The 57,671-nt window shown below is 71.9% G+C and carries 43 protein-coding genes and 1 pseudogene (2 of these 44 running past the window's edge); 18 read left to right on the top strand and 26 right to left on the bottom strand.

What is annotated here, in order from left to right; all coding sequences use genetic code 11:
* Positions 1 to 1,392 carry the 3' portion of a putative bifunctional diguanylate cyclase/phosphodiesterase gene (locus AMIS_RS40955; protein ID WP_014446245.1) on the top strand. The gene continues 1,020 nt to the left of window position 1, outside the view, so the window shows 1,392 of its 2,412 coding nt (coding positions 1,021–2,412); its start codon lies off the left edge, out of view; it ends in the stop codon at positions 1,390 to 1,392.
* On the opposite strand, the gene AMIS_RS30230 is transcribed toward AMIS_RS40955, so the two are convergent.
* The gene (locus tag AMIS_RS30230) at positions 1,381 to 1,929 is read right to left on the bottom strand and encodes a DinB family protein (protein ID WP_014446246.1); all 549 of its coding nucleotides are present in this window, start codon (positions 1,927 to 1,929) and stop codon (positions 1,381 to 1,383) included. The genes AMIS_RS40955 and AMIS_RS30230 overlap by 12 nt on opposite strands.
* A gap of 159 nt (positions 1,930 to 2,088) precedes the next feature.
* Between AMIS_RS30230 and AMIS_RS30235 the strand changes: the two genes are divergently transcribed.
* Together AMIS_RS30235 and AMIS_RS30240 are read left to right on the top strand one after the other, a co-directional pair.
* Positions 2,089 to 2,781 (top strand): GntR family transcriptional regulator, encoded by a 693-nt coding sequence (locus tag AMIS_RS30235; RefSeq protein ID WP_014446247.1) that lies wholly within the window; start codon positions 2,089 to 2,091, stop codon positions 2,779 to 2,781.
* A gap of 394 nt (positions 2,782 to 3,175) precedes the next feature.
* A complete protein-coding gene (locus tag AMIS_RS30240) occupies positions 3,176 to 3,553 on the top strand; it encodes a DUF1304 domain-containing protein (protein WP_041831449.1) in 378 nt (125 codons plus the stop codon).
* A 69-nt stretch (positions 3,554 to 3,622) separates the two neighbouring features.
* Here the strand turns inward: AMIS_RS30240 and pulA are convergent, their stop codons facing one another.
* From pulA to AMIS_RS30265, 5 genes are read right to left on the bottom strand one after another with little or no spacing between them, the layout of a single operon-like run.
* Positions 3,623 to 9,031 carry a pullulanase-type alpha-1,6-glucosidase gene (gene pulA, locus AMIS_RS30245; protein WP_014446249.1) on the bottom strand — a complete coding sequence of 1,803 codons (5,409 nt, stop codon included), beginning with the start codon at positions 9,029 to 9,031 and terminating at the stop codon, positions 3,623 to 3,625.
* On the bottom strand, positions 9,032 to 10,828 hold the full coding sequence (locus AMIS_RS30250) for a glycoside hydrolase family 13 protein (RefSeq protein ID WP_014446250.1): 1,797 nt from the start codon (positions 10,826 to 10,828) through the stop codon (positions 9,032 to 9,034).
* The gene (locus AMIS_RS30255) at positions 10,825 to 11,670 is read right to left on the bottom strand and encodes a sugar ABC transporter permease (protein WP_014446251.1); all 846 of its coding nucleotides are present in this window, start codon (positions 11,668 to 11,670) and stop codon (positions 10,825 to 10,827) included. The genes AMIS_RS30250 and AMIS_RS30255 overlap by 4 nt, the downstream gene beginning before the upstream one ends.
* Entirely contained in the window at positions 11,667 to 13,289 is a 1,623-nt protein-coding gene (locus AMIS_RS30260; RefSeq protein WP_014446252.1) for an ABC transporter permease subunit, read from the bottom strand. Before AMIS_RS30260 ends, AMIS_RS30255 begins: the two co-directional genes overlap by 4 nt.
* A 13-nt stretch (positions 13,290 to 13,302) precedes the next feature.
* Positions 13,303 to 14,559: a sugar ABC transporter substrate-binding protein gene (locus AMIS_RS30265; protein WP_014446253.1), complete on the bottom strand. Its 1,257-nt coding sequence runs from the start codon at positions 14,557 to 14,559 to the stop codon at positions 13,303 to 13,305.
* 206 nt (positions 14,560 to 14,765) lie between these two features.
* Here AMIS_RS30265 and AMIS_RS30270 point away from each other — a divergent pair.
* Positions 14,766 to 15,816: pseudogene (locus tag AMIS_RS30270) on the top strand (LacI family DNA-binding transcriptional regulator).
* Between the two features lie 1,270 nt (positions 15,817 to 17,086).
* Here the strand turns inward: AMIS_RS30270 and argH are convergent.
* Complete coding sequence (gene argH / locus AMIS_RS30275; RefSeq protein ID WP_014446256.1) at positions 17,087 to 18,526, bottom strand: argininosuccinate lyase; 1,440 nt, start codon at positions 18,524 to 18,526, stop codon at positions 17,087 to 17,089.
* Positions 18,527 to 18,612: 86 nt separating this feature from the next.
* Between argH and dapE the strand changes: the two genes are divergently transcribed.
* A complete protein-coding gene (gene dapE, locus AMIS_RS30280) occupies positions 18,613 to 19,671 on the top strand; it encodes a succinyl-diaminopimelate desuccinylase (protein ID WP_014446257.1) in 1,059 nt (352 codons plus the stop codon).
* Positions 19,672 to 19,731: 60 nt separating this feature from the next.
* Here dapE and argG read toward each other — a convergent pair whose 3' ends face one another.
* From argG to AMIS_RS30325, 9 genes are all read right to left on the bottom strand, one after another.
* Complete coding sequence (argG, locus tag AMIS_RS30285) at positions 19,732 to 20,970, bottom strand: argininosuccinate synthase (protein ID WP_014446258.1); 1,239 nt, start codon at positions 20,968 to 20,970, stop codon at positions 19,732 to 19,734.
* The gene (locus AMIS_RS30290; protein WP_014446259.1) at positions 20,967 to 21,860 is read right to left on the bottom strand and encodes a hypothetical protein; all 894 of its coding nucleotides are present in this window, start codon (positions 21,858 to 21,860) and stop codon (positions 20,967 to 20,969) included. The genes argG and AMIS_RS30290 overlap by 4 nt, the downstream gene beginning before the upstream one ends.
* The gene (locus AMIS_RS30295; RefSeq protein ID WP_014446260.1) at positions 21,860 to 22,357 is read right to left on the bottom strand and encodes an arginine repressor; all 498 of its coding nucleotides are present in this window, start codon (positions 22,355 to 22,357) and stop codon (positions 21,860 to 21,862) included. Before AMIS_RS30295 ends, AMIS_RS30290 begins: the two co-directional genes overlap by 1 nt.
* Positions 22,354 to 23,286 (bottom strand): ornithine carbamoyltransferase, encoded by a 933-nt coding sequence (argF, locus tag AMIS_RS30300; protein WP_014446261.1) that lies wholly within the window; start codon positions 23,284 to 23,286, stop codon positions 22,354 to 22,356. Before argF ends, AMIS_RS30295 begins: the two co-directional genes overlap by 4 nt.
* Positions 23,283 to 24,437, bottom strand: a complete 1,155-nt coding sequence (locus AMIS_RS30305; protein ID WP_014446262.1) for an acetylornithine transaminase — start codon at positions 24,435 to 24,437, stop codon at positions 23,283 to 23,285. Before AMIS_RS30305 ends, argF begins: the two co-directional genes overlap by 4 nt.
* Positions 24,434 to 25,345 (bottom strand): acetylglutamate kinase, encoded by a 912-nt coding sequence (gene argB / locus AMIS_RS30310; protein ID WP_014446263.1) that lies wholly within the window; start codon positions 25,343 to 25,345, stop codon positions 24,434 to 24,436. Before argB ends, AMIS_RS30305 begins: the two co-directional genes overlap by 4 nt.
* Positions 25,342 to 26,514 (bottom strand): bifunctional glutamate N-acetyltransferase/amino-acid acetyltransferase ArgJ, encoded by a 1,173-nt coding sequence (gene argJ / locus AMIS_RS30315; RefSeq protein WP_014446264.1) that lies wholly within the window; start codon positions 26,512 to 26,514, stop codon positions 25,342 to 25,344. Before argJ ends, argB begins: the two co-directional genes overlap by 4 nt.
* Positions 26,511 to 27,512, bottom strand: coding sequence for an N-acetyl-gamma-glutamyl-phosphate reductase (gene argC, locus AMIS_RS30320; RefSeq protein WP_014446265.1), 1,002 nt, complete (start codon positions 27,510 to 27,512; stop codon positions 26,511 to 26,513). Before argC ends, argJ begins: the two co-directional genes overlap by 4 nt.
* Positions 27,513 to 27,624: 112 nt before the next feature.
* The gene (locus AMIS_RS30325) at positions 27,625 to 28,290 is read right to left on the bottom strand and encodes a SanA/YdcF family protein (RefSeq protein WP_014446266.1); all 666 of its coding nucleotides are present in this window, start codon (positions 28,288 to 28,290) and stop codon (positions 27,625 to 27,627) included.
* Between the two features lie 242 nt (positions 28,291 to 28,532).
* Here AMIS_RS30325 and AMIS_RS30330 point away from each other — a divergent pair, with 242 nt between their 5' ends.
* On the top strand, positions 28,533 to 29,288 hold the full coding sequence (locus AMIS_RS30330) for a GNAT family N-acetyltransferase (protein WP_231859122.1): 756 nt from the start codon (positions 28,533 to 28,535) through the stop codon (positions 29,286 to 29,288).
* Here AMIS_RS30330 and AMIS_RS30335 read toward each other — a convergent pair.
* Positions 29,264 to 30,058: a class I SAM-dependent methyltransferase gene (locus tag AMIS_RS30335; RefSeq protein ID WP_014446268.1), complete on the bottom strand. Its 795-nt coding sequence runs from the start codon at positions 30,056 to 30,058 to the stop codon at positions 29,264 to 29,266. The two genes, AMIS_RS30330 and AMIS_RS30335, sit on opposite strands and share 25 nt — an antisense overlap.
* Positions 30,059 to 30,166: 108 nt before the next feature.
* Between AMIS_RS30335 and AMIS_RS30340 the strand changes: the two genes are divergently transcribed.
* Positions 30,167 to 30,841 (top strand): winged helix-turn-helix transcriptional regulator, encoded by a 675-nt coding sequence (locus AMIS_RS30340; protein ID WP_014446269.1) that lies wholly within the window; start codon positions 30,167 to 30,169, stop codon positions 30,839 to 30,841.
* Positions 30,842 to 30,919: 78 nt separating this feature from the next.
* Here the strand turns inward: AMIS_RS30340 and AMIS_RS30345 are convergent, their stop codons facing one another.
* Positions 30,920 to 33,166 carry an exo-beta-d-1,3/1,6-glucosidase gene (locus AMIS_RS30345; RefSeq protein ID WP_014446270.1) on the bottom strand — a complete coding sequence of 749 codons (2,247 nt, stop codon included), beginning with the start codon at positions 33,164 to 33,166 and terminating at the stop codon, positions 30,920 to 30,922.
* A gap of 232 nt (positions 33,167 to 33,398) precedes the next feature.
* Between AMIS_RS30345 and AMIS_RS30350 the strand changes: the two genes are divergently transcribed.
* From AMIS_RS30350 to AMIS_RS30370, 5 genes are all read left to right on the top strand, one after another.
* Positions 33,399 to 34,571 carry a glutamate-cysteine ligase family protein gene (locus tag AMIS_RS30350; protein ID WP_157435137.1) on the top strand — a complete coding sequence of 391 codons (1,173 nt, stop codon included), beginning with the start codon at positions 33,399 to 33,401 and terminating at the stop codon, positions 34,569 to 34,571.
* A 22-nt stretch (positions 34,572 to 34,593) separates the two neighbouring features.
* Positions 34,594 to 35,886 carry an ergothioneine biosynthesis protein EgtB gene (gene egtB, locus AMIS_RS30355; protein ID WP_014446272.1) on the top strand — a complete coding sequence of 431 codons (1,293 nt, stop codon included), beginning with the start codon at positions 34,594 to 34,596 and terminating at the stop codon, positions 35,884 to 35,886.
* Positions 35,886 to 36,620, top strand: coding sequence for an ergothioneine biosynthesis protein EgtC (gene egtC / locus AMIS_RS30360; RefSeq protein WP_014446273.1), 735 nt, complete (start codon positions 35,886 to 35,888; stop codon positions 36,618 to 36,620). The genes egtB and egtC overlap by 1 nt, the downstream gene beginning before the upstream one ends.
* Positions 36,617 to 37,573, top strand: a complete 957-nt coding sequence (gene egtD / locus AMIS_RS30365) for an L-histidine N(alpha)-methyltransferase (RefSeq protein WP_014446274.1) — start codon at positions 36,617 to 36,619, stop codon at positions 37,571 to 37,573. The genes egtC and egtD overlap by 4 nt, the downstream gene beginning before the upstream one ends.
* Before the next feature lie 90 nt (positions 37,574 to 37,663).
* Entirely contained in the window at positions 37,664 to 38,677 is a 1,014-nt protein-coding gene (locus tag AMIS_RS30370) for a hypothetical protein (protein WP_014446275.1), read from the top strand.
* Between the two features lie 87 nt (positions 38,678 to 38,764).
* On the opposite strand, the gene AMIS_RS30375 is transcribed toward AMIS_RS30370, so the two are convergent.
* From AMIS_RS30375 to AMIS_RS30395, 5 genes are all read right to left on the bottom strand, one after another.
* On the bottom strand, positions 38,765 to 40,951 hold the full coding sequence (locus AMIS_RS30375) for a hypothetical protein (RefSeq protein ID WP_014446276.1): 2,187 nt from the start codon (positions 40,949 to 40,951) through the stop codon (positions 38,765 to 38,767).
* Entirely contained in the window at positions 40,948 to 42,066 is a 1,119-nt protein-coding gene (locus AMIS_RS30380) for a VWA domain-containing protein (RefSeq protein WP_014446277.1), read from the bottom strand. The genes AMIS_RS30375 and AMIS_RS30380 overlap by 4 nt, the downstream gene beginning before the upstream one ends.
* Positions 42,063 to 44,465: a DUF5682 family protein gene (locus AMIS_RS30385; RefSeq protein ID WP_014446278.1), complete on the bottom strand. Its 2,403-nt coding sequence runs from the start codon at positions 44,463 to 44,465 to the stop codon at positions 42,063 to 42,065. The genes AMIS_RS30380 and AMIS_RS30385 overlap by 4 nt, the downstream gene beginning before the upstream one ends.
* Positions 44,462 to 45,571 (bottom strand): ATP-binding protein, encoded by a 1,110-nt coding sequence (locus tag AMIS_RS30390; RefSeq protein ID WP_014446279.1) that lies wholly within the window; start codon positions 45,569 to 45,571, stop codon positions 44,462 to 44,464. Before AMIS_RS30390 ends, AMIS_RS30385 begins: the two co-directional genes overlap by 4 nt.
* A 103-nt stretch (positions 45,572 to 45,674) precedes the next feature.
* Positions 45,675 to 48,968 carry a DUF4132 domain-containing protein gene (locus tag AMIS_RS30395; protein ID WP_014446280.1) on the bottom strand — a complete coding sequence of 1,098 codons (3,294 nt, stop codon included), beginning with the start codon at positions 48,966 to 48,968 and terminating at the stop codon, positions 45,675 to 45,677.
* 326 nt (positions 48,969 to 49,294) lie between these two features.
* Between AMIS_RS30395 and AMIS_RS30400 the strand changes: the two genes are divergently transcribed.
* The 5 genes from AMIS_RS30400 to AMIS_RS30420 are packed head-to-tail and all read left to right on the top strand — an operon-like array spanning position 49,295 to position 52,191.
* Entirely contained in the window at positions 49,295 to 50,044 is a 750-nt protein-coding gene (locus tag AMIS_RS30400) for a GNAT family N-acetyltransferase (protein WP_014446281.1), read from the top strand.
* 58 nt (positions 50,045 to 50,102) lie between these two features.
* Entirely contained in the window at positions 50,103 to 50,840 is a 738-nt protein-coding gene (locus AMIS_RS30405) for an SDR family oxidoreductase (protein WP_014446282.1), read from the top strand.
* 17 nt (positions 50,841 to 50,857) lie between these two features.
* Positions 50,858 to 51,145 carry a hypothetical protein gene (locus AMIS_RS30410; protein WP_014446283.1) on the top strand — a complete coding sequence of 96 codons (288 nt, stop codon included), beginning with the start codon at positions 50,858 to 50,860 and terminating at the stop codon, positions 51,143 to 51,145.
* A gap of 10 nt (positions 51,146 to 51,155) precedes the next feature.
* A complete protein-coding gene (locus AMIS_RS30415) occupies positions 51,156 to 51,914 on the top strand; it encodes an SAM-dependent chlorinase/fluorinase (protein WP_014446284.1) in 759 nt (252 codons plus the stop codon).
* Between the two features lie 37 nt (positions 51,915 to 51,951).
* Entirely contained in the window at positions 51,952 to 52,191 is a 240-nt protein-coding gene (locus AMIS_RS30420; RefSeq protein ID WP_014446285.1) for a hypothetical protein, read from the top strand.
* A gap of 64 nt (positions 52,192 to 52,255) precedes the next feature.
* On the opposite strand, the gene AMIS_RS30425 is transcribed toward AMIS_RS30420, so the two are convergent.
* On the bottom strand, positions 52,256 to 52,777 hold the full coding sequence (locus AMIS_RS30425; protein ID WP_014446286.1) for a VOC family protein: 522 nt from the start codon (positions 52,775 to 52,777) through the stop codon (positions 52,256 to 52,258).
* 65 nt (positions 52,778 to 52,842) lie between these two features.
* On the opposite strand from AMIS_RS30425, the gene AMIS_RS30430 reads away from it, so the two are divergent.
* Entirely contained in the window at positions 52,843 to 54,207 is a 1,365-nt protein-coding gene (locus AMIS_RS30430; protein ID WP_014446287.1) for a M20/M25/M40 family metallo-hydrolase, read from the top strand.
* A 120-nt stretch (positions 54,208 to 54,327) separates the two neighbouring features.
* On the opposite strand, the gene pheT is transcribed toward AMIS_RS30430, so the two are convergent.
* Both pheT and AMIS_RS30440 read right to left on the bottom strand, forming a co-directional pair.
* Positions 54,328 to 56,808, bottom strand: a complete 2,481-nt coding sequence (gene pheT / locus AMIS_RS30435) for a phenylalanine--tRNA ligase subunit beta (protein WP_014446288.1) — start codon at positions 56,806 to 56,808, stop codon at positions 54,328 to 54,330.
* A gap of 4 nt (positions 56,809 to 56,812) precedes the next feature.
* Positions 56,813 to 57,671, bottom strand: the 3' portion of a protein-coding gene (locus tag AMIS_RS30440; protein WP_014446289.1) for a phenylalanine--tRNA ligase subunit alpha. The gene runs 203 nt beyond the window's last position; only the last 859 of its 1,062 coding nucleotides appear in the window; its start codon lies beyond the right edge, outside the window; it ends in the stop codon at positions 56,813 to 56,815.

Here is a 57,671-nt window from a genome sequence, read left to right on the forward strand (position 1 = left end):
AGCACGATCGAGAAGGACGACCGCACGATCGGCGCGGTCGTCGTGCTGCGTGACGTCAGCCGGCAGCGGGCCCTGGAGTACGACCTGCGTCATCAGGCGCTGCACGACGGGCTGACCGGCCTGCCGAACCGCAAGCTGCTGCTGGACCGGCTGGAGCACGCGCTCACCCGGTCCCGGGCGTCCGGCGAGCAGGTCGCGATCCTCTATCTCGATCTGGACGGGTTCAAGCGGGTCAACGACAGCCTCGGGCACAACGCCGGGGACACGCTCCTGCGTACCGCCGCGGAGCGGTTGATCGGTCTGCTCCGGCCGCAGGACACGGTGGCCCGGCTCGGCGGCGACGAGTTCGCGGTGCTGCTGGAGCCGGCCGGCCCGGACGTCGTCGAGGCCGTTGCCCGAGCCGCCCTGGAGGCGCTGGCCCGGCCGTTCCTGCTGCACCACCGGGAGGCCGTGGTCACGGTGAGCATCGGCGTGGTGCCGGACGCGGCCCGGTACACCGACGCCGACGAGGTGGTGCGCAACGCGGACGTGGCGATGTACGCCGCCAAGGACGAGGGCAAGAACCGGTTCATGATCTTCGAGACGCGGATGCACGAGCAGTTGCTCAGCCGTCTCGACCAGGAGGCCCGGCTGCGGGAGGCGGTGCACCGCGGCGAGCTGCGGCTCTACCTGCAGCCGGTCGCCGGTGTGCCGGACGGCCGGATGTACGGCGCCGAGGCGCTGGTCCGCTGGCAGGACCCGCAGCGCGGCCTGCAGCAGCCCGGCTCGTTCATCCCGCTCGCCGAGGAGACCGGGATGATCATCGAGATCGACAGGTGGATCCTGCGCGAGGCGTGCCGGATGATCCGGCAGTGGCAGGACCTGAACCCGCGGACCGCGCCCGCCTTCGTCAGCGTGAACCTCTCCGCCGCGCACCTGGAGCAGCCGGACCTCACCCAGCAGGTGGAGGTCGCGCTCGCCGAGACCGGCCTCTCCCCGCACTGCCTGGTGCTGGAGCTGACCGAGACGGTCCTGATGCGCGACGTCGCGGTAACCTCGGCCCGGCTGGAGGAGCTGCGCCGGATCGGTGTCAAGATCGCCATCGACGACTTCGGGACCGGGTACTCCTCGCTCGGCTACCTCCGTGACATCCCGGTCGACGTACTCAAGATCGACCGGTCGTTCATCAATGGGCTGGTCGGCAACGGGCGGCAGCAGGAGCTGGTCAGCGCGGTGATCCAGCTCGGGCACACCCTCGGCCTGCGGGTGGTGGCCGAGGGTGTCGAGGAGAGCGATCAGCTGGCGCTGCTCACGGTGATGGGATGCAAGTTCGCTCAGGGGTACTACCTGGGCCGCCCGGAGCCGGCGGCCACCCTGTACGAGCGGCTCAACGACCGTGCCCTAACGGCGTAGGTACAGGTCACGCAGCAGGGCGATCTCCGCCCCGTGGTGGATCACCTCGCGGTTGATGTGCAGGACCAGCGCGCCCATCGAGTCGTCGCCGTACCCCTCCTCGCCGCTCGGCCGCGCCAGGCCGTCCTGCCCGAGCCCGGCCACCGCCGACGCCCACTGCCCGTAGATCGTGTCGAGCTGGGACAGCGCCTCGGCGGCCGATCCGGCGTAGTGGTGGCGCAGATAGTCCATCGGCGCGCCCTGGAAGTGCCGGGCCAGGCGCATGCCCAGCACACCCACGATGATGTGCCCGAACCGCCAGGCGATCGTGGTCACCGGCGGCGGATCCGGCGCCGGGTACGCCCAGTCGAACACCATGTCGCCGCCGCCGGCCGCCATCGAAGCGTTGCTCGTGCCCCGCGGCCGCACGCTCCAGGAGTCGGGAACCGGCTCCCAGAAGTACTCGTCATCGGTCAGACCCGCCAGCCGGGGACGCAGCCGGCTCCGCCAGTGCTGGTCGAGTTGCTGGCGCAGTTGAGCGTTCCAGTCCGTGCCCATGAGCAAAACCCTAAGTGCCCGGCCGGTGCCGGACTGCCTAAATGAGCAGCCCGGCCGCCTCATACCGCGAGGTCCACCCCGGCGCCTGGTCACGCTTGTCACCTCGCCGTCTGCGGTTGCGGCGCGGCCTAGGATGGGATTTTCTGCCCGGGGGGTCCTGTGGCGTCACTGCGTGACCGCGCCTACGAGGAGCTGCGGCGGCGGATCCTCGCCACCGAGCTCGCACCCGGCGCCCGCCTGGTCGAGCGTGACCTCGCCGCCGAGCTGGAGCTCTCCCGGATCCCGCTGCGCGAGGCGCTGCGCCTGCTCGAAGCCGACGGCCTGGTCCTGCTCGTGCCGCACAAGGGCGCGCTCGTCGCGCCGTTCACCCCCGCCGACGTCCGTGACCTGTTCGACGTGCGGGAGTCCCTGGAAGCCCTGGCCGCCCGCCTCACCGCCCAGCGGCGCGACACCGCCGGACTGGCCCGGCTGAAAGACCGGCTCGCCGCCGCGCGGGCCGCGACCGCCGCCGGCGACTCCGACGGAGTGGCGGCCGCGAACGCGGGCTTTCACGCCGACCTGGTGGATCTGTCGGACAATCCACTGCTGAGCGCGATGATGCGGCCGCTTGCCGCGCGTACGCACTGGTTGTTCCGCCTCACCGCCCAGCGTGACCCTGATCAGCAGTGCGCTGAGCATGAAGAGCTGTATGCCGCCATTGAAGCGGGGGCGGCGGAGAAGGCGGCGGAGCTGGCGCGTGATCACGTGGCGAGCGGGCGGGAGACGAGCATCGCGCAGGCTTCGCGGTGGTCGGTGCCGGACGTGGACCCGGAGGCGGTGGCGGCCCGGCGGCGGCGCCGCGTCACCAAGTAGAAGCCGCCGGTCCACGCGTCGGCCGCCGGTCGCGGTCGGCGGTGTCGGCGTTTCCGCGCGGGCCCGGAGAAGCTGCGGCCACGGGCGCGGCTGGGCAACGGGTCCGGGTGGGCGCCTGTGCGGGTGGGAGACGTGCGCGGGTGGGGGTGGGAGCCGCAGGGTGGGGGCGCTTGGGTGGGCGGGAGAGGGCCTGGGGCGTGCGGGGGCGCCGGGGCCGGCGGCGAAGGGCGCCGGCGGAAGGGGCTTCAGCGGGGGTGGGGGTGGAACGGGTCAGGGTGCGTTTGGGTACGGGTCGGCGCCGTACTCGAGGGAATTGGCCCTGAAAGGCGGAACTCGGCGGCCGGGAGCGCGCACAGTGGGGGTTGCGGCGGGCGGGTGGCGCACCATGCTGCGCATGAACACCGTCGCACAGGTCTTCGCTGTGGTCGCCGCGCTTGTCCATCTCGGCGCGGGGACGCTGGAAGCCTTCTTCTACCGCCGCCCGGCGGTTCGCAAGTTTCTCACCGGTTCCACCGCCGACGCGCCCGAGGCGCAGATGTGGCGGTTCTTCATCGGGCTCTACAACCTGTTCCTGGCTGTCGGCATCCTGGTCGGTCTGGTGATGCTGCACCGGGGGGACGAGAGCGCGGGGCGGGCGCTGGTGATCTATGTGGGCTGCTTCATGACCGTCTCCGGGGTGATCTTCCTGATCACCCATCCGAAACTCTGGTCGGGGGCGCTCGGGCAGTTCGTGCCGCCGGGAGCGGCGGTGGCGGCGGCCCTCTTGACGTGACACGTGGAGCGGCCACCGCGCACCCGGGCTGAACGGGAACGCGGTGGCCGCGAACGGGGCCGGGCTCGGTCAGCTCTGCACGAAGACCGAGACCGTGCGGGCCGGGACGGTGAAGGTGCCGGTCGACGCCGCGAACGACGCGGAGCGGACCGCCGGGTCGGTGGACTGCTGCTGGATCGGGTGCAGCGCCACCTTCTTGCCGGCCAGGGACGTGACCTTCTGGGTGACCGCCGACGGGGTGGCGTTGAAGACCACCGTCACCGACTTCCACTTCGGGTCGAGGCCCCGGCCGTCCAGCGTCATGGTGATCACGCCGGGGGTCTCCGCCGTGCCGGAGAGCGGGAACGACAGGCGTTTCTGCACCTGCGCCGCGGTCGGCAGGCCGAAGACCGGAGTGGATTTCCGGATCTTCAGCAGCTCCTGGTAGCGGCTGTCGGCCAGGTTGATCGCCGCACAGGACGGGATCAGGGCGGGGTCGGCGAGCAGGGGCTTCGCGTACGCGTACTTCGACTCGTTGTCCGGCTTCGGCGGCAGTCCCCTGCCGAAACCGTTCCCCTTGGCGCAGTCCCACTCGATGGCGTTGAACCAGTCGCCGGAGTTGTACGAGTTCCGGTCCAGCGACTTCGACCGCAGCCGCTCGCTGCCGGTGGTCACGAACCCGATGCCCTGGCCGAGCACCGTGGTCGCGAGCGCCACCGACTGCGCCTTCGCCCGATCCACAGCCGTGGTGGCCTGCGGCAGCTTGTAGGCGAGGGAGTCGTAGAGGATCTCGTTGTCGTGCGCGTCCACGTAGGTGATGGCCTCGCCGGGAGCGGCGTTGTAGCCGGCCGGGGAGCCGTTGTAGTCGACGTCTTCGCCACTGACCGTCGCGCCCGAGGACGAGGTGAACTGATACGACCGCAGATTTCCGGACAGGCCGACCTTGATCAGGTCCTGGTAGTGCAGCAGGCGGGCCTTCTGGGCGGCCGCGTCCCCGTTCACCGGGTCGCCGTTGGAGTCGGTCAGCAGGCCGGACGCGAAGCCCTGGATGCGCGGGTTCTCGTCGAACGGGCCGCCGCCGCGGACCGCGTCCCGGAGCCGGTCGTTGAACGTGCCGATCCCGGTGCCGGCCAGCTCGGTCTGGGACGCCTGCACGAAGCGGGCATTGTTCGCCACCTCGCCGAAGTTCCAGCCCTCGCCGTACACATAGATGTTCTTGCCGTCGACGCCGTCCTTCGCGAGCGTGAGCCGGTCGAGCGCCTTGCGGACCGCGAGGATGTTCTCCTTCGGGTGGTGGCCCATCAGGTCGAAGCGGAAACCATCGACCTTGTACGCCTTCGCCCAGGTAACGATCGAGTCGACCACCAGTTTGCCCATCATCGCGTTCTCCGGCGCGGTGTTGGCGCAGCAGGTGGAGTTGGCGACCGTGCCGTCCTCCAGGAGGCGGTGGTAGTAGCCGGGCACGATCTGGTCGAGCACCGACCTGGCGTCGGTGCCGGCCGCCGACGTGTGGTTGTAGACGACGTCCATCACCACGCGCAGGCCGGCCCGGTTGACTCCGGTGACCATGGAGCGGAACTCAGCCGTCCGGTTCGCCGGGTCGACCGCGTAACCGCCCTCCGGAACCGTGTAGTGCAGCGGGTCGTATCCCCAGTTGTAGCCGTCGGTGGCCGCGACCTTCGCGACGCAGGCCTGCTGCTCCTCCGAGTCGGGCGGGAACGACGCCAGGTCGCAGGGCGGCTGGGCCTGGTCGGCCCGCTTCTCCGGGATCGTGGCGAAGTCGAACGCCGGCAGCAGGTGCAGGTGGGTCACACCGGATCCGGCGAGCTCCTTCAGATGCTTCATCCCGGCGCTGTCGGCCCGGGTGAAGGCGGAGAAGGTGCCCCGCTCGGCGGGCGGCACGGAGTCGTCCGCGATCGAGAAGTCCCGCACCGACAGCTCCGAGATCTGGATCTTGGCTGGCGCGGTGGCTGGGGGTTTACGGAGACGGTCCCACCCCACCGGCTTGCCGGCCGCGTCGTCGAGCGAGGTGAAGACGCTGCGGGTGGAGTCGGCGGTCAGGGCGAGCGAGTACGGGTCGGTGACCGACGCCGTGACGACCTGCCGGGTGGCGGGCTGCCAGGCGGTCACCCGGAACTTGTAGGAGTCGCCGTTCTTGAGGCTCCTCGCCGACCAGACACCGGTCCGGGCGTCGCGGGTCATCGTGCGGACCGCAGCGGTGTCCCCGGTGTAGACCTCCAGTTCGACGTTGCGCGCGGTCGGCGCCCACACCGAGACGACGCCGCCCTTGGCCGGCCCGAGCTCGGCCCTGGTGGCCGCCGCGTAGACGTCGTCCAGCACACCGGAGAGCTGCACGCCGGTCGCCGAGAGCAGTTTGCCCTTCGCGTCCCGCTCGGTCACCACCACCTGACCCCTCAGGATCTCGGTGATGTCACCGGCCGGCAGCGTGAAGGCGCCGTGCTGCCAGAGGTGCGGGAACTTCTCCCGCTGCGCCTCGGTGAGCCCGTCGCGACGGGCGGAGAGCCGGACGCTCCGGTACGACCCGGTCAGCTCCCCGTTCGCGACCCCGATCCCGCCTGCCGGGGCGTGGACCAGGTCGTAGACCTTCCCGTCGGCGCCCGCGCCGACCGGCTCCAGGGTGTCCCCGGTGCTGGTCTTCCACGCCACCGTGCGCCTGTCGATCCAGACCGCCCGCGACGTGGCCACGTCGATCTCGCCGACGCCCGCGGCCGTCTTGACCAGCGGCAGCAGGCGGGTCTCCTGGCCGGCGAGCAGCCAGACCTCGCGACCCGCCTTGGCGAAGTCGAGCGACTGGTCGCTCGGCAGATCCTTGGTGTCGCCGCTGTGCAGGATGTAGCTCAGCGAGCTCGCCCCGGCCGCCAGCGGCACCTCGAAGACCGCGCCGTACGAGTCGATCCGCGCCGGCGCGAGCGGGCTGGCCCAGTCGGTCGGGTCGGCCGCGCCCTCCCAGACGTGCAGGCCCCAGCCGTCGTAGTTCCCGTCGGCCTTGCGCCAGTGGATGATCGCCTTGTTCTGGTCCTGCGCCGGGTCGGGCTCACCGGTGGCGGCCTGCCGGGTCGGGTGGACCGTGGCGTCGCCCTGCTTGATCCAGATCTCCGGGTTCGCGGTGACGTCGATCGTCCGGTCGGCGTCCACGTCCTTCACGCCGCTGTCGCTCACCACGATGAATCCGACGCTCTTCGCACCGGGCTTGAGCTTCACGTAGGCGAACCGGCCGTAGGAGTCCTCGCCGATGAACGGCTGCCCGTCCGGCCAGGTGGTCGACATCGACTCGTCGACGTCGCCCCAGACGTAGAGGTTCTGGTCGTCGTACCCGCCGGCGGGCCGCTGGTAGTGCACGACCGCGTAACCCGCCGTCGACGTCGCCTCCGGCGTGCCGACGGTGATCTTCGTGGTCGAGGACGCGAGGCGGCCCCTGCTGTCACGCACCACTGCCTTGTACCGCACCTCGGCGCCGCCGGCCAAGCCGGTCAGGTCGTGGTAGACCCGGTAGGGGGCCTTGTCCGCGGTGCCGACCAGCGTCCACGGGCCGCCCGCGACCTGCGCCGCGAACGTGACGGTGGCGAGCGGGTCGCCGGTGGTCTCGGCGACGAGCTCGGTCCGGGTGGGAACGCTGCCCCCGGTCGCCGGCTTCGTGATCGTCACCGTCGGGGCGGCCGTTGCCGCCGCGAGAGATTTGTCCGCCTTCAGCACCACAGAGGAGAGAGCCGGAACGGTGATCGTGATCTTGCCGTCGGAGGTAAGCGTCGCATTCGTCCCGTAGAGACCCTTGAAAGTGCCCGCCGTCGCCACCGGGAACGTCACCGTCTGCTCGGTGGTCGCGTTGTTGACCGCCACCACGTACTCGGAGCGCTTGGCGGTGTCGATCCGGGACGCCGCGAAGACGCCCTGGCCCTCGGCCGCGTACCGGGTGACCTGCACGCCGTTCGTCAGCGCCGGGTTGGCCTTGCGCAGCTTCCCGAGGTCGGCGATGGTCCGGTAGAGCGGGTGCCGCGTGTTGTAGTTGTCCACCGCGTGGGTGCGGTCGGTGCCGATCAGGTCGTCGTCCAGGTAATCCGCCGACTTGCTGGCGAACAGGTCCTGGCGGGCGTCCTTGTCGCCGCCCGGGCCGGTGAAGCCCTGCTCGTCACCGGAGTAGACGACCGGCTGGCCCCGCGTCAGGAACATCAGCTCGTGGGCGAGCTGGTCGCGCTTGAGCTGGGTCTCCGCGGTGGCGGCGGAGGCGATGAACGAGCCGATCCGGCCCATGTCGTGGTTGCCGAGGAAGGTCGGCAGCCGGTCCGCTCCGGTGTCCCGCGCGGTGTAGAGGTCGTCCTTCGCGTACAGGTCGGAGAGGGCCGTGGCGCCGCTGGCGCCGGTGACGAAGCCGCGGGCCGCCTCCTGGAAGGAGAAGTCCAGCGTGGCCGGCAGGCCGCCCTCGCGCACGTAGCTGGACTGGATCTCCTGGTCGGCGCTGTAGACCTCGCCGAACATGAAGAAGTCGTCCCCGGCGGCCTTCTCGATGCCCTCGGCGAACTGCGGCCAGAACTCCAGGTTGGTGTGCTTGACGGTGTCCAGGCGGTAGCCGTCGATGCCGGTGTTCTTCACCCAGTCGGCGTAGATCTTGGTCATGCCGCGGACCACTTCGGGGCGCTCGGTCCAGAGGTCGTCGAGACCGTAGAAGTCGCCGTACTCGCTGTTCTCGCCGGCGAAGGTGGAGTTGCCCCGGTTGTGGTACATGGTGACGTCGTTGAGCCACGCCGGGGTTTTGGCCTTGGCGGCCGATTTATTCGGGAAGATCGGCGTATAGGGGAAGGAGGTCCCGTCCGTCGACGGGAAGGACTTCCCCGACGCGTAGTTCGCGTCCTCGAACGGCTGGCCCTCGGTGTCCGTGTACGGCGACGTCTCCTTGTCGACGTAGGTGTACTCGTTCTCCGCGTACCGGATCACGTCCGCCGTGTGGTTGACGATGATGTCCAGGAAGATCTTCATGCCCCGCTGGTGCGCGAGCTTGACCAGCTTCTTCAGGTCCGCGTTGGTGCCGAAATGCGGGTCCACCTGCGTGAAGTCGGTGATCCAGTATCCGTGGTAGCCGGCGGAGACGTCGGCGCCCGTACCCTGGACGGGGTTGTTCTTGAAGACCGGCGCGAGCCAGATCGCAGTGGTGCCCAGACCCTGGATGTAATCGAGGCGGTCGATCACACCCTTCAGGTCGCCACCGTGGTAAAAGCCCTTGTCAGCGGGGTCGTAACCGGTGGAGAGCCGGTCGCCTCCCAGGCCGCCCCGGTCGTTGGACTTCTCGCCGTTGGCGAACCGGTCCGGCAGGACGAAGTAGTACTGCTCGCTGTCGGTGCGCTGGTCGGAGCCCCAGTTGGCGATGACGGCCGCGCTCGGTTCCGGCGCGGCCGGCGTTGCCGCAGACGCGGCGGCGGGGACGGCTATGAGAGGCAGCAGAAGGCTGAGCAGAGCGACGCCCAGCCGTCGTTTTCGAGGTGCCACTTAACAACCCTTCGGGTGCTGGCGGACGGACCACACCTGGAAGGTTGGTCCATCACCGTCGATTTCGATAGATCCATCGGCGCCGGATTTGAGGGCTTCGGCGCCGCCGTACAGGTTGTCGCCCCACGCGTGCGGGACGAGTCCGGTCACGCGTACCGGAAGGCCGGGCGCGCGCCGGGCCACCACCAGAACCGTGTCCGCTGCGGTCTCCCTGAGGAAGACCAGCAGGTCACCGGTGGCGTGCAGCCAGCGCAGGCCACCGTCGCGCAGCGCCGGCGTTCCGCCGCGCAGCCGCGCCAGGGCGCGGTGCCGGGCCAGGGTGCGCATGTCCCAGCCGCCGGTGTCGTTCCAGGGCATCGGGGTACGGGAGTGCTCGCCGTTGTATCCGGTCAGGCCCAGCTCGTCACCCGCGAAGATCATCGGGGTGCCGGGGAGCGTGAAGAGCAGACCGGCGGCGACCTCGTGGCGTTCCGGGCCGCCGACCACGGACCTGATCCGCGGGGTGTCGTGCGAGCTGAGGATCTGCCAGGACGCGACGCGGGAACGCCAGGACGTCCGCGCCGCGAACGCCGTCATGGTCGACACCAGGTCGGCCGCGTCCCGCAACGGGATCTCCTCCGGCACGCCGAGGAAGTCCGGGAACGGCACCTCGTCGTCGCGCAGCCAGCTCCACACCGGACGCGTGAAGCCGGCGTAGTTCATGGTGCCCTGCCAGCCGTCCGCGTCCAGGTCGCCGGTCGCGTCGTGGCCGTGCTCGGCGAGCAGCATGGCGTCCGGGCGGACCTGCCGCACGGCCCGGGCGAGCAGCGCGGCGACCTCCCGGGTCCAGTCGTCGGCGCCCCGCCGGCCGGTCATGTTCGCGACGTCGATCCGCCAGCCGTCCAGCGCGTAGGGGTAGGTGAGCCAGTGCTGTGCCAGTTTCGCGAACCGGCGGCGCAGCTCGGGGCTGCCCCAGTTCAGCTTCGGCAGGCTGGGGACGCCGAGCCAGGACTCGTACCCGCCGTCGTCGTCGACGTAGTAGAAGTCCTTCTCCGACCGGAACCACTCGTGGGTGTCGCCGGTGTGGTTGGTGGTGAGGTCGCCGATCACGCGCATGCCCCGCGCGTGCACCGCCTCGGTGAGCCGGACCAGCGCGGTGTCGCCGCCGAGCAGCGGGTCGACCGTGCCGAAGTCGGCGCCGTCGTAGCGGTGGTTCGAGCGGGACGGGAAGAACGGCGTCAGGTAGAGCGTGTTCGCGCCCAGGTCGGCGACGTGGTCCAGGTGTTCGGCGATGCCGTCCAGGTCGCCGCCGTAGAGCTGGGTGGCGGCCAGCGGGCCACGCCCTTCGACCGGGGTGTCCCAGTCGCAGCGCACGGCCCAGTCCGGCGTCGGCCGCCCGTCCGCCGCCGCCGAGCGGGCGAACCGGTCCGGGAAGATCTGGTAGACGATCGCGTCCCGCGACCAGTCCGGCGCCGGCGGGTGCGCGACCAGCCGGAAGTCGGTGGCGTCCGGCACGTCGTAGGAGGTCAGACCCCCTGCGGTGAGCCAGCGGACCGCGCCGGTCGCGGTCCGGATCAGGAAACGGTACGGGGTGATCGGGTTCCGGACCTCGACCTCCGCCCGCCACCACTCGCCGGACGCGTCCCGCCGGTCGACCACCGCCGAGGTGAAGACCGGTTCGCCGTCGCGGACGAACCGGGTGTGTATCCGCGAGATCCGGGTGCCGGCCGGCGCCCGGACGAAGACGGCGACCGTCTCCCCCAGCGCGGGCGCCGGGTTGGAGACGTAGAGGGCGGAGCCGTCGTGGTGCGGGATCATCCCTTCACCGCGCCCGCGCTGAGACCCTCCACGATGTAGCGCTGGAGGTACATGAAGACGCCGACCGTCGGGATCGCGGTGAGCAGCGTGCCGGCGCAGAACACGCCGAAGTTGGCGTCCCGCTCCCCCGCCACCAGGCCGTAGAGCCCGACCGCGAGGGTCTTGGACTCGCTGTCGGTGAGGAAGACGTTCGCGATCAGGAACTCGTTCATGGTGCCGATGAAGGCGAGCAGGCCGGTGACCGCGAGGATCGGCGCGACCAGCGGCAGCAGGATCTTGAAGAAGATCTCCGCGTGGGTGGCGCCGTCGACCACCGCGGACTCGTCGAGCTCCTTCGGGATGGTGTCGTAGAAGCCCTTCATGAGCCAGGTGTTCACGCCGAGCGCGCCGCCGAGGTAGAGCAGGATCATGCCCCACCAGGTGTTGAAGCCGAAGGCCGGCCACAGGTCGGTGATCGTGGAGAACATCAGGAAGATCGCCACGACCGCCAGGAACTGCGGGAACATCTGGATCAGCAGCAGCGACATCAGGCCGATCCGGTGCCCGTGGAAGCGGCGGCGGCTGAACGCGTACGCCGCGAGCGCCGACAGGAACACCGACGCCGCCGCGGCCACCCCGGCGATGACGATCGAGTTGAGGAACCAGTGCCCGAAGTTGGTGTCCGAGAAGAGCTTCGTGAAGTTCTCCGCCGAGGCGCCGGACGGCACCAGCGTGCTCGACGCCAGCGTGCCCTGCGGGTTGATCGCGGCGGAGAGGACGAACAGCAGTGGCCCGAGCGCGAACACCAGGCCGAGCAGGCCGACCAGGTGGCGCCAGCCGACCTGCTTGATCCAGCGCGTCACGAGTAGACCTCCTCCAACTGCCGGGTCCGGCGGAAGCTGATCGTGGAGATGGTCGCGACGATCAGGAAGATGAAGATCGAGATGGCGGCGGCGAAGCCGTACTGCGCGCCGGAGCCGCCGAAGGCGAGCCGGTACGTGTACGTGATCAGCAGGTCCGTCGCCCCGTTGGTGGTGTTGTCCGCCGGGAACGGGGCGCCCTCGGTGGTCAGCCAGATCGCGTTGAAGTTGTTGAAGTTGAACGCGAACGACGAGATCAGCAGCGGGGTCAGCGGGATCATCAGCAGCGGCAGGGTGACGTTCGTGAAGCTCTGCCAGACACCGGCGCCGTCCACCTTGGTCGCGTCCAGCAGCTCACCCGGGATGGCCTGCAGCGCGCCGGTGCTGACCAGGAACATGTACGGGTATCCGAGCCAGAGCTGCACCAGGATCACCGCGAGCCGGGCCGAGGCGGCGCCACCGAACCAGTCGACGTCCGTACCGAACAGGTTGTTGATCAGGCCGAAGTCGGTGTTGAACATGTCCCGCCAGACCAGCAGCATGGCGAAGGACGGCATCGCATACGGCAGAACCAGCAGGATCCGGTAGAGATTGCGTCCCCTCACCCTGCTGGAGTGCAGGGCCAGCGCGATGAACAGGCCCAGCACGAACGTGAAGCCGGTCGATCCGAGAGCGAAGGCGAAATTCCAGATCAGGGTACGGAGGAAGGGTCCCGAGATCGTGTCGTCGGTCAACGCCCTGGTGAAGTTGTCGAACCCGACGTTGACCTTCCAGCCCTGAGCCAGCCGCTCGCCGTCGGCCGCCACGAACGCGCCGACGCTCTCGTCCGCCACCCAGGACTTGCCGCTGGTCATGTCCCGGATGCTGTCGGTCACCGCGTCGTAAGCACGGCCGGCCTTGCCCTCGTACGCCCGGGACAGTCCCGCCGAGCGGATCGCGCCGCCCTGCGTGGGCACCGTGAACTCGGTGATCTCCTTGCTGCGTGCGCTGGCCTGCCCGGCGTTGAGCACGGTGTAGCCCTCGGCCGCGGTCACCTTGCCGCTCGACGTCACGGTGACGGCGCCGGCCGGCGTGAGGCCCTCGGCGTCACCGATCGAGACCGCCTTGGTGGCCGGGTCGGTGATCAGGAAGACGATCGGTCCGGTGGCCGGGTCGCCCTGGGTCGCGATCGAGAGCGCGTACTCGGCCGAGCCCGGAACCCGGGTGACCGAGGACGTCTGGATCGCGACGATCGCGTCCTGTTTGCTGCCCCGGTGCCCGTCGCCGAAGTTGGTGAACGCCGTGCTCGCCGTGTAGAGCACCGGAAACAGCTGAAAGACCACCAGGAACAGCGTTCCCGGTACGAGGTACTTCGCCGGGATGTGCCGTGGTGTCAGGTAGATGTAGAGGATCGCCGCGGTGGTCGCGACCAGCAGCGCCAGACCGAACCAGTGCTCCTCGGCGATCAGCGGGAACGCGGCCCAGACCGCGAACGCCGTGACCAGGCCGAGCAGCAGGATCTTGACGAACTGCGCGGTCAGGCTGGTTCCGCTCTTTGGTTGCCGGCTCTCGTCCTTCTGATGCCGGCTCGGCTCGGTGGCGGGGAGGGCCCGCCGGGCGGGCCCTCCGAGCTTCGTCGTCATTTGTTCGCTGTCGCTACTTGATCGAGCCGGAGATCGTCTTGCCGGCGGCGGTGACGGTCTTCTCCGCGTCCGCGCCACCGATGACGGCGGCCTCGGCCTTGCCGAACGGGTCCCAGATCGCGGCCATCTCCGGGATCGCGGGCAGCGGCACCGCGTTCTTACCGGCGTCGGCCCACTTCTGCAGGTCCGCGTCAGCGCCCTTGACCTGGTCGAACGCGGCGGTCAGCGCCGGCGGCCGGGGCTCGGCGTTGTAGAGCGCGACGGCCAGCTCCGGAGTGGTCACGTAGTTGGTGACGAACTCCTGCGCGAGGGCCTTGTTCTTGCCCTTCGCGGCGACGTAGAAGGTCTGCACACCGAGGAACGGGGTGGCCTCCTTGCCGCCTTCGAAGCCGGGGACCGGGCTGATGTCGTACTTGAGGTTGGCCTTCTTCACGTCGGTGACCGCCCACGGCCCGGAGACCAGGTAGGCGCACTTCTTGCCGGTGAACGTGGCGATCGAGTTCTCCGGGGTGATCGACCGCTTGAGCGCGCCGTCGCCCTTCTCGCCGAGCGCGCCGAGCTTCTTGAACGCCTCGACCGACTCCGGCTTGCCGACGCCCAGGTCCTTGGCGTCGTAGTCGCCCGCCGCGTTCGTGCCGAACAGGTAGCCGCCGGCCGAGCTGTAGAACGGGTACGAGTGGTACGCGTCGCCGTTCTGGCCGACCTGCAGGCAGAGGATCTCGGAGACCTTCTTCTCGGCCTTGAGCTTCTTGCCGCTCGCGACCAGGGCCTCCACCGTGGCCGGCGCCTCGGGGGCCAGCTCGGTGTTGCGGATCAGCCCGAGGTTCTCGGTGGCGTACGGGACGCCGTAGGTCTGGCCGTTGAAGGTGATCGCCTTGATCGCGTTCGCCGCGATGCCGTTCTTCTGCTCGTCGCTGAGCTGCACCGGGTCGATGGCGCCGTTCTGCACCAGGTTGCCGATCCAGTCGTGCGCGCCGACCATCACGTCCGGGCCACTGCCCTGCTGGGAGGCGGTCAGGAAGGTGGTCTGCTGGTCCTTCGAGATGGCCTGGACCTTGACCGTCACGCCGTTCTCGGCGCCGAACTTCTCGGCGAACGGCTTGAGCGCCTCGGACCGCTTGTCGTCGGCCCAGATCACCAGTTCACCGGAGGCGGCGGCCGCCGACGGGGTGTCGCTTGCCTTGTCCTTGCTGTCGTTGCTGCCACACGCGGCGGTGCCGACCAGCGCGACCGCGCAAACCGCGATCACACCCGCAGTTCGGATGCGCATCGATGAGCTCCTGTCATTCGGGGTTTCGTGCAAGAAGGAGTCCGGGCTTAGGGCACACTGCGGCCCTGCTCTTCCGGCGAAAGATCTGTTCCGGGGAAAGATCGATAAGGTGTCGTCCTTGTTGCCGGGACGTTAGCAAGCACTTGCAGTCAATGGAAGGGCTTGCACGGCGATTGCCGGTAACGGGTCGGCACTACAGTGACAACATGCGTGCACGGATGGCGGACATCGCCAGGCAAGCCCAGGTCAGCGAGGCGACGGTTTCGCGCGTCATCAACGACCGACCCGGCGTATCCGCTGAGACCCGGCAAGCGGTGCTGACCGCTCTCGACGTGCTCGGCTACGAGCGCCCCGAGCGGTTGCGCAAGCGCAGCGCCGGCCTGGTCGGTCTCGTCGTGCCCGAGTTGGACAACCCGATCTTCCCGGCGTTCGCCCAGGTCATCGAGTCGACGCTGGCCCAGCAGGGGTACACGCCGGTGCTCTGCACCCAGTCACCCGGCGGCGTCACCGAGGACGAGTACGTGGAGATGCTCCTGGACCGCCAGGTCTCCGGCATCATCTTCGTCTCCGGCCTGCACGCCGACACCACGTCCGACCACGAGCGCTACCTGCGGCTGCTCGCCCGGCCGCTGCCGATCGTGCTGGTCAACGGGCACACCGGCGGCATCGACGCGCCGTTCGTCTCCTGCGACGAACAGGAGGCCGGCGACCTGGCGGTCAGCCACCTGGTCGCGCTCGGCCACCGCCGGATCGGCATGATCTCCGGCCCGCACCGGTTCACGGCGGTGCAGCGCAAGCTGGCCGGCTACCGGGCGGCGCTGCAGCGGCTCCTCGGAGCGTCCTCCTCCGAAGTGGACAACTCGGTCGAGCTCACGCTCTTCGGCGTGGAGGGCGGCGAGGTCGCGGCGGATCGCCTGCTCGCGAAGGGCGTGACGGGCATCGTCTGCGGCTCCGACCTGATGGCGCTCGGGGCGATCCGGGCGGCCCCGGCGGCGCGGCCTCGACGTTCCCGGTGACGTCTCGGTGATCGGTTTCGACGATTCCCCGCTGATGGCTTTCACCGATCCGCCGCTGACCACGCTCCGTCAGCCGGTGACGGCGATGGCGGTCGCTGCCGTGCGCTCGCTGGTGGACGACATCAACGGGCACGGGGCGCCGCGTTCGGAGTACCTGTTCCGCCCTGAGCTGGTGGTTCGCAGCTCTACCGCGGTCGCGCCGGTGACGCGCAAGCTGCCGGCCGGCGCTCCCGCCGCCTGACGGCTATTGCTGCAAGTTCTTGCACGCGGGGCGGGTTGTTCGCGCTGTGATGCGCAAGAGAGCGTGTTCTCCGCCTCTTCCGGGTGGGGATTGCGGGGTTTTGCAGGCTCTTGCAGCGGGTCGTGGCGGCGGTGCCGGGCGAGGGACGCAAGCGCGTGCGCAAGAGTGTGCGAGGGGGCCGGACCTGGTGGCACAGAAGGTGACAGATAAGTCGCGCTGCGTGCCGTTCTGAGGTCAATGTGTCTGCGGCAATGCCAAGTGATAGATATCACAATGGGTATCCAGTGCCGCCCAAATGTTGATTTATCGGGCAGGTGGCTCCGGTGTTGGCAGCTAGCCAATTTCACATACCGCAAACACAGCGCTTCCGCCCGGACCGCGCCGACGTGAGCTCCGCACGTCCACACAGAGGGTGGCCCCGCCCAGCGCCTGTTGACTTCGGGTTCGTTCCGCACCCCCCTTCCACACACAGGGTCGGCCCACCCGGAGCGTGTTGACTTCGTGTTCGTTCCGCACGTCTTCAGTCCCATGACAGCGGATCGCACTTGACGTCCCGGGTCATGCGTCAGCAGATCGTCCCGGCCGGCCGGCCGGCCGTGAATCTTGGAACTTTCACATGATCGCCCCAGTCGGCCAGTCGGCCAGTCGGCCAGTCAGCCGGATGTGGATCGTGGAACGTCGCGGGCCGGCTGGCGCTCAGTGTCGTCCGACCGGCCCCGAGACAGCGCTGAAAGCCAGCCGGCCACCGCGAGCTGGCTCCCAGTGCTGCCGCCGGACGCTCCAACAGCACCACGCACCAGCCGGCGCTCAGCGCAACAACACTGACAACCAGCCGGACCAGCCGGCGCTCAGCGCAACAACACTGACAACCAGCCGGACCAGCCGGCGCTCAGCGCAACAGCACTGACAACCAGCCGGACCAGCCGGCGCTCAGCGCAACAACACTGACAACCAGCCGGACCAGCCGGCGCTCAGCGCAACAGCACTGACAACCAGCCGGACCGGCTGGCGCTCAGGGTCGCGGTGGCGAGTTGATTTGGGGCGCGGGTCTGACCTCGAATGTGTTGACTTCGAGTCGCGAGCGGCTCGGCGGGACCGGTCCTGGCCGAACAGCGGACGAAAGCGGCGCAGCTGACGAAGCGGCGCAGCACACGAACCGGGACAGCGTACGAAGCGGCGCAGCACACGAAGCGGCGCAGCACACGAAGCGGAACAGCTGACGAAAAACGCCGAGCGACGTGAAGCCGCTCGGCGTTTCGGGGCGCCGGGGTCAGTGCCGGGGCACGACCTGCTCCACCGCCCACTGCCGCCAGTTGTCCAGCTTGTGCTGCACGGTCGCGAGCTGCTCCCGCACCGGACCCGGGCCGGTGGAACCCGGCGTGGTCCGGGCCGCGAGCGCCGACGACACCGACAGCACCTCGCGCACCGACGGGTCCAGGTGCTCGCTGACCGTCTTCAGGTCGTCGTCGGTCAGGTCCTCCAGCTCGCACTCCCGCGCCGAGCAGAGCGCCACCAGCTTGCCGGTCACCTCGTGCGCGTCGCGGAACGGCACGCCCTTGCGGACCAGCCAGTCGGCCACCTCGGTGGCGAGCGAGAAACCGACGGGGGCGGCGGCGGCGAGGCGGTCCACCCGTACCGTCATGGTGGAAATCATCCCGGCGAGGGCAGGCAGCAGCAGCTCGAGGGTGTCGACGGCGTCGAAGGCCGGCTCCTTGTCCTCCTGCATGTCCCGGTCGTAGGTGAGCGGCAGGCCCTTGAGCATGGTCAGCACGGCGACCAGGCCGCCGACGAGCCGGCCGCTCTTGCCGCGGGCCAGCTCGGCGATGTCCGCGTTCTTCTTCTGCGGCATGATCGACGACCCGGTCGCGAACGCGTCGTCGAGCTCGACCCAGCCGAACTCGGTGGACGTCCAGAGGACGACCTCCTCGCCGAGGCGGGAGAGGTGCACGCCGAGCAGCGCGGTGGTGAAGAGGAACTCGGCGACGAAGTCACGGTCGGAGACGGCGTCCATCGAGTTCGGCGCGGGGGCGCTGAAGCCCAGCTCCTTGGCGACTGCGGCCGGGTCGAGCGGGAGTGACGAGCCGGCGAGCGCGCCGCTGCCGAGCGGGCTGATCGCGGTCCGGGCGTCCCAGTCGCGCAGGCGTTCCAGGTCGCGCAGCAGCGGCTGGACGTGCGCGAGCAGCCAGTGGCCGAAGCTGACCGGCTGCGCGTGCTGCACGTGGGTCATGCCGGGCGCCGGGGTGTCGATGTTGCGGGCGGCCTGCTCGGTGAGCGCGTCGGCCAGCTCGACCACCGCGACCGCCACCCCGCGGGCGTGGTCGCGCAGGTAGAGCCGCAGGTCGGTGGCGACCTGGTCGTTGCGGGACCGGCCGGCGCGCAGTTTGCCGCCGAGCGAGCCGAGCCGCTCCAGCAGGCCGCGCTCCAGGGCGGTGTGCACGTCCTCGTCCTCGACGGTGGGGCGGAACTCCCCGGCGGCGCAGGCGGACTCCAGGTCGTCCAGCGCGGCCAGCATCTTGCCGAGCTCGTCCGCGTCGAGCAGTCCCGCGTTTGCCAGGACGCGGGCGTGCGCGCGGGAGGCGAGCAGATCGTAGGGCGCGAGCCGCCAGTCGAACTGCACGCTCACGCTCAGCCGGGCCAACGCCTCCGCCGGGCCGCCCGCGAATCGAGCGCCCCACAGCCGCGTCGGCTCTTCAGTTTCCGGCACACCCACTCCTCGATCGTGACCTGGTCCAACGAAACGACCCTACCGTGAGGTCGTCGTGCATAAAAATACTATCAGCATGATAACTTTGCGACATGACCAGCCTCGATCTCACCGGCGACATCGTCGATCTGACCCGGACCATCTGCGACATCCCGAGCGTGAGCGGCGACGAGAAGGCTCTCGCCGACGCCGTGGAGGCGGCCCTGCGCGCATACCCGCATCTCGAAGTCCTCCGTGACGCCGACGCCGTGGTCGCTCGCACCAGCGCGGGCCGCGACACCCGGGTGGTCCTCGCCGGCCACCTCGACACGGTCCCGATCGCCGGCAACCTGCCGACCACCATGCAAAACCAGATGGTGTACGGCCGGGGCACGGTCGACATGAAGGCCGGTGTCGCCGTGTTCCTGCAGCTCGCAGCGTTGCTCGACAATCCCCGTCACGACGTCACCTACGTCTTCTACGACCACGAGGAGGTCGCAGCGTCACTCAACGGCCTCGGCCGCCTGGTGCGCAACCACCCGGACTGGCTGGCCGGTGACTTCGCGGTGCTCGGCGAGCCGTCCGACGGCACCGTCGAGGGCGGCTGCCAGGGCACCATGCGGGTGAAGATCACCGTCCCCGGCGTGGCCGCGCACGCCGCCCGCTCGTGGCGGGGCAGCAACGCGATCCACAGCGCCGGGGCGGTGCTCGACGTGCTGCGTGCCTACGAGCCGCGCCGGCCGGTCGTCGACGGCCTGCAGTACCGGGAGGGCCTCAACGCCGTACGGATCGAGGGCGGCATCGCCGGCAACGTGATCCCGGACCTGTGCACGGTCTTCGTGAACCACCGCTTCGCCCCGGACCGGGACACCGACGCCGCCGAGGCCCACCTGCGCGAGGTCTTCGCCGGTTTCGACCTGGAGGTCACCGACCGCGCGCCGGGCGCCCGGCCAGGCCTGGACCAGCCGGCCGCGAAGGAGTTCGTCGACCTGGTCGGCCGCGAGCCGCAGGCCAAGCTGGGCTGGACCGACGTCTCCCGCTTCGCGGCCCTGGGCATCCCGGCGATCAACTTCGGTCCCGGCGACCCGCTGCTGGCGCACACCGACAACGAGCACGTCCCCGCCGACGAGATCCGCAAGGCCCTCCAGACCCTGACCTCCTGGCTCAGCTGACCCCCAGGCCCCAGCGTGCGGAGTTCGGGTGCGCGGCGCGCCCGAACTCCGCACGCGGGTTCAGTCGGCGGGGGTCGCCGCGGCCCGGGCGATCGCGCCGGGCACCGCGTACATGTGGGCGAACGCCCGGGCCTGCTCGCCGGTCCAAAGCGAGGAGCCGTGGCCGTAGACCACGCCGGAGCGGGTCGCGGCGTCCAGCAGGCTGTACGGGCTCTTGCTGCCCAGCAGCACGATGTTGCCCTTGTGCAGCCGCACCCGCACCTGGCCGGTCACCCGGGTCTGGCTGGAGTCCAGGAACGCCCGGAAGTCGTCCATGATCGGGTCGAAGTAGACGGCCTCGTGCAGCAGGTCGCCGTAGGTGTTGCCGAGCGTCGCCTTGGTGGCCTGCTGCCGGTTGGAGAGCACCAGCTTCTCCAGCTCGCGGTGCGCGGCGATGAGGATCAGCATGCCGGGCGCCTCGAAACCGACGCGGGCCAGGTTGCCGACCATGGTGGAGCCCATGTGGATGCCGCGGCCGACGCCGTGCTCGCCGCCGAGGACGTTGAGCGCGGAGAGGATCGCGTAGTTCGGGGAGTCCTTCTCGACGAGCGGGTCACCACCGGCGTAGGACGCGTCGACGACCTCGCCCTTCTCGAAGGTCAGCAGCAGCTCGACGCCCTCGGCCGGGGCCGCGTCGATCGACTTCGTGTAGGTCCAGGCGTCCTCGGGCAGGTACTCCCAGGAGCCGTAGGTCTCCTCGCCACCGATCGAGGTACCGATCAGTCCCTCGTTGATCGAGTACTTCTTGACCTTCTCGCTGACCGCGTAGCCCCGGCTGCGCAGGAACTCGGCCTCCTCCTCACGGACGAGCCGCTCGTCGCGTACCGGAGTGACGATCTCCAGATGCGGGGCCAGTGCCCGGATGACCGCGTCGTAGCGGACGTGGTCGGCGCCGGCACCTGTCGAACCGTGCGCCACCGCGTCCGCGCCGACCTCGAGGGCGACCTGGACGACCTTCTCCGCCTGGATCAGCCGCTCCGCGCCGACGCACGACGGGTAGGCGCCGTTGCGCAGGTAGTTCGCCTTGATCGCGTAGGTGACGACGCGGGAGTAGAGCTCGGCGCGGGCGTCGACGACGTGGTGCTCGATCGCGCCCAGCTCCTCGGCGCGGGCGCTGACGACCTCCGCCTCACCGCTGTGCAGGCCGCCGGTGTCGATGTTCGCGGTCACCACGTCCCAGCCCTTCTCGCGGAAGTCCACGAGGAGGTACGAGGTGTCCAGCCCGCCGGAGAAGGCGAGAACGATCTTGCGCTTGGTCATCGGGGCAGTTCCTTCTCAAGAATCGGCACATATGTCTTACCGTCCCGGCGGACGTGACCGGGAGGCAGGACATAGAACTCGGAGCGTCCCGCCTCGATATCCTTCTGCATCGCCTGCTGGCGACCGTAGTCGAAGGGGTCGAGCAGGAAGCTGGGCTCGGGCAACTCTCCACCGGGCGGGAGGGTGAGGTCGCTCTGGTAGACGAACGAGCCCGGCGAGGTGTGGAACGGGACGGTCGCGACCAGGATCTTCAGCGCGCCGAACTCGGTGTGCACCTTGAGCGCGCTGTTGTCGTACTGGGTCACGCCGTCGAGCTTCTGGGCACGGTACGCCGAGAGCGCGAGCGCCTTGGCGGCCTTGCCGAGACCGACGGCCGGCATCAGCGACCAGAGCGACCAGCCGACCCAGCGGCCGGGTTCGGCGCTCGGCGCGGCGCAGTACCCGCCGACCGGGACCGGACCGCGGTACCCGCTCTCCCGCATCTCCGCCTGCACCGTGCGCAGCAGCTGCTTCACGTCGGTGTCGAAGCGGAACGTGGACCGCTCGACCATCGCGGCGAACTCGTCCTGCGGCAGGCCGGCGATGAGCGCGGCGGCCGGCATCAGGATCAGGTCGACCATCACCCACTGCGGCATCGGGATGCCCCGGTCGCCGAACGCGATCCCGTTGATCACGTTGAAGTAGTTCAGGAAGTCCCGGATCGACCAGTCCTTCTCCGCGGTGTCGGTGAAGTCCAGCCAGGTGAGCTTGTGCCCGTACGGAAGCTCGTTGAGTTGCGGCCGGAGCGTCTCGTTGGAGGCGAGGAAGAACTCCACGCCGTGCCCCACCAGCGTGTCGGTGTGGTCGGCGAAGTCCGGGAAGCGCGCCTCCACGGCGGGCGTGAACGTCATCAGGAGTTCCCTTCCAGAGAATCCGGCCTGCTCCAGTTGCCGAGCTTCTCGGCCAGCGCCGCGCCCGAGCCGGGTCCGGCGTCCCGGGCCACCACCAGGATCGTGTCGTCCCCGGCGATGGTGCCCACCACGTCCGCCAGCCCGGACCGGTCCAGCGCGCTGGCCAGGAACTGGGCGGCGCCGGGCGGGGTCCGCAGCACGGCGATGTTGCCGCTGGAGTCGACGCCGGTGAGCAGCTCGCGGAGCAGCCGGATCAGCCGGGCCGGTCCCTGCGACGTCTCCCGCAGCGGGCGTTTGCCGTCCTCCGGGATCAGGTACGCGCCGCTGACCTTGACCGCGTTGAGCTCCTCCAGGTCCCGCGAGAGCGTGGCCTGGGTGACCTGCACGCCCTCGTGGGCGAGCAGGTCCGCGAGTTCGGTCTGCGAGCGCACGGTACGGCTGCGGATCAGCTCGACGATCCGCGCGTGCCGCCCCGCCCTGGTCACCGGAAGACTCATCGCTCGTTGACCGCAAGCAGCCAGGTGAGCAGGGCCTTCTGTGCGTGCAGCCGGTTCTCGGCCTGGTCGAAGACCACGCTCTGCGGTCCGTCGAACACCTCGTCGGTGATCTCCTCGCCGCGGTGGGCGGGCAGGCAGTGCAGCACTATCGCGTCCGGGCTCGCGGCCGCCAGCAGCTCCTTGTTCACCTGGTACGGCCAGAACGGGGTGAGCCGGTCCTTGCCGTCCTCCTCCTGACCCATCGAGGTCCAGGTGTCGGTGGCGACCACGTGCGCGCCGTCGACCGCCTCCCGCGGGTCGCGCAGCACCTCGACCGAGCCGCCGGTCCAGGCCGCGATCTCGGCGGCCCGGGCCACCACGGCCGGATCCGGGTCGAAGCCGGACGGGCCGGCCACCCGCACGTTCATGCCGGCCATCGCGCCGGCGATCAGGTAGGAGTGCGCCATGTTGTTAGCGGCGTCGCCCACGTACGCCAGGGTCCGGCCGGAGGTGCCGCCGAACCGCTCGCGGATCGTCAGCAGGTCGGCGAGGAGCTGGCACGGGTGGTAACCGTCGCTCAGCGCGTTGATCACCGGGACCTTGACGCCGGACGCCAGCTCGGCGAGCCGCTCGTCGCCGTGGGTGCGGAAGACCATCGCCGCCACGTACCGGGAGACGACCTTGCCGGCGTCGGCGAGCGTCTCGCCGCGGCCGAAGTGGGTGTTCTGCGTGTCCACGATGATCGGCTGGCCGCCCAGCTCGGCGATGCCGGCCTCGAACGAGAGCCGGGTGCGCAGGCTGGCCTTGTCGAAGAAGACCGCGACCGAGCGGGGGCCGGCGAGCGGCGTGTGCCCGAACCGGTTCGCCTTCATCTCGGCGGCCAGGTTCAGGACGTCGTCCTGTTCCTGCGGGGTGAGGTCGTCGTCGCGGAGGAAGTGGCGGGTGGTCACCGGATACCGTCCAGGGCAGCGATCAGGGCGTCCGCCTGATCGGAGGAGATGATCAGGGGCGGGGCGAGCCGGATGACGTCCGGCTGCGCGGGGTTCACCAGGAAACCGGCGTCGAGCAGCTTCGCCGCGACGTCCTTGGCGACCGGCTGGGTGAGCACGATGCCGAGCAGCAGGCCGGCGCCGCGCACGTGCGAGACGAGCGGGTGGCCGAGGCCCTCGATGCCGCGCCGCAGCTGCTCGCCGACCCGCTTCACGTGGTCGAGCAGGCCCTCGTTGGCGATCGTGCGGATCACCGCGAGGCCGGCCGCGCAGGAGACCGGGTTGCCGCCGAACGTGGTGCCGTGCATGCCCGGCTGCAGCAGGTCGGCGGTCGGCCCGAAGGCCAGGCAGGCGCCGAGGGGCAGGCCGCCGCCGAGGCCCTTGGCCAGGGTCACGATGTCCGGCTCGACGCCCTCACCCTGGTGGTGGAACCAGTGCCCGGTCCGGCCGATACCGGTCTGCACCTCGTCGAGCGCGAGCAGGGCGCCGTGCCTGTCGCAGATCGCACGGGCCGCCGCCAGGTAACCGGGTGGCGGCATGACCACGCCGTTCTCACCCTGGATCGGTTCGATGATCACCATGGCGGTCCGGTCGGTCACCGCCGCTTCGAGGGCGGCCGTGTCCCCGTACTCGATGTGGGTGACGTCTCCCGGCAGCGGCAGGAAGGGAGTCTGTTTGGCGGGCTGGCCGGTGAGGGCGAGCGCGCCCATGGTCCGGCCGTGGAAGGCGCCGTGCGTGGCGACGATGTGCGTCCGCCCGGTCAGCCGGGAGATCTTGAAGGCGGCCTCGTTGGCCTCGGCGCCGGAGTTGCAGAACAGCACCCGGCCCTGGCGTCCGGCGAGCGCGAGCAGCAGCTCGGCGAGGGCGACCGGCGGCTCGGCGATGTAGAGGTTGGAGACGTGCCCCAGCTGCTGGATCTGGCTGGTCACGGCGGCGACCACGGCCGGGTGCGCGTGGCCGAGGGCGTTGACCGCGATGCCACCGAGGAAGTCGACGAACTGCCGGCCGTCCTCGGCGGTGAGCACGGCGCCCTCACCCTTGACGAGACCTAGGGTGGGGCCGCCGTAGTTGTTCATCATGGACTGCTGCCAGCGCTCGGAGAGAGTAGTCATGCCTTTAGTCCGTTCAAGGGCGGCGGGTGGGGCGGTTGGAAGGATTGGGGGACCACCATGGTTCCGAATCCTTCTTCCGTGAACACTTCGAGCAACGTCGAGTGGGCCACCCGGCCGTCGACCACGTGCGCGGCGGGCACCCCACCGCGGACCGCACGCAGGCAGGCCTCCATCTTGGGCGCCATCCCGGACTCCAGCGACGGGAGCAGTTTCTCCAGCGCGTCCGCGTCGATCTCGGAGGTCAGCGAGCTGGTGTCCGGCCAGTTCGTGTAGAGGCCCGGCACGTCGGTGAGGACCACCAGCTTGCGGGCGCCGAGCGCGACGGCGAGCGCGGAGGCGGCGGTGTCGGCGTTCACGTTGTGCAGCACGCCGTCGGCGTCCGGCGCGACCGTGGCGATCACCGGGATCCGGCCCGCCGCGATGAGGTCGTCGACCGCCGACGTGTCGACCTGGTCGACGTCGCCGACCTGGCCGATGTCGACCGGCTCGCCGTCGATGACGGCCTGCCGGCGGACCGCGGTGAACAGGCCGGCGTCCTCGCCGGAGAGGCCCACCGCGTACGGCCCGTGCTGGTTGATCAGGCCGACCAGCTCCCGGCCCACCTGGCCGACCAGGACCATCCGGACCACGTCCATGGCCTCCGGGGTGGTGACCCGCAGGCCACCGCGGAACTCGCTCTCGATGCCGAGCTTCGTCAGCATCCGGCTGATCTGCGGGCCGCCGCCGTGCACGACGACGGGCTTGATGCCGACGAGCCGCAAAAACACGATGTCCGCCGCGAAAGCCGCCTGAAGCGCCGGATCGATCATGGCGTTGCCGCCGTACTTGATCACGATCGTGCTGCCGTGGAAGCGTTCCAGCCAGGGCAGGGCCTCGATCAGGATCTCGGCCTTCTCCACCGCCTTCATGAGCTGTAGGCCGAGTTCTCGTGCACGTAGGCGTGAGACAGGTCGGTGGTCCAGATCGTCGCGCTCATCTCGCCCTCCCGCAGGTTGATCGTGATCTGCACGTCCCGCCCGGAGAGGTCGACCTTGGACCGGTCCTCGGCCGCGGCGCCGCCCTTGCAGACCCAGACCCCGTTGATCGCGACGTCGACCCGGTCCGGCTCGAAGGCCGCGCTCGTGGTGCCGACCGCCGCGAGGATCCGCCCCCAGTTCGGGTCGTTGCCGAAGAGCGCCGTCTTGACCAGGTTGTTGTTCGCCACCACCCGGCCGACCTGCACCGCGTCGGCCTCGCTGGCCGCGCCCGCCACCTCGATCGCGATGTGCTTGGTGGCGCCCTCGGCGTCGCCGATCAGCTGCTGGGCCAGGTCGTGGCAGACCTCGGTGACCGCGGCGGTCAGCTCCGCGAGCGTGGGCTGCGCGTTCGACGCGCCGCTGGCCAGCAGGATCACCGTGTCGTTCGTCGACATGCAGCCGTCGGCGTCGATCCGGTCGAAGGTGACCCGGGTGGCAGCGCGCAGCGCCGCGTCGAGCGTCTCGTTGTCCGCCGACGCGTCAGTGGTGATCACGACGAGCATGGTGGCGAGCGCCGGGGCGAGCATGCCGGCGCCCTTGGCGATCCCGCCGACCGACCAGCCGGCGCGCTGGGCGACCGCGTTCTTCGCGACCGTGTCGGTCGTCATGATCGCCTCGGCGGCCCGGGAACCGCCGTCGGCGGTGAGCGCCTTCGCGGCCGCCGTCACGCCGGGGAGCAGCTTGTCCATCGGCAGTAGCTCGCCGATCAGCCCGGTCGAGCAGACCGCCACGTCGCCGGGGCCGACCATCATCGGTTTCGGGCCGCTCCGCAGCACCGCCGCGGTGTGCTCGGCCGTGCTGTGGGTGTCCCGGAAGCCCTGCGTGCCGGTGCAGGCGTTGGCCCCGCCGGAGTTGAGCACGACGGCGCGGATCACCCCGCCCTTGAGCACCTGCTGGCTCCAGAGCACCGGCGCGGCCTTCACCCGGTTGCCGGTGAAGACGGCGGCCGCGGTGTAGTCCGGCCCGTCGTTGACGACCAGGGCGACGTCCGGGTTTCCGCTGGCCTTGAGCCCGGCGGCGACGCCTGACGCGCGGAAGCCCTTGGGGGTGGTGACGGTCACGGCGCGACTCCGAAGACGCTCAAGCCCGTGGTCTCGGGCAGACCGAACATGATGTTGGCGACCTGCACGGCCTGGCCGGCCGCGCCCTTGCCGAGGTTGTCAAGCGCGCTCACCACGATGATGCGCCCGGAGTCGATGTCGACGGTGGCCTGCAGGTGGCAGGAGTTGGAACCGGCGGTGGCGGCCGTGTGCGGCCACTGCCCCTCGGGCAGCACGTGCACGAACGGCTCGGTCGCGTACGCCGCCTGCAGCGCCTCGCGCGGGTCGCCGCCGTTGAGCCGGCGGGCCGTCACGGTCGCCAGGATGCCGCGCGGCATCGGCGCGAGGATCGGGGTCATCGACAGCGAGCCCGCGCCGGTGGCCTGCTTGATCTCGGCGACGTGCTGGTGCGCGCCGACCTTGTAGGGCGACAGGTCACCCATGATCTCGCTGGCCAGCAGGTTGACCTTGGCGTTGCGGCCGGCGCCGGAGGTGCCCGAGCTGGCGACCACCACGACGTCCTCGGGGTCGGCCACGCCGGCGGCGATCAGCGGCGCGAGCGCCAGGGTGATCGTCGCGGCGTAACAGCCGGTGTTCGCCACGCGGTCGGACGCGGCGATCGCGGCCCGCGCGCCGGGCAGCTCGGGCAGGCCGTAGGTCCAGGTCCCGGCGTGCCCGCCGCCGTAGTAGCGCGTCCACTGCTCGGCGCTCTCCAGCCGGAAGTCGGCGCCCAGGTCGACCACCTTCGTCCCGGTCGGCAGCTGCGCCGCCACGGCCGCGGACTGCCCGTGCGGCAGAGCGAGGAACACCAGGTCGGCGCCGCTCAAGGTCTCCGCGTCGGTCGCCCCGAGCGTCAGGTCGAGCCCGGCCAACTGCGGGTGTACGGCACTGACCGCCGACCCTGCCTGACTGTGCGCCGTGGCCGTGACGAGGTCGAACTCGGGGTGCCCGGCCAGCAGGCGCAGCAACTCGCCCCCCGCGTAACCACTTGCTCCCGCTACCGCGACCCGGATTCCCATACCAACCTCCGCATGACTATGCAGAGAACCGTATCAAGCGTGATACCCCGCGGCAAACGAGTTCCACATGTCGGCGGGGATAGTCACACCCAGGGGCGGTGAGATGGGTCTTTCAGCTGGTCGCGGCGTCGACCCCGGTCTCGTGCCGGCCCAGGAGGATCGGGTCACGCCGGGACAGCACGTCAGCGGCCGCCTTCACCGCGGCGAACTCCTCCCGGATCTCACCGCGCAGCCAGAGCCGCCGATCCGACCGGACCGTCTCGTCGCCGACGCCCGTCGCGTCCACCCCGAGCGCCCGGCAGAGCGCCACCGCCCGCTCGATGTGGAAGCTCTGCGTCACCACGATCGCCCGGCGCACGCCGAAGATCCGGCGCGCCCGCGCGCACGAGTCGTAGGTGTCGAACCCGGCGTGGTCCAGCACCACCCGGGACACCGGCACACCGTGCGACACCAGCCAGACCATCATCGAACCGGGCTCGTCGTAATCCCAGTTCGCGTGGTCGCCGGAAACCAGGATCGCCTTCACCGTGCCGGCCGCGTAAAGCTGCCGGGCGATTTCCAGCCGCGCCTCGAGGAACGCCGACGGCTGCCCACCGGGGTGGACCTGAGCACCGAGAACCAGGGCGACCGGAGCGGACGGGACGGTGTCGACCCGGTAGACGTGCCCGGCAGCCGTCGACCGTACCCAGTGAAGGCAGCCGGCGGTGACGGCAACCGCAAGGATGCCGCCAAGCGCGGCCGTGGTGACGAGCCGGCGGATCCAGAGGTTCTTCAGCACCCGGCCGAGGATGGCAAATCCGGTCAACGCGACGCGCTGACCTCAGTCAGCGTCGGGCTCCCGGGGAGGCCGGCGCGGCTGTGCGCACCGACCGGCGACCCGTCGCCTACTTCGTCGCTGTGTCGGCGTGGCCGGGGGACCCGCGCCATTCGTCGCTGTGTCGGCGTGGCCGGGGGACCCGCGCCGAAGCCGGCGAGGTCCGGCCGGCCGGGGATGAGCGGCCGATGAGGCACCATGGCGGGGTGCCAAATCAAGATCTTTCTGTACGGTGGGCGGCCGCTGCTGCGGGGGCCCGGGTGTTCCGGGCGCCGGGGGCGACGGTGGTGGCCTGTGCTGATCTGGCGCACTGGGATCGGCTGGCGATGGCCGGGACGCCGGATGCGCTCGCGGAGCTGATCCGGGAGGTGTTGCCGCTTGTCGGGCCGTCGTTCCGGCCGTTCGGGGCGGAGGAGCTCGTCGCTGCCGTGGTGGCGCGGGTTCCCGAGCTGGAGATGAGCGCCCGATTCGCGTGGATGGAGACCGAGACGCCGATGGCGCCGGTGACGGACGCGCCGGGGAGCGCGCCGGAGGCTTCGGAGACGCCCGTGGGTGGGGCTGCGGTGCGGGCCGGCTGGCTGGATGAGGCGGAGTGGGGTGAGGTCACCGCTCTGCTCAAGGAATCGTTTCCGGACTCCTACGCCTGGCCGGGCGCGCCCGGCGTGCGCCGCTGGGCGGGGATCCGGGACGGCGGCGGGCGGCTGCTCGCGGTCGCGGCGGACGCCTGGTCGACGCCGGAGATCGGGTTCCTGGCGGGGGTGGCGACCCGCCGCGAGGCCCGGGGGCGTGGACTCGCGGCGGCACTGTGCGGATTCGTGACGGACGACCTGCTGGACGGGCGGGAACGGGTGGCGCTGCTCGCGGACTACGACAACGTGGCGGCCGTCGCGACGTACCGGAAGCTGGGTTTTGCGACCCTGCCGGTGGCCGCCGCGCGTCAGGCGCTGCGCTTCGCCACGTAGAGCAGGTACTCCCACTCGCGGGCGCCCTCGGCGAGCTCGGCGATCGCGGCGTCCAGGGCGGCCACCTTCGACGGGTCCCCGGCGATGTTGCGGTAGACCGCGATGGTCGGGCCGTAGACGCTCTTGAAGTAGTCACGCATCTCGGCGCCGGTCGCGAACCGGTCCACCCGCAGGGTGCGGCGTTCCACCCGGACGTCGGTGACGCCGTCGCCGAACAGCTCGGCCAGGTGCGCCGGGTCACCCCAGCGCGGCGGCGGCTGCGCGCCGGCCGGCGGCGGGGCGGCGTACGGCTTCATCGTGGCGAACAGCTGACCGATGAACCCCTCCGGCGTCCAGTTGGCGAGCGCCACCGTGCCACCGGGCCGGCACACCCGGAGCAGCTCGCCGGCGGCCTCGGTGTGGAACGGCGCGAACATCACGCCGATGCAGGAGATGACCGTGTCGAAGGAGGCGGTCTCGAACGGCAGCGCCTCGGCGTCCGCCTCGGTCCAGGTGAGTTTCGTGCCGCGGGAGGCGGCCAGCCGCTCACCGGCGGCGAGCAGTTCCGGAGTGAGATCACTGGCGGTCACCGTGGCGCCCTTGAGCGCGGCCGGGATCGCCGCGTTGCCGGTGCCGGCGCCGACGTCCAGGACGGTCTGTCCCGGCCCGATGCCGGCGGCCTCGACCAGAACCGGCCCGAGCGGCGCGACGACCTCGGCGGCCAGTGCTGGATAGTCACCGGACGCCCACATGGCGCGGTGCTTGTCCTTGATGCTGTTGGTGGTAGTCATGTCACTGACAGTAGGAAATCGTTAACGGTCCGGCCTAGTACACGATCTGTACCTGGGGTGTCCGAAACCGGACGGTGCGCAGTGATCGCCCGGCGTTACAGTCGCCGCATGGGTGCCTCGTACGGGCAGTTCTGCCCGGTGGCCAAGGCCATGGAACTGCTCGACGAGCGCTGGACCATGCTCGTGATCCGCGAACTGATGGCCGGCAGCCGGCGCTTCAACGACCTGCGGCGGGGACTGCCCCGGATGTCGCCGTCGCTGCTCTCTCGCCGGTTGCAGCAGCTCACCGCCGCCGGGCTGGTGGAGCGTCACCCGTTCGGGGCGGAGGTGGAATATGAGCTCACCCCCGCCGGCAAGGAACTTCAGCCGATCGTGATGGCCCTCGGCGCCTGGGGCGCCCGCTGGGTCCCCGAGCTGGGTGATCGTGACCTCGACCCGAAACTGCTCCTCTGGGACATGCACCGGACCGTCGATCACGGCGCGGTGCCCCGGGGGCGTACCGTGCTGCGGTTCTCCTTCCCGGCGGCGCCGCGACCGGTCCGGGACTGGTGGCTGGTGATCACGCCGGACGAGGCCGACCTCTGCGACATCGATCCGGGGCACGAGGTGGACGTGCTGGTCACCGCGGAGCTGCGCTGCCTCACCGACGTGTGGCGGGGCGAGCGGAGCTGGTCGTCGGCGCTGCGGTCCGGCGAGATCGCGTTCCAGGGGCCGGAGGACCTGCGGCGCGCGGTGCCGGGCTGGTTCAAGCCCTTCGCGTTCGCCGCGGTCCCCCGGCCATGAGACTCGGACGCGGCCCCCGGCCGTGAGACTCTGACGCGGCCCCCGGCCGTGAGACCGGCTTCGGGGCCGCGGAGAAGATCAGCTGATCCGGAACTTCGCCGACAGCAGGGACGACGGCCGGGAGTTCGGGCCCACGAGCAGCTCGAAATCGCCGAGTTCGACGACCCGGACCGCATCCGCGTCGACGAGCGTGCAGTCGCTCGCCGGCACCTCGATCTCCACCGTCATGCTCTCCCCCGGCGGCACGGTCACCTGCCGGTACGCCTTCAGCTCCCGGCTCGCCCAGGTGACGCTGGTGACCAGGTCGCTGACGTAGGCCTGCACGGTCTCGAGCGCCGGCCGCGTCCCGGTGTTGGTGAGCCGCACCGACGCCCGGACCGCCCCGTCGGCGGTGACGTCCGGCTCGCCGATGGTCAGCCCGTCGTAGACGACGGTCGTGTAGCTGAGCCCCTCGCCGAACGCGAACAGCGGGTCCTGGGTGAGGTCCGCGTACCGGGTGCCGTGCTGGCCGCGCAGCTGGTTGTAGTAGATCGGCTGCTGGCCGACGTGCCGGGCCGCGGAGATCGGCATCCGCCCGCTCGGCTCGATGTGGCCGAGGATCAGCTCGGCCAGGGCCTGCCCGCCGCGCATGCCCGGGTTGAACGCCTGGATCAGCGCGGACGCGTTCAGCGCCGACGGCGGCAGCACGTGCGGTTTCGAGTCGATCAGCACGACGACCATCGGGGTGCCGGTGGCCGCCACCGCGTCGAGCAGCGCGATCTGGCCGCCCTGCAGCTCCAGGGTGGCGGTGGACTTGTGCTCGCCGGTGAGGTTGACCGTGTCGCCGACGACCACGACCGCCACGTCGGCGGACCGGGCGGCCGCGACCGCCGCCGCGATGCGCTCCGGGTCGGCCGGGATCGGCTGCGAGATCGGCGGCCGGGGCTGGCCGTCCGGGAAGGTCTCGCCCGCGGGGTCCGCGACCAGGTGCTCGATGTCGGCGCCGCGCTCGTGCACGACCTCCCAGCCGGCCGGCGCGGCGGCGCGCAGGCCGTCCAGCACGGTCGCGGTCAGCTCGCGCGGGTGGCCATCCGGCATCCAGTCGACCTGGCCGGAGTTGCCGGCCCAGTCGCCGAGCTGGGCGGAGACGTCGTCGGCGTTGGGGCCGAGGACCGCGATCCGGCGCGGGCCGGCCGAGCCGTCCAGCGGCAGCACGCCGTCGTTGCGCAGCAGCACCAGCGACCGGCGGGCCACCTCCAGGTTGAGCTCGGTGTGCTCCGGGTTGCCGATCACCGCCCGCTGCCGCTCGGCGTCCGGCGTCCGCGGGTTCTCGAACAGGCCCAGCTCGAACTTGAGGCGCAGGATCCGCCGTACCGCCGAATCGAGATCGTCCGCGCCCAGCAGGCCGCGCGCGACCGCCTCCTGCGCGCCTTCGAAGAAGGCGGGCGTCGTCATGATCACGTCGTTGCCCGCGGTCACCGCGCGGGCGGAGGCCTCGGCGTAGTCGGCGCAGACCTTCTGCTCCCAGACCATCCGGCCGACGTTGTCCCAGTCCGTGACGAGCGTGCCGGTGAAGCCCCACTCGTCCTTGAGCACGTCGTTGAGCAGCCACTTGTTCGCGGTGATCGGCACGCCGTCCATCGACTGGTAGCCGAGCATGAAGACCGCGCAGCCCTCCTTCGCGGCCCGCTCGAACGGCGGCAGGAACCAGGAGCGCAGCTTGCGGCGGCTGATGTCGGCCTCGCTGGCGTCCCGGCCGCCCTGGGTCTCGGAGTAACCGGCGAAGTGTTTCGCGGTCGCCAGGATCGCGGTCGGATCGGTGAGGCCGCCGCCCTGGTAGCCGCGGATCATCGCGGCACCCAGCTCGCTGATCAGGTAGGGGTCCTCGCCGAACGTCTCGTCGACCCGGCCCCACCGCAGGTCCCGGGCGATGCAGAGCACCGGGGAGAAGGTCCAGTGGATGCCGGTCGCCGACGCCTCGACGGCGGTGGCCCGGGCGACGCGTTCGACGAGCGGCGCGTCCCAGGTCGCGGCCATCGCCAGCTGCGTCGGGAAGATCGTGGCGCCGGGCCAGAACGAGTGGCCGTGGATGCAGTCCTCCGCGGTGAGCAGCGGGATCCGCAACCGGGTACGCGCGACCAGCTCGCCCGCCTCGATCAGTTTCGCCGGCGAGGTGTGCAGGATGGAGCCGGCCAGCCTGTCCACGATGATCTCGGCGAGGTCCTGCCGGGCGTCGAGCTGCAGCATCTGCCCGGCTTTCTCGGCCAGTGTCATGCGCCCCAGCAGATCTTCCACCCGCTCCTCGATGGAGAGCGATGGGTCCTGATATGGGAAGTCTGCGGGCATACATGCCTCCGGTCTGACGAACACGAACGGTTCGGAGTCTTCCAGTCCGGAACCGGTTCCGGCACCCCGCTCCGGTTCCGGAACTTGGCGGGTTCGATCCCGGACCCCCTCCCGCGCCGAGAGGATCGCCACAGGATCGGGTACGGGCGGCGGCCGCGCGGAGTGGGTATCGTCCCAGGAGGCCACACTCATCGAAGTCTAACTATCACCGTGAGTGAGGATGGGAGGAGTGATGAACTCCGCTGACCGGGTGCTGCGATCGAGTGAGGAAGCGATCGAGCACATATCCGGGATCTGCTTCAAGACCGGTCCGCCGCAGCGCATCGGCGTCGAACTGGAATGGACCACGCACCACGCCGGCGACCCCGCCGCCTACCTCTCGGCAGGGGATCTGGCCGCCGCACTCGGCGAGCACGCGCCCGCGACGCTCGGTAACCCCCACCCCGTACCACTGCCCCGGGGAAGCGCCGTCACCTGCGAACCGGGCGGGCAGATCGAGATCTCCTCGGCCGTGGCGGACGACCTGGCCGGCCTGCACGCCGCCGTCTCCGCCGATCAGGCAACCCTCACCGACCTGCTGGGCCGCTCGGGCATCGTCCTGGGCGAGCGGGGCATCGACCCGCACCGGCCACCGCGCCGCATCCTCGACACCCCTCGGTACGCGGCGATGGAACGCGCCTCCGGCCGGGCCGGACGGACCATGATGGGCAGCACCGCCGGCCTGCAGGTCTGCTTCGACGCCGGCACGCCGCAACGCTGGGCGGCGCTGAACGAGGCCGGCCCCGCCCTGATCGCGCTCTTCGCGAACTCACGGCGGCACGCCGGCCGGGACACCCGGTGGTCCTCCGCACGGATGGCCGCCTGGCTGGCCATGGAACCACGCCGCACCGGCCCGGTCCCGCTCGGCGGCGACGCGGCGCTCGCCTGGGCGCGGTACGCGCTCGACGCCCCGCTGCTCTGCGTCCGCCGCGACGACGGCCCGTGGGACGCCCCGCCGGGCCTCACCCTGGCCGACTGGATCACGACCGGTGCGCCCACCGTGGACGACGTCGAGTACCACCTCGGGACCCTTTTCCCACCGGTACGCCCCCGCGGGTACCTGGAGGTCCGATACCTGGACGCCCAGCCGGGCGACGAGTGGATCGCCCCGGTGGCGGTGCTCTCCGCGCTGCTCGCCGATGACACGCTCGCCGGCCGGGCGAGGCTCGCCGCAGCACCCGGCGCCGGACGGTGGCACGCCGCCGCGCGGGCCGGGCTCGACGACCCGCCGGTCCGCGCGGCGGCCCGCGCCCTGGCCGAGCTGGCCTGCCGGAACCTCCACCGCACGGGACTGCCGGCGCCCGTGCGCGACACCGTCTCCGACATCCTCTCCCGCCGCCTGCACGCAGTCGCCACCGCGGCCTGACCTCTTCCGGGGAGAAACTCGCATGACACAGGACCTGCGGCTGACCATCGCCGCCGAACTGGAGCGCGCCCGCGCCCGTACCGCCGCGCTCACCGACGCGGTCGACGAGACCGACCTGATCCGCCAGCACTCTCCGCTGATGTCCCCGCTGGTCTGGGATCTGGCCCACGTCGGCAACCAGGAGGAGCTCTGGCTGGTCCGGGACGTCGGCGGCCGGGACCCGGTCCGCCAGGACATCGACGAGCTCTACGACGCCTTCAAACACGCCCGCAAGGACCGGCCGGCCCTGCCGCTGCTCGATCCCGGGCAGGCCCGCGCCTATGTGGCGCAGGTCCGGGACAAGGCGCTGGACGTGCTGGACCATGCCCGGTTCGACCCGGAGCGGCCGCTGCTCGACAACGGGTTCGCCTTCGGGATGATCGTCCAGCACGAGCAGCAGCACGACGAGACCATGCTCGCCACCCACCAGCTGCGCGCCGGGGAGCCCGTGCTGACCGCGCCGGCCCCGCCGCCGTCGCGGACGCCGGTCTCCGGTGAGGTGTTCGTGGCGGGCGGGCCGTTCACGATGGGGACCAGCACGGACGCGTGGGCGCTGGACAACGAGCGACCGGCTCACGTGGTGGACGTGCCGGGGTTCTTCATCGACGCGGCGCCGATCACCAACGGGCAGTACCAGGAGTTCATCGCCGCCGGGGGCTACGACGATCCGCGGTGGTGGAGTGACCGTGGCTGGGCCTATCGGGTCAAGGCCGGGCTCGCCGCCCCGCTGCACTGGCTCCACGACGGGACGCAATGGCACAGCCGACAGTTCGGACGGGTGAGTCCCATCAATCCCGGCGAACCTGTCGTGCACGTCTGCTACTTCGAGGCGGAGGCCTATGCCGCCTGGGCCGGCAAACGGCTGCCCACCGAGGCGGAGTGGGAGAAAGCCGCCCGGTTCGACCCGGCGACCGGGCGTTCCCGCCGGTTCCCGTGGGGTGACGAGTCACCCGAGCCGCGGCACGCCAACCTCGGCCAGCGGCACCTGTCGCCGGCACCGGTCGGTGCGTACCCGGACGGTGCCTCCCCGCTCGGCGTGCACCAGATGATCGGTGACGTCTGGGAGTGGCTGTCGTCCGATTTCGATCCCTATCCCGGTTTCGCCGCGTTCCCCTACCGCGAATACTCCGAGGTGTTCTTCGGCGGGGACTACAAGATGCTGCGGGGCGGCTCGTTCGGCACCGACGCGGCCGCCGGGCGGAGCACCTTCCGCAACTGGGACCATCCGATCCGGCGGCAGATCTTCAGCGGGTTCCGGCTCGCACGGGACGCCTGATGTGCCGGCACCTGGGGTACGTCGGTCCGGCCGTACCCCTGAAGGAGTTTTTGTTCGATCTTCCGCATGCTCTGTCCCGGCAAGCGTGGGCGCCGCGTGACATGCGCGGCGGAGGCACGATCAACGCGGACGGGTTCGGCGCCGGGTGGTACCCGCCGGGCGCCGCGACACCGATCCGGTACCGCAGCGCCATGCCGATCTGGACCGATTCTGCCCTTCCCGCGCTGGCCGCCGCGACGACGTCGGGCGCGCTGCTCGCGGCGGTCCGCTCGGCCACCGCCGGCATGCCGGTCACCGAGACCGCGGCCGCGCCCTTCACCGACGGCCGGTGGCTCTTCAGCCACAACGGCGTCGTGCGGGGCTGGCCCGGTTCGATCGCCGGCCTTGCCGGCGATCTTCCGGTGGAAGATCTGCTCACCTTGGATGCGCCCACCGACTCCGCGGCCCTGTGGGCTCTGGTACGGGCGAGGCTCCGCGCCGGCTGGCCACCGGCGAAAGCCGTCGCCGAGGTCGTCGCGGAAGTCCTCGCGGTGGCCCCGCAGTCCCGGCTGAACCTGCTGCTCACCGACGGCGCCCAGCTGATCGCCACGACGGCCGGGCACGCGCTGTCGGTGCGCTCGGGCGGCGGCGCGGTGCTGATCGCCTCCGAACCACTCGACGCCGACCCCTCCTGGCAGTCGATCCCGGACGGCCGTCTGGTCGTCGCCACCCCCTCCCGTCTGGACATCTCATGATCAATCTGATCGACGACGACGACATCGCCCGGGCCCTGCGCTCCGACGTGCGGACCGGGCTCACCGCGTCACCGAAATCGCTGCCGCCGAAGTGGTTCTACGACGCCCGCGGCAGCGAACTGTTCGAAGAGATCACCCGGCTGCCGGAGTACTACCCGACCCGTACCGAACGTGCCGTGCTCACCGAGGCGGCACCGGCGATCGCCCGGATCACCGAGGCCAAGACCCTCGTCGAACTCGGCTCCGGCTCGTCGGAGAAGACCCGGCTGCTGCTCGACGCGATGCTCGGCCGGGGCACGCTCGGCTCCTTCGTCCCGCTCGACGTCTCCTCGTCGTTCCTCGCCGAGTCCGTCGCCCGGTTGCAGGCCGACTATCCCGGCCTGACCGTCACCGGGGTGGCCGGCGACTTCGCGCGGCACCTCGGCCACCTGCCGGACGGGGACAACCGGGTGATCGCGTTCCTCGGCGGGACCATCGGCAACCTGGCCCCCGCCGAACGCGCCGCGTTCCTGGCGTCCGTACGGCAGACGCTGCACCCCGGCGAATGGCTGCTGCTCGGGGCCGACCTGGTCAAGGACCCGGCCGTGCTGGTGCCCGCCTACGACGACGCGGCCGGGGTGACCGCCGCGTTCAACCGCAACGTCCTGCAGGTGGTGAACCGGGAACTGGGCGCCGACTTCGACCCGGCGGCGTTCGCGCACGTGGCGCTCTGGGACCCGGACCGGGAGTGGATCGAGATGCGGTTGCGGGCCGGGGCGGCCCAGCGGGTCCGGATCCCGGCGCTCGATCTGACCGTGGAGTTCGCGGCCGGGGAGGAGATGCGGACCGAGATCTCGGCGAAGTTCCGGAGGGCCGGGCTGAGGGACGAGCTGGGGGTTGCGGGCTTCGAGCTGAGTCACTGGTGGACTGATCCGCGGGAGTGGTTCGGGGTGATGCTGGCGCAGGCGCGCTGAGTCTCTGCCCGGCTTTCCTTGCATGGGATTTCCCGGCGTGGCGGGCTTTCCTCGCGGTGCCACACTGGCAGCGAGCGAGGGGGTGCGCCGATGGAGTTCGATCCACGGGAGGAACTGCTCCGGTCCGGGCGCGACGAGCTCCGGCGGGCTCTGCGCCTGCGTCCCCTCCCGGTGGCGGTGCTGGCCGGTGTGACAAGCCTGCCGCCCGCCCGGATCGGCGGCTGGGAGACCTTCAACGGCGCGGCGACCTGCGTCCGGGTCGACTACGGCAACCTGACGCCGGCCGGCTCGTGGGTCAGCGTCGAGACCACGCGCTGGGCCGGCACCCACGTCACCGGCGGCCCGCTCCGCGAGCTGCTCGAACATCACATGCGGACCAACGGTGACCGGTTCTCGTCGGTCGAATGGGCCGGCGAGGACCGGAGCGTCACCGTCGACGGCCGTACCATCGCCGGCCGCCGGCTACGCGCCGGTGACCGGTGGTGGGCGGTGCGCTGCTCGCTGCGCGACGTGGAGATCAGCGTGGTGGCGCACGACTGGAACGCGGCGGTCACGGTTCGCACCCTCAACCAGGCGGAGATCGACGCGCTGATCTCGGTCGCGCCCGCGCCCCCGCCGTTCACGCCGCCGGTCCGGCCGGCCCCGGAGCCGACCGGCTCACGGGAACCGCACCGCGCCCTCGTCGACGAGGTGCTGCGCTCGGAACGGCAGCGGATCGACTGGATCACCGACGGCGGCCCGCCGCCCCGGCTCCCCGCCAACTGGGCGGGGCTGTGGCGCGACGCCGTGCGCCGCCAGGCCGACCTGGCCGGCCAGGAGGAGGCGGAGGCGCAGCGGGCCGTGCAGAACATGGTCAACCAGCTGACCACCCTGCACACCGAGGCCGAGTGGTTCCGCACGAATGAGGCGTTGCGGCAGCGCGCGGTGAACGAGACGCTGCTCTTCACCACCGGCCTCGGCCCGAACGTCGCGAGCCGCCCCGCCCAGCTCGCGTGGCAGCGCCGGCAGAGCCTGCGCCCGACCGATTACGCCCGGCTCGGCGCGATCACCGCGGCGCAGGCGCAGTGGCTGCACGAGTGGACCGCCTGGCTCCCCCCGGACTGACCCGTCCCGCGCGGGCGGGGGGTGTGGCATCGCCACCCGGCGCCCGGCCATCGCCACCCGGCGCGGGGGCTCGACGCCGGGCGTCGATCACAGCAGCTCGGCGGCTGCTCCTACCCGGAGGTGGGCGTCCACCCAGGTGCGGACCGCTGCCTCGCCCGGGTCCGGGCCCAGCGTTGCTGCGAAGCCGCCGAGTGCGCCCGCGAGCCGGTGCAGCCCGACCCGCGCGAGCCCCTGCCCGGCCTCCCGCAGCCGGTCCGGATAGGCCGCGGGCAGGTGCGCGAGACCCACGTGCGCCGCCTCGGCGAGCGCCTCGCGCGCCCGCGTCACCGCCACCGAGAGCGGGTCGGCGCCGGGGCCCTCGGCCGCCCCGAGCCGGTCGGCCTCCCGATCCGGATCGGTCAGGTCCGGCACGATCGGTGGCCCGTCAGCACCGATGGCGTACGGGTCGACCACCAGCCCGCCACCACCCCGGTGAACACTTCCGGCCACGAACCTCGGCACACCGTGCCGACCCGACAACGCCGCCAGCACCGCGTCGATCCGCCCCGGCGCGACGCCCGCGTGAGTGGCCGTCACCGTGGCCGTGACCCCGCCACCGTCCCGGATCTCCACGGTGAGCCGCTGCTCCCCCGGCGCGTAGTGGACGCCACCGACCTCGGCGATCGCGAGAACCCGGACCAGCTCGGCCCGGACCCTGGCGCGCACCGGCCTCGGCGGCAACCCGTCGATCTCCGCGGCCAGCCGGGGATAGTCGGTGGTGAGAAGGGCAGGCGGCAGCCGATCCCAGCCGCCGGCGCCGACCGTGACCGTGGACCGCGCCACCCGGCTGGTGGCGAGCCGCACGGCCCGGCTGGCGCTGCGCACCGCGGACTCGGTGACGACGACCCCGGCCGCGAGCGCGCCCACTGTCGATCCACCGAACCTCCGCCGGGCCAGCGCGGGCCCGTCGTCCCCGGCCGTCCACTCCCGCTGTGAGACCAGCACCGTCCCGGTCGCCGCCTGCGCGTGGAAGATCTCCACGATCCGCCGGTCGTCCACGGCGGTCACCCGGGCGCCGAGCCCGTCCAGCCGTACCCGGCGCAGCGGGGTCTCCGCCGACTCCTCCGACCCGAGCACCCGAGCCCGCATCCCCGCGGCACCGGCGGTGGCGACGGCGCGGTGGCGGGCGAAGAGCTCGGCGATCAGATCGGCGAGGGTCTCCGGGGAATAGCGGGCGCTGCGTTCCCGGTACCCGGTGAGCTGCCCGGCCAGTTCGGCGGTGGCGTCGAGAGGCCACCGCAGACCGGCCCGTTCCAGGCGGTCGAGGTGTCCGGCGACCGCTGCCGCCAGCCCTTCGCCCGCGTGCACGGCGCCGTGCCGGAGCACCTCGGCGGCGAACTCCAGCACCGGCTCCAGGCCGGTACCCTCGCGGCCCGCAGCCGGGTCCGCTGCGCCGCCACCCACGTCGACCAGGCATTCCGCCTCGCTCGGATGCTGGGCGTCGGCAACCCGGAACGCCCAGACCGCCAGCGCGATCACGTCGTCGCGCGTCCCCGCGCGGGCGTCGGTGTGCACGTACCCCAGGTCGCGCGGCACCAGGAAGCGCACCGTCGCCGACGCCAGCTCCACCACCGGAACCGTCCCCCGTCGCACCCGCGCCGAGTACCCGGCACGCTCGGCCCGCCGTGCCACGCTGACGAGGCGGTTCCCGATCCGGGCGGCCACCTCCGCGTCGCTGAACTCCCCCGGTGACCAGTTCGGTTCGGCCACCCGACCCGCCGCGGCAGGCGACACGACAGCCCGCGCATCAAGGCCGCCGGCACCGCTCTCGCCGCAGGCACCGCTCTCGCCGCCGGCACTGCTCTCGGCGCCGCTGTCCGGCTCGATGCCGCTGCCGGTTCCCTCCGGCTCGCTTCCGGCCACGGCCGGCACGTTTCCGGCTGAACCCGGCGAATGCGCACCGCCATCCGGCTCACTCCCGGGCCCGGCAGCCTGCCCCCTGGCTGACGCGGTCACCGCCTGATAAGCCAGCACCGCCCCGATCACATGCCTGCACACGGTGGTCGCCCCGCACGAGCACCGCGCCCGGTCCAACCCGCCGACCGGCAACTCGGTGCGCACCCCGTCCCCGAACGCCGCGACCACCACCTGCCCGTCCCCGGCCGACACCACGGGCGCGTCCCGCTCCACCTCGCGCGCCGCCCGTTTCACCAAGCCCCGGTTGGCGAGCGCCGCCAGCGCGTCCGCGTCCAGCGCCGCCAGGTCGGCCCGCTCCGGCAGGAGATCCGCGCTCACCGGCCCACCTTCTCCGCCACGAACTCGGCCAGCTGGCCCGGCGTCATCGCGCCCATCCAGGCTCCGGCGTCCGCGAGCCGCTGGGCGCACGCGCGGTCGTAGGCCGGGTCGGCCTGCTCGTCCAGCGCCGCCAGACCGAGCACCGTGCTGCCCTGATCGACCAGCTCACGCACGCCTCGCACCAGCGCCGCCTCCGATCCGCCCTCGAAGAAGTCGCTGACGATCGCGACGATCGTGCGCCGCGGCTGTTCCACGATCTGCGCCGCGTACCGCACCGCACGGGCGATGTCGGTCCCGCCGCCGAGCTGCGTCTTCATCAGCAGCTCGACCGGGTCGCTGACGTCCGAGGTCAGATCCACCACCTCGGTGTCGAAAGCGATCAGGTGGGTCTTCACCCCGGGCAGCCCCCACAGACAGGACGCGGTGACCGCCGAGTGGATCACCGACGGCAGCATCGACCCGGACTGGTCGACCAGGAGGATCACCTGCCAGGGCGTCAGATTCCTTCGGGTACGGGCCCGGAAGTACGGTGTTTCGACCGACAACCGCCGTTTCTCCGGGTCGTAGTGCCCCAGGTTCGCCCGGATCGTCCGCCGTGCGTCGAAATCGCGCGCCAGCTTGAACCGGGTCGCCTGCCGGGCGCGGGCGCCGGAGAAGCTCTGCCGCACCTCGGTCGCGAGCCGTTCGACCAGGTCACGCACCACTTTCTCGACGATGCGCCGGGCCAGCCGGAGGACCTCGGGGTTCATCAGGTGCTTGGTGCGCAGCACGGCCCGGAGCAGCGCCGGGTTCGGCTCGACCCGCTCCAGCACGGCGGGATCGGTGACGATGTCGTGGATCTCGTACCGTTCGACGGCGTCGCGTTGCAGCCGCTCGACCGTCTCCTTCGGGAAGAGCCGGACGATGTCGTCCAGCCAGTCCACGGTGGTGAGCTGGGAGGCGCCGCTGCCGCCCGGCCGGCGGCGGATGTCCCGGCGGTCCAGTTCCTCGTCACGGCCGTAGAGCCAGTCCAGCGCCGCGTCCCGCCCGGCCGCCTCGCCGTCCAGCCCGCCGAGACTCCCGGCGGCCGGCTCACCGAGGATCAGCCGCCACCGCTCAAGTCCGGGATCGATCATCGTTCCTCCCCCGCGGAAACCGGCCCGTCAAGCGGCCCACAAAGCGGCCCATCAAGCGGTCCATCAAGCGGCACGGAAGGCGCCGCGGAAGGCGGCACCGACGTGGCCGCGGAAGGTGACCCGGCAAGCGGCACGCCGGCCCCGAGCAACCCGGCCCGCGCCAGCCGCTCCTCGACCGCCTCGTCCAGCGCCATCCCCGCCGCCACCACCTCCGGCGGCACGCTCATCCGCAGCAGGTCACGCCCGGAACCACCGAGCCCGCGCATCTCCAGCAGCCGGTCCGCGATGGTGGCACGCTCACGCGGCGGGAAGAACTCGAACGCCTGCCGCAGCGCCGGCAGCGCCACCAGGAACTCCTCGGCCCCGATCCCGCCGATCAGCTCGTCCAGCACGCCGAGGATGCCGCCGGGCGCGAGGACCGGCTCGCGGGCCACCGCGAACAACCCGGCCAGCCAGTCACCGGCGGCGCCGCCGGTGAACGCGCCGCGCACCGCGGGCGCCGGGTCGGAATCGTCCTCGGCGAGGGTCCGGGCCAGGCCGTAGAAGGCGCCGCGCAGGTCGGGCGGCGCGGCGCGGTCGGCCGCGACCCGCCCGGAGACGGCGATCGTCGCGTCCCGGTCGACGCCGGTCGCCGCCGCGTGCCGGATCGCGTCGCGCACCGCCACGACCGCCCGGATCCGCCGGAGCTCGGCCGGCGCCCCCGCGCCGTGCCACCCCTCGGCGAGCCAGAGGATGCGGCGGGTGGCGCCCGCCACGACCGCGGCGAGCAGGTCGCTCCCGGCCGTCCCGAGCAGCCGGTCGTGCCGCCACAGCGCGAGCGTGACCGCGAGGACCCGGCCCAGTTCGCCGAGGTCGCTGCCGGCCGCGACGCCGCGTTCCAGCCGGGCCGGCAGGTCGCCGGCGAGGTCGGTGACGCCGCTGAGCGCCGCGTCGAAGAGCGCGTCCGCGAGCCGGCCGAGGTCGTTGCCGGCCGCGTCGACCCGCTCGCTGATCCGAGCCGTCGCGGCGGCTGCCGGTGTGGGGCCGTAACCGCCGGCCTCGATCAGCGCGACCAGCCGGTTCTCGTGGTCACGGATCGTCCATTTCTCGGTCAGGACCGGGTCGACGCCGGTGGCCGGGCCGGTGATCCGGGCGTACCCGGGAATGTCCAGGATCCGGAGCCGGTGCAGCACCCGGCTGCGCTCCCGGCCGGCCGGGTCGAGCAGGTCGATCTCGAGTTCGCCGGCGCGGTCGAGACCGTGCCGTTCCAGCTCGGCGGTGGCCGCGTGCACCAGCGGCGGCAGCGGGGTGTCCGGGTGCAGCCGGCCGACCCGGTCGCCGCTGAGCGCCGCGGTCATCTCCACGACGGCCGGATGCTGACCGGCCGTGATGGTCCCGCGCACCGACCACGGCAGCGGGATGTCGAGAGCCTCGTTGATCAGGGCGGCGGCCAGGCCGTCGAGCACGTCGACCCGGGCCGGGTGGCGGTGCCCGCGCAGCCGGGAGAGCGCTTCGGCGCTGGTCCGGGCCGCGATCAGGTCGGCCGTGGAGACCGGCTGGCCCCGGTCCCGCAGCCGTCCGGCGACGGCGGTCAGCAGGTAGCGGGCGGCTTCGGCCGGGCCGTCCTCCCAGAGCCGCTGGTAGTACTCCGGGGAGGGCATGCCGGACTGGTAGCCGGCGAACGCGTCGAGCCGCCGGAACGAGTAGGGCACGAGGTAGCTGCCGCCGGTGGCGGTCTCGGGCGGCTGCGGGACCGCGGGCCAGGGCGTGCCGGGGGCGGGCGCGGCGGCCAGGCGGATCAGCGCCGGTCGGTGGAAGCCGCCGACCACCGCCACGACCGGGCGTTCCCCGGCGTCGGCGACCGCGGCGCGGATCCAGCCCGCCATGTACTCCTCGCGGGCGGTGTCCGACGGCCCGGCCGCCGCTTCGCCGCGGATCAGATCGAAGTACGCGGCGAGCCGCTCGGCCAGCCCCTCCCCCGGCTCCATCTCGACCAGGTGGTCCCAGAGCGCGTCGGTGTTGTCCACCCCGAACGCGGCGCAGAGACGCTCGACCGCCTCGGCGTAACGCTGCTCGGCGTCGGCGTACCTGTTGCTGCGGTCGGCGAACGCCTCGTGCCAGGCCGGCAGGTCGATGAAGCGCAGCTCCGCCCCGGCCGCCCGCCCGGCGGTCAGCGCCACCCACTCCGGCGAGTACCCGCAGAACGGCGCCCACGACCCGTGCCGCCGGGCGTCGTCGGCGTAACTGGTGAAGACCGCCACCGGCAGCTCGTGCCCGAGCAGCAGCTCGGCGATCCGGTCGTTCATGTCGGCCGGACCCTCGATCAGCACGTACGCCGGGCGCAGCGCGGCGATCGTCTCGCCGACCAGGCGGGCGCAGGCCGGGCTGTGGTGCCGGACCCCGAGGACGGTGAGGCTCATCCGCCCGGCAGTTCCCGGCGCGCGTCCCGCAGGTCCCGCCACTGCTGGCCGGTCCGCCACGCGGTGTGCTGTTCGAGGTATCGCCGCAGCTTGGCGAGGTCCTCCGCGTTGTCCTTCGCGGCCGTGCCGGCGAGGCAGGAGACCAGGTCGGCGGCCGACCCGGGCGCGCCGTTCAGGAACCAGCCGCGCAGGCCGACCGCGTGGGCCACCGACACCGCCTCGGCGGTGCTCATCACCGCGGAGAGCCGCTCCATCTCGTCTCCGCGCGCGGTCCGCCCGGTGCGCAGCTCGCGGAACGTGGTGACGAGCACCTCCAGGACGTCCCGCCGGGGCGGCGCGGTCACCCCGGACCGGCGCAGCAGCTCGGTCGCCTCGGACTCCACGAGGGACAGCTCGGTGTCGAAATCGGCGATCGGGAAGACCGTCTCGAAGTTGAAGCGCCGTTTCAGGGCCGAGCTCATGTCGTTCACGCCGCGGTCCCGGGTGTTCGCCGTGGCGATGATGTTGAAGCCGTCCCGGGCGAACACCATGCCGGCCTCGCCGGGCAGCTCCGGCACCGCCATCACCCGGTCGGAGAGCGGCGAGAGCAGGCAGTCCTGCACCTCCAGCGGGCAGCGGGTGATCTCCTCGAACCGCACGGTCCGGCCCTGTGCCATGCCGCGCAGCAGCGGCGCCGGGACCAGCGACCGCTCGGTCGGCCCCTCGGAGACCAGCAGCGCGTAGTTCCACGAGTACTTGATCTGGTCCTCGGTGGTGGCCGCGCCACCCTGGATGGTCAGCGTCGAGTCACCGCTCACCGCAGCCGCGAGCAGCTCGGAGAGCAGCGATTTCGCGGTGCCGGGCTCGCCGACGAGCAGCAGGCCGCGGCTGGTCGCGAGGCTGACCAGGGCCCGGTCGATCAGCGAGGGGTCGCCGACGAACTTGCGGGCGACGCCGAGTTTCGCGTCGCCGACGATGAACGCCCGGGCGGCCCGCAGGCTCAGCGCCCAGCCCGGCGGTTTCGGCGCGTCGTCACCGGCGCGGAGCCGGGCCAGCTCGTCGGCGTGACGCACCTCGGCCGGCGGCCGCTGGGCACGGCCCGCCGAGATCTCGACGGCAGCACTCACGAGAACACCTCGTTCAGATCGCGGAGAAGTCCGGAAACGGTAGCCGGTGCCGGCCGCCCCGGTGTGGCGGAGATCCGGGGATGGAGCGGCACGTCCTCGCCCGTCACCGCAGCACCTCGGTCAGGTCCCGCAGCGCCTCGGCCGCCACGATCGGGTCGAGCTCGGCGAGCCGGCTGCTCTCGCGCCGCCGATAGCCGCGGTAGCCGTGGCGATCGTCCAGGTAGACCTCGGTGATCTGCTGCTCGGGCAGCACGTCGAGCGCGCCGACCGCGATGCCCGGATCGATCCCGGCGACCAGGGTGAGGTCGCCCGGCACGTCCCGCTCGAACCAGTCCTGCACCCCGGCGTCCTGCGGCGCGCCGCGATGCCAGCCGCGCCGCTCCAGGCCGAGCAGCGTGGTGGTCGGCACCCGCACGCCGAGGAAGGCCCGGCCCAGGCGTTCCTCGATCTGCTCCGGAGCGAGCGCCTCGACCTCGCGGCCGAGCTGCGGGAACGGCTGCAGGATCTCGTAGTCCGCGAAGACCTCGGCCCACGCCGGCAACGCGTCGCCGAGCCGCAGCGGGTGTGCCACCGCGATCTCCTCGTCGTCGTGCAGCGCCACCGTCTCGTCGGTCACGTCCGCGAACGTGCCGTCCTCGGCCAGGCGCACGCCGGTGGACTCCCCGATCCGCAGCCAGACCAGCCGGCGCACCAGGTGCCGCAGCAGCGGATGGCCCGCGAAGTACCGCTGGAAGTCGGCGCCGCTCCACCGGCGCTGGTCGACCATGGCCCGCTCCAGGCGCCGCACCTGGTCGGCCGCGATCGCCCGGACGTCCTTCTTCAAGGCCGAGAACCTCTGGTACGCCTCCGGCGCCAGCACCGGATCGTCCTGCGCGCCAGGTTTCGGCAGCGCCTTGAGCCGCCGCCCGGACGCGTCCGCCACGAACGGTTTCAGCTGCTCGTCGAAGCCGACCGTGAACTGCCGGCGGCCGTAGTCGAGGACCATGCTGCCGCCGGCGTCCAGCCCGAGGTCGGGCACGAGACGGTCGGCGAGTTCGTCGGCGCTCAAGCCGAGCGCGGCGGCCAGCTCCGCGATCTTCTCCTGGGCGCGCTCCCTGAGGCCACGGAACTTGACCTTCTGCGCGATGCCGTGCAGGTACATCAGGGCGACGTCGGTGCCGATCTCGGCGAGCACGTCGAGGCCGGTCACCGCGCGGGCGTGGCCGCCTTCGCCGGGCCAGGCGCGGATCACCGGGGCGAGCCGGCGCACCGTGTCGTCGTCGCCGAGCAGACCCGTCGCGTCCAGCGCCCAGTTCTGTTTCGCCGGGTGCCCGGCCTCGCGCCACTCGGTGAACAGCGCCCAGGCGAACGCGGCGAGGTCGGCCGGCTCGCACGCGGCGCGCACCGGGTCCAGCCCCGGGTACGCCTCGCCGAGCCGGGACATCGCCAGCATGGTCAGCAGGTGGCCCACCGCGCTCGCCGGCAGCGTGCCCCGCCCGCCGGTGAGCCGGATCGGGGGCAGCAGCGCCGGGTTGGCCCACTCCGGCACGTCGGGGATGACCTTGGGGAGGATCGTCAGCGGGTCGACCGCCAGGATCTCCTCCACCGCCGCGACGGCCTCCGGACCGAACGCCTCGGCGGCCGCGCGCACCTCGCCCGCGTGGCCCGCGCCGGCCAGGGCGCGCAGACCGTCCTCCGCGTCGGCGCGCGCGGCGGCGGCCTTGCCGGTGACCGGGCCGGTCGCGACCGGGACCAGCGCGCGGGCCGCCGCGGCGGCATGCCGGGACAGCCAGGTCGCGGCGATCCCGCGCACCGACCGGAGACGCCCGTGCCAGCCCGCCGTCAGCAGCGCGACCTCGGGGGACGCGATCGGCGCCAGGACCGGCGCGACGGTGACCGGGGCGCGCCGCGCGCAGTCGGTGAGGACCGGGACGGCGGCCTCGTCGTAGCGCGCGAGCAGCGCCCGGCCCCACTCGGCGACGTCCCAGACGTCGGCGGGCCGCCAGCGCTCGATCAGGGGACGGGTCAGCTCGTCGGGGGCGGCCAGGAAGAAGGCGATCTCGTCCCACGGGCTGGCCTCGGGCGTGCCGACCAGGCGGGCGACCCGGGCGAAGTCGAGCGAGCCGCCGTGCCGGCGGGCCCAGTCGCTCTGCCCCCAGGCCTCCCGCTCGCCGGGCTGCCACGCGACACGCGCCGGGTCGCCGGCGGTGAGACCCGGGACGACTAGCGGTTTCCGGGTGACCGGGGTGATCCACGGCGGGTCGGCGAGCACGCCGGGCAGGTCGGCCGGGTCGGCGCTGTCCGCGGCGGCCGCGGTCAGCGCGCCGACGACCGCGTCGAGACGCTCCGCGGCCGGGCCGGCGAGCTGCGGGCGGATCTCGGCGGCGAGGTCCATCCGGCTGACCACCTGGGTACGCAGGAGGCGGGTGGCCGCGGGCCGGTCGGACGCGGCGAGCACCCGCAGGGCACGGTCCGGGTGGCGGGCGGCCACCTCGGCGACGGCGCCGGGCACGTGCGGCCGGTCGAGCCGGTCGACGAGCGCGGCGAACGCCTCGTCGGTGCCGACCGCGGCGAGCGCGCCGAGCAGCTTTTTCTGCCCGTCGGCGGTGCCGTCCTCGTCGAGCCAGTGGGTGAGCGCCGGGACCGACGCGTCGCCGACGCCGGCGACGAACGTGTAGAGGAGCCGGGAGTCGTGCGTCACCTGCCAGGTGCTTGTCTCCTCGGCGAGCCGCAGACCGAGCGACCCGTCGGTGACCACGCTGAGCAGAAGCATCTTGATCATCCACCGGTCGCTCCGGCCGAGCACCTGCCCGATGATCTCGTGGGCCCAGGCGATCTCGTCGGGAGCCATCACCGAGATCACCGCACGTTGCGGCAGCGACGGGCCGCGCACCCCCGCGAGAGCCGCGACGACCTGCTGGTAATCCTCGGGCGCGGCGGCCGTGACGGCCCGGCGCAGACGGTCGGCGATCCGGCCGGCGAGGATCGCCGGGTAACCCGTCGCCTCCCGGTCCGGCGCGGCTGCGGTGACCCCGGGTCCGCTCGACCAGAGGTTCGCGAGCTCGGCCGTCGCGGCGGCGGCGAACGGCAGCCCGTGCCTGTCGCGCCAGTAGTCGCCGAAGGCGTCGGCCTCCTCCAGCCGGTTGCCGCCGAGCAGCCCGGCGATCACGCAGGCCACGGCGGCCGCGCCGAGCGGTGACGCCGCCGGGTCCTCGCTCAGGCAGGCCCGGCCGGCCTCGGCGATCTCACCGGACGTCTTCCGATGCCCGAAGGAGGAGAGCACGTCACCGTGGAACGCGGTGATCAGCTCGGCGGCATGCTGGACCCGCGCCCGCTGGACCGGGGGCATCGGCGGGGCATCGGCCCGGCGCGGCAGCACGAATCGGCGCCACCCGGACGGGATCGCGAACGAAAGCATGGCCGGAACCCTAGCGAGGCCCACCGACAAAAAACCGAAGACATCGACACCCGTGGACACATGCTCCGATGTGGACCCGAGTGGATCCCAAGCCCGGTGCGGGACGCGCAGGCGGCCGGGCCGCACCGGTGCTTGCGTGACCGTCCCACGGTGTGAAAACCTCACCGGGCGAGCGCGGATCGACCGTGCTCCCCGAGTGCTCGAAAGAGTGAAGCCTGTGATCGCCGCCCGGCCGAGCGGCCGCCGCTGACGGTTCCGTCCGTCCGCGGTGGTCCCACGTTCCCGCAGACGTCTTCACCTCCTCTTTCGAAAAGGTTTCTCCCATCATGGATCTGCGCATCCAGCGCTCCGTCGTGTCCAACCTGCGTACCCGTCCGCAGGCCGTCGAGGTCGGCCCGTTCGTGGCCGGTTTCGACGCCGGAACCGACAGTCCCTTCGTCAACTACGCGACGCCGCAGCCCGGCGCCGCCATCACCGCGGCCGACGTCCGGGCGCTGATCGAGGCGTTCGAGCAGGCCGGCCGCAAACCCCGCCTGGAGTACGTCACGAGCAGCTCTCCCGGCCTGGAGAGTCTCCTGCTGGCGGCCGGTTTCACGGTCGAGGCCCGGCAGGAGTACCTGATCTGCACCCCGCAGACGCTGAACGCTCCGCCCGTACCCTCGGATGTGATCCTGGCGGAAGCCCGCACGGACCCGGACCGGGCCGATCTGGCCGCGGCGACGAACGAGGCGTTCGGTGCGCCGGCGGAGGCGTCGGACGGCGATGTCGCCCGGATCCGCCGCACGCAGGACGGTGGCGGAATAGCCCTGCTCGCGCGCGCCGCGGACGGTGAACGCGCAGGTGGCGGGCAGGCGATGACACCGCAGGACAGGCTCAGTGAGATCGGCGGCATCGGGGTCCGGGAGCCGTTCCGGCGGCGTGGCCTCGGCGGCGCGATCACCGCGGAGATCGCCCGGCTGCTGTTCGCCCGCGGCGTGGAGATCGCCTGGCTGGAGGCGGGCGGCGAGGACTCCTGGCGCGTTTACGAGCGGGTCGGTTTCGCGCCGGCCGGACGCCGGCTCTACATCTCCCGGTGAGCCTGCCGCGCCGGCGTGCTCAGGTGCGCCGGCGCGGTACCGTACCGCTGTGCCGATCATGGGAAGTGCCCTCGTCACCGGAGCCTCGCGCGGGCTGGGCGCGCACATCGCCCGCCGGCTCGCCACCGACGGATGGCCGGTGGCGATCAACTATCGGTCCGACGCCGACGGCGCCGAGCGCGTCGCCGCGGACATCGTCGCGGCAGGTGGGAACGCTGCGGCGGTGCGGGCCGACATCACCGACGAGGCAGGGGTACGGGACCTGGTCGCCGAAGTGACCGACCGGTTGGGCCCCGTCCAGACCGTGGTGGCGAACGCGACCGGACCGCAGCCGCCGGCGCCCGCCGAGGAGGTCTCCTGGCGCGACCACCTGGACCAGCTGGAGTTCTTCGTGAAGAGCCCGACGCTGCTGCTCGCCGCCGCCCTGCCGGGGATGCGCGCGCTCGGCTCCGGGCGGTTCGTCCACATCGGCTCGGATTCGTTCGAGCGGGCCATCCCGGGCGCCTCCGCCTACAACGCGGCCAAGGGCGCACAGCTCGGGCTGGCCCGCACCTGGGCCCGCGAGCTGGGACGATACGGCGTCACGGTGAACGTGGTGGCACCCGGCTGGATCCCGGTGGAGCGGCACGGCCCGATCACCGGAGAGGACACCGCCGGGTACGTCGCCGACGTCCCTCTGGGCCGGATCGGCACCCCGCAGGAGGTGGCGGACGTGGTCGCGTTCGTGGTTTCCGACGCGGCCCGTTTCGTGACCGGCGAGCGGATCACCGTCAACGGCGGGCACACCATCGACTGAGAGCTACCGTTGCGGTCATGCGGCAGGTCTACGCGCACCAGGCGGTGCTGGTCCCGGCTCCGGACGAGTCCGCGGTCGCCGCGGCGCTCGCCGGCCACGACGTCGTCGTCCACCTGCGTGGTGACCGGCTTCGCCTGCTCTTCGCGGCCGAGCCGCACCGGGTGGACCGGGTCCGGTCGCTGATCGACGACGCTCTCGCCGGCGGCGGCTGGGAGCTGATCTCCTCGGGCTGCACACGGGTGGACCCCGAGGAGCGCCTGGAGGCTCGACAGCTACTCCGGGCAAACCGCCCCAAAGAGGAGTAATCTTCGATTCATGCTGCTCACCGTCGTCGCCGACTACGGCACCGGCGATCTCGCCTTCGCCGAGGTCCGCCAGCACCTCGCCCTGCTGCTGCCCGAGGCCGACGTCACCGCGGTGCCGGTGCCGCCGTTCGACACGGTCGCGGCCGGCTTCTGCGTGGCCCAGCTCGCCCTGGGCGAGGGGCCGTCCGACCGGATCGTCTATGCGAACGTCGCACCCCGCCGCGACCGCGACGAGCCCCGGGCGAACAACGCCGGGGAGCGCCTCGCCGCCGCCCGCCTCGACTCGGGCGTGCTGGTCGTCGGCGTGAACTCCGGCGCCAGCCTCTCCTTCCTGGCCGCCGAGGGCGTCCCGGTCCGCGCGGTGCGAGTCGCCGACCACGGCTCCCAGTTCCGCTCGCGGGACGTGTTCCCGGCCGCGCTCGCCGCCCTGGCCGGCGGCGACGACAGCCTGCTCGGCGAGGAGCTGCCGGTCGGGCCGCCGCCGAAACAGGCCGTGGCGTACACCGACGGTTACGGCAACCTCAAGACCACCTGGGACGAGCCGCCCGCGCCGGCCGGCACGGTCGTCCGGGTGCGGATCGGCCAGGCCGAGGCGTCCGCGACGGTCAGCGACGGCGTCTTCGAGGTCCCGGCCGGCGCGATGTCGTTCGCGCCGGGCAGCTCGGGGTGGAACGGTCGCGCCTTCTACGAGCTCCTCTCCCGCGGCGACAGCGCCGCGCAGATCTTCGGCCACCCGCGCGCCGGCACCCCGGTCGAGATCGTCAGCTGACGTCTCCCGCTGGAGCTCGCTTCGTACAGTGTGGATCATGCTGAAACGCATCCTGCGCGACCTGACCGTCAGCGACCTCACCTGGGGCGGCGGTCCGCTCGCGCTCGCGGTCCTCGCGTTCGTCAGAGCCGCCCTGGCCGGCGAGCCGTTCAATCGCTGGGCCTGGATCACCTGCGGCGTGGTCATGCTGGTGGTCTGCGCCGCCTACCTGGCGTGGGTGTGGCGGCGGCGGTCCGACCTCGCGGCCGCCTATCGCTCGGCGCCGGGTGATCAGTAGATCTGGGCGTCCCGCAGCTCGATCGACATCACCGCCGCGGGCGGCGGGCCCGCCCGCGACGCGCTCACCTCGCCTCCGGCTTCAGCGGCGTGCTGCCGCGCCCCCGCTCCCGGCCGCTGAGCTCGGCGTCCAGGGTTTCCTGGGCGATCCGCATGCCGTCCGCGTAGGCCGGCTCGGCGAGCCGGCGCCACATCTCGTCCTCGGCGACGTCCTCGAGGTGACTCACCACCCACCAGATGGTGCCGAACGGATCGCGGATCCGGCCACCCCGGTTGCCGAACGCGTCGTTCGCGATCGGGGTGACCGCGCGTGCGCCGGCCGCCGTGGCACGGGCGAAGACCGCGTCGGCGTCCGGGACGAAGACGCGGAGCAGGCTCGGCGTCTCCGGCCACTCGGGGCGCCTGTCGAACGCCAGGACGACGGTGTCGCCGACCCGGATCTCGCCGTGACCGATCAGGCCGTCCTCGGTGCGCACCCGCGCCAGTTCCTCCCCGGCGAAGACTTCGGTCACGAAGTCGAGGAAGGCGCCGGTGTCGTCGGTGACCACCCATGGCGCGACGGTGGTGTAACCCTGCGGTGTCGTCATGCGAAAAAGCTAAACGCGATTCAGGACAGTTCATGGCCGCAATCGCTAGACATAGACTGCCGCCTATGGATAGACGCACCGTTCTCTCCCTGTCGGCCACCGCCGTCGCCGCACCCCTGGCGATCCCGGTGGCCGCCCACGCAGCCGGTTCACCGGCTCGGACGCCCGACGCCCGCCTCCGCGCGATCCTGCGGGAGATCGACCCGAAGCGGATCGAGGCGACCGTCCGCCGGCTCGCCGCCTTCGGCACCCGGCACACCCTCTCCTCCCCGACCGACCCGGTCCGTGGCATCGGCGCCGCCCGCGACTGGATCTTCCAACAACTACAGGGGTACGCGTCGAAGAGCGCCGGCCGAATGACCGTGGAACTCCAGTCCTTCGTCCAGCCGGTCTCACCCCGGATCCCGGCGCCCACCACGATCACCAACGTGATCGCCACCCTGCGCGGCAGCGTCGCCCCGGAGCGGATCTACGTGGTGACCGGCCACTACGACTCCCGCGCCTCCGACGTGATGGACGCCGAGAGCGACGCGCCCGGCGCCGACGACGACGCCTCGGGTGTCGCCGTGATCATGGAGCTGGCCCGGGTGCTCGCCACCCGCGACTCCGAGGCGACGCTGGTCTTCGCCGCGGTCGCCGGCGAGGAGCAGGGACTGTACGGCTCGGACCACATGGCACAGGCCTACCGGGACGCGAACGCCGACATCCAGGCCATGTTCAGCAACGACATCGTCGGCACCGGCGACGCCCACGACGGCACCCGCCCCGCCAACCGGACGGTGCGGCTCTTCGTGGAGGGTGTGCCGACCTCGGAGACGCCGGCCCAGGCGAACACCCGCCGGAGCGTCGGCGGCGAGAACGACGGCCCGTCCCGGCAACTGGGCCGGTTCGTCGAGGACGTGGCGCCGGAGGGCACGGACGTGCGCGTCGTCTGGCGCCGCGACCGCTACCTGCGCGGCAGTGACCACATCTCGTTCCTGCTCCGCGGCTATCCGGCCGGGCGCTTCACCGAGCCGCGGGAGAACTTCGCGCACGAGCACCAGGACGTGCGGGTGGAGAACGGCGTCCAGTACGGCGACCTGGTCGAGTTCTGCGACTTCGGCTACATCGCCCGGGTGGCCCGGGTGAACGCCGCCGCCCTGTGGAGCCTCGCCCAGGCGCCGGGCACCCCGCGCGGCGTCGTCATCGACACCACCCAGTTGACCAACGAGACCACGCTGCGCTGGCAGCCCGGCACCGAGCCGGACCTCGCGGGTTACGAGGTGGTCTGGCGGGAGACCACGGCCCCGGACTGGGAGCACGTCGTCAAGGTCGGCAAGGTGTCCGAGGTGACGATCGACCTTTCCAAGGACAACGTCTTCTTCGGCGTACGGGCGGTCGACACGTCCGGCAACCGCAGCCCGGCAGCCGCCCCGCAACCGGGCAGCTGACCGGCGCCACGCAGCGTGTGGAGCCGAGGCGCGGAGCGCACCCCGGCTCCACACGCACGGGAGACCGGCTCAGCGTGGGTGAGGTCGGGTGCGGAGCGCGCCCGACGTCACCCACGCGGGTCAGGCGCCGCGCAGGACGGCGCCGAAACGGGAAGCCGTCACGGCCACGGCCGTGTCCCGGGCCGCGATCGTCTCCTCCGAGGTCAGCGTCCGGTCCGGGGCGCGGAACGTCAGCTTGTAGGCCAGCGACCGCTTGCCGGAACCGAGCTGCTCCGACTCGTACACGTCGAAGAGCGACACCGACTCGAGCAGCTCCCCCGCGCCCTCGGCGAGCGCGGCCTGCACATCCGCGGCCGGGACCGTGCGGTCCAGGACCAGCGCCACGTCGATCAGCGCGGCCGGGAACGTGGAGATCCGGGTCGCGTCGATCACCGGGGCGGCGGGGAGCAGGGTCAGGTTCAGCTCCGCCGCCGACGTGCGCTTCGGCAGGTCGAACGCCGCGATCACGGACGGGTGCAGCTCACCCGCGTGGCCGACCACGGCGCCGTCGACCAGGATCTCGGCGCAGCGGCCGGGGTGCCACGGGGCGTACTCGGCAGCCCGTACCGAAATCCGCGAAGCGGGCAGGCCTGCGGCCGCGACCGCGACGCGCGCCGCCTCGACGGCGTCCGCCCAGGAGGCCGCGCGCCCCTCACCCCACCAGCCGGCCGGGTCGATGTCGCCGGTCAGCGCGACGGCGAGGTGCCACGGCTGCTCGGGGACGATCGCGTTCGCGGCGGTCCACTCGTCCACGGTCGGACGCCTGTCGACGCCGAGCACCGGGGGCGCGGCCGCCGTGAGGTGCGGCAGGAACACCGTGCCGGTCTCGAAGAGCGCGACGTCCCGGCGGCCCCGGCTCAGGTTGCGCTTGAGCGTGCCGAGCAGGGGCGCGAGCAGCGACGTACGCAGCAGCGGCTCCTCCTCGGAGAGCGGGTTGGTGAGCCGCACCGCGCTGCGCCGGGGGTCGTCGGCCGCGAGACCGAGCGCGTCCGCCGTGCCGGGCGCCACGAACGGGTAGGACAGCACCTCGACGTAGCCGTTCTCGGCGAGAGCCCGGCCGATCGAGCGACGCTGACGCTGCGCCGCGGTGAGCCCCTTGCTGCTGCCGGCCGGCGGCAGCACGCTCGGAATCTCGTTGTACCCACCGAGCCGCGCCACCTCCTCGACCAGGTCGATCGGGGCGAGCAGGTCGGGACGCCAGGACGGCGGCACGACCTCCAGCTCGTCACCGATCAGCTCGGCGGAGCAGCCGACCTTGGTCAGCAGCTCGGCGACCTCAGCGGCCGAGTAGGAGAGCCCGATCAGCGAGGAGGGCACTGCGACAGGCAGCCGGACCACCTGCGGCGGCGTCACGTGGTTGATGTCCAGGACGCGCTCGTCGACGTCACCGCCGGCGCGCTCGGTGAGGATCTCGACGGCCCGCTCCAGCGCGACGAGCGGCAGCTGCGGGTCGACGCCGCGCTCCCACCGCTTGGCGGCCTCGCTGAACAGCTTGTGCCGGCGAGCGGTCCGCCCGACCATCACCGGGTCCCAGTGCGCGGCCTCGAGGAGCACGTCGACCGTGCCCTCCTGCCACTCGCTGGTCTCGCCGCCCATCACCGCGGCGAGCGAGATCGGACCGGTCTCGTCGCAGATCACCATGTCCTCGGCGTCCAGCGCCCGGGCCACACCGTCCAGCGTCGTGAGTTTCTCGCCGGGGTGGGCGCGGCGCACCACGAGGCCGCCCTTGAGCCGGTTCAGGTCGAAGACGTGCATCGGCTGGCCGAGCTCGAGCATCAGGTAGTTGGTGATGTCGACCGGCAGCGAGATGGTGCGGATGCCGGCGGCGACGAGGCGGCGCTGCATCCACTCCGGGGACGGCGCGTCCGGGTCGATGCCGCGCACCACACGGGCCGCGAACCTGTCGCACCCGACGGTGTCCTCGATCGCGACCGGGTGCGGCACGCCGGCGGTCGCGCCCGGTGCGTCCAGGTCGGCCGGGTCGAGGAACGGGACGCCGAAGTACGTCGCGAGCTCCCGCGCGATGCCGCGGACGCTCATCTCGTACCCCCGGTCGGGGGTGATCTCGACCTCGATCAGCACCTCGTCGAGACCGACGACCGGGCGCGCGTCGGCGCCCGGGGCCACGGAGTCCTCGGGCAGCACGATGATGCCCGAGTGGTCGCCGGAGAGGCCCAGCTCGGCGGCGGAGCAGATCATGCCGTTGGAGTTCCGGCCGTACGTCTTCCGGGCGCCGATCTTGAATCCGCCGGGCAGCTCGCCACCGGGGAGGATGACCACCACGAGGTCGCCCTCGGCGAAGTTGCGGGCGCCGCAGACGATCTCCTGCGGGGCGTCCCGGCCGACGTCGACGGTGGTGAACCGGATCGGCTTCTTGAAACCGGTCAGCTCCTCGATGGTGAGCACCCGCCCGACGACCAGGTCACCGGCGACCGTGGCGGCTTGGTCGACGATGCTCTCGACCTCCATGCCCAGGTTGGTCAGGGCGGTGTCCAGCTCCGAAGCGGTGATCCCGGCGGGCAGCTCGACGAACTCGCGCAGCCACGACAGTGTCGTCTTCATCGCTTCAGGACTCCATTCCGAAGTTCGTGGTGAACCGCACGTCGCCCTCGACCATGTCGCGCATGTCGGAGACGCCGTTGCGGAACATCAGGGTCCGCTCGACACCCATGCCGAACGCGAACCCGGAGTATTTCTCGGGGTCGATGCCGCAGGCGGTGAGCACCCGCGGGTTGACCATGCCGCAGCCACCCCACTCGACCCAGCGCGGGCCGTCGCGGTGCTGCGCGAACCAGACGTCGAACTCGGCGGACGGCTCGGTGAACGGGAAGTAGTGCGGACGCCAGCGGGTCTTCGCATCCGGCCCGAACATCGCCTTGGCGAAGTAGTCGAGGGTGCCGCGCAGGTGGGCCATCGTGATGCCCTCGTCGATGACCAGGCCCTCGATCTGGTGGAACACCGGGCTGTGCGTGGCGTCCAGCTCGTCGGTCCGGTACGCGCGACCGGGGCTCACGATGTAGATCGGCGGCTGCCGGTCCAGCATCGTGCGGACCTGGCCGGGCGACGTGTGGGTCCGCATCACCAGGCCGGGCAGGTCCACGAAGAAGGTGTCCGAGGAGCCGCGCACCGGGTTGTCCGGGCCGATGTTGAGCGCGTCGAAGTTGGCCCACTCCAGCTCCAGCTGGGGACCGTCGACGATGTCGTAGCCCATGCCGACGAAGACGTCGCCCATGTGCTCCATCAGCGTGGTCAGCGGGTGCCGGGCGCCGCGCGGGCGGCGCGTCCACGGCAGGGTGACGTCGACGCGCTCCTCGACGAGCACCCGGGCGGCGCGGTCGGCCTCCAGCTCGGCGGTGCGGGCGTCGAAGGCGGCCTGCACGGCCTGGCGTGCCACGTTGACCCGCTTGCCGGCGTCGGATTTCGCG

Source organism: Actinoplanes missouriensis 431 (assembly GCF_000284295.1).
Taxonomy (GTDB): domain Bacteria; phylum Actinomycetota; class Actinomycetes; order Mycobacteriales; family Micromonosporaceae; genus Actinoplanes; species Actinoplanes missouriensis.

Excerpts from the sequence above, each read along its gene's own strand:
- AMIS_RS30405 (WP_014446282.1), top strand. The coding sequence starts at position 50,103 with ATGGGAAGTGCCCTCGTCACCGGAGCCTCGCGCGGGCTGGGCGCGCAC.
- AMIS_RS30395 (WP_014446280.1), bottom strand. The coding sequence starts at position 48,968 with ATGCTTTCGTTCGCGATCCCGTCCGGGTGGCGCCGATTCGTGCTGCCG.
- egtB (WP_014446272.1), top strand. The coding sequence starts at position 34,594 with ATGACACAGGACCTGCGGCTGACCATCGCCGCCGAACTGGAGCGCGCC.
- argC (WP_014446265.1), bottom strand. The coding sequence starts at position 27,512 with ATGGGAATCCGGGTCGCGGTAGCGGGAGCAAGTGGTTACGCGGGGGGC.
- AMIS_RS30380 (WP_014446277.1), bottom strand. The coding sequence starts at position 42,066 with ATGATCGATCCCGGACTTGAGCGGTGGCGGCTGATCCTCGGTGAGCCG.
- AMIS_RS30430 (WP_014446287.1), top strand. The coding sequence starts at position 52,843 with ATGGATAGACGCACCGTTCTCTCCCTGTCGGCCACCGCCGTCGCCGCA.
- AMIS_RS30335 (WP_014446268.1), bottom strand. The coding sequence starts at position 30,058 with ATGACTACCACCAACAGCATCAAGGACAAGCACCGCGCCATGTGGGCG.
- pheT (WP_014446288.1), bottom strand. The coding sequence starts at position 56,808 with ATGAAGACGACACTGTCGTGGCTGCGCGAGTTCGTCGAGCTGCCCGCC.
- AMIS_RS30385 (WP_014446278.1), bottom strand. The coding sequence starts at position 44,465 with ATGAGCCTCACCGTCCTCGGGGTCCGGCACCACAGCCCGGCCTGCGCC.
- egtC (WP_014446273.1), top strand. The coding sequence starts at position 35,886 with ATGTGCCGGCACCTGGGGTACGTCGGTCCGGCCGTACCCCTGAAGGAG.
- egtD (WP_014446274.1), top strand. The coding sequence starts at position 36,617 with ATGATCAATCTGATCGACGACGACGACATCGCCCGGGCCCTGCGCTCC.
- AMIS_RS30265 (WP_014446253.1), bottom strand. The coding sequence starts at position 14,559 with ATGCGCATCCGAACTGCGGGTGTGATCGCGGTTTGCGCGGTCGCGCTG.
- AMIS_RS30340 (WP_014446269.1), top strand. The coding sequence starts at position 30,167 with ATGGGTGCCTCGTACGGGCAGTTCTGCCCGGTGGCCAAGGCCATGGAA.
- AMIS_RS30370 (WP_014446275.1), top strand. The coding sequence starts at position 37,664 with ATGGAGTTCGATCCACGGGAGGAACTGCTCCGGTCCGGGCGCGACGAG.
- AMIS_RS30290 (WP_014446259.1), bottom strand. The coding sequence starts at position 21,860 with ATGACGTTCACGCCCGCCGTGGAGGCGCGCTTCCCGGACTTCGCCGAC.
- AMIS_RS30260 (WP_014446252.1), bottom strand. The coding sequence starts at position 13,289 with ATGACGACGAAGCTCGGAGGGCCCGCCCGGCGGGCCCTCCCCGCCACC.
- AMIS_RS30305 (WP_014446262.1), bottom strand. The coding sequence starts at position 24,437 with ATGACTACTCTCTCCGAGCGCTGGCAGCAGTCCATGATGAACAACTAC.
- AMIS_RS30420 (WP_014446285.1), top strand. The coding sequence starts at position 51,952 with ATGCTGAAACGCATCCTGCGCGACCTGACCGTCAGCGACCTCACCTGG.
- dapE (WP_014446257.1), top strand. The coding sequence starts at position 18,613 with ATGACCAGCCTCGATCTCACCGGCGACATCGTCGATCTGACCCGGACC.
- AMIS_RS30230 (WP_014446246.1), bottom strand. The coding sequence starts at position 1,929 with ATGGGCACGGACTGGAACGCTCAACTGCGCCAGCAACTCGACCAGCAC.
- argB (WP_014446263.1), bottom strand. The coding sequence starts at position 25,345 with ATGAAGGCGGTGGAGAAGGCCGAGATCCTGATCGAGGCCCTGCCCTGG.
- argG (WP_014446258.1), bottom strand. The coding sequence starts at position 20,970 with ATGACCAAGCGCAAGATCGTTCTCGCCTTCTCCGGCGGGCTGGACACC.
- AMIS_RS30410 (WP_014446283.1), top strand. The coding sequence starts at position 50,858 with ATGCGGCAGGTCTACGCGCACCAGGCGGTGCTGGTCCCGGCTCCGGAC.
- AMIS_RS30240 (WP_041831449.1), top strand. The coding sequence starts at position 3,176 with ATGAACACCGTCGCACAGGTCTTCGCTGTGGTCGCCGCGCTTGTCCAT.
- AMIS_RS30350 (WP_157435137.1), top strand. The coding sequence starts at position 33,399 with ATGAACTCCGCTGACCGGGTGCTGCGATCGAGTGAGGAAGCGATCGAG.
- AMIS_RS30295 (WP_014446260.1), bottom strand. The coding sequence starts at position 22,357 with ATGAGTCTTCCGGTGACCAGGGCGGGGCGGCACGCGCGGATCGTCGAG.
- AMIS_RS30400 (WP_014446281.1), top strand. The coding sequence starts at position 49,295 with ATGGATCTGCGCATCCAGCGCTCCGTCGTGTCCAACCTGCGTACCCGT.
- AMIS_RS30250 (WP_014446250.1), bottom strand. The coding sequence starts at position 10,828 with ATGATCCCGCACCACGACGGCTCCGCCCTCTACGTCTCCAACCCGGCG.
- AMIS_RS30345 (WP_014446270.1), bottom strand. The coding sequence starts at position 33,166 with ATGCCCGCAGACTTCCCATATCAGGACCCATCGCTCTCCATCGAGGAG.
- AMIS_RS30425 (WP_014446286.1), bottom strand. The coding sequence starts at position 52,777 with ATGACGACACCGCAGGGTTACACCACCGTCGCGCCATGGGTGGTCACC.
- AMIS_RS30415 (WP_014446284.1), top strand. The coding sequence starts at position 51,156 with ATGCTGCTCACCGTCGTCGCCGACTACGGCACCGGCGATCTCGCCTTC.